At 65.5% G+C, this 56917-nt stretch carries 48 protein-coding genes and 3 tRNA genes (2 of these 51 only partly in view); 20 read left to right on the top strand and 31 right to left on the bottom strand.

Annotated elements, in window-relative coordinates:
* The 9 genes from clpX to ACLB1G_RS01305 all read left to right on the top strand — a co-directional run.
* Positions 1–1008, top strand: partial view of an ATP-dependent Clp protease ATP-binding subunit ClpX gene (clpX, locus tag ACLB1G_RS01345; RefSeq protein ID WP_491625376.1) — the 3' portion only. 261 nt of this gene lie to the left of the window's left edge; only the last 1008 of its 1269 coding nucleotides appear in the window; its start codon lies beyond the left edge, outside the window; it ends in the stop codon at positions 1006–1008.
* Between the two features lie 304 nt (positions 1009–1312).
* Entirely contained in the window at positions 1313–3724 is a 2412-nt protein-coding gene (lon, locus tag ACLB1G_RS01340; protein WP_491625375.1) for an endopeptidase La, read from the top strand.
* Positions 3725–3941: 217 nt separating this feature from the next.
* Positions 3942–4214 carry an HU family DNA-binding protein gene (locus ACLB1G_RS01335; protein WP_491625374.1) on the top strand — a complete coding sequence of 91 codons (273 nt, stop codon included), beginning with the start codon at positions 3942–3944 and terminating at the stop codon, positions 4212–4214.
* Between the two features lie 41 nt (positions 4215–4255).
* Positions 4256–4331 (top strand) — tRNA-Val (locus tag ACLB1G_RS01330).
* 44 nt (positions 4332–4375) lie between these two features.
* Positions 4376–4452 (top strand) — tRNA-Asp (locus ACLB1G_RS01325).
* Positions 4453–4496: 44 nt separating this feature from the next.
* A tRNA-Asp gene (locus ACLB1G_RS01320) sits at positions 4497–4573 on the top strand.
* Between the two features lie 321 nt (positions 4574–4894).
* Entirely contained in the window at positions 4895–6793 is a 1899-nt protein-coding gene (locus ACLB1G_RS01315; protein ID WP_491625373.1) for a SurA N-terminal domain-containing protein, read from the top strand.
* An 86-nt stretch (positions 6794–6879) separates the two neighbouring features.
* Positions 6880–7650, top strand: a complete 771-nt coding sequence (locus ACLB1G_RS01310; RefSeq protein WP_491625372.1) for a hypothetical protein — start codon at positions 6880–6882, stop codon at positions 7648–7650.
* A gap of 2 nt (positions 7651–7652) precedes the next feature.
* Positions 7653–8168 (top strand): hypothetical protein, encoded by a 516-nt coding sequence (locus tag ACLB1G_RS01305; RefSeq protein ID WP_491625371.1) that lies wholly within the window; start codon positions 7653–7655, stop codon positions 8166–8168.
* A 3-nt stretch (positions 8169–8171) separates the two neighbouring features.
* Here the strand turns inward: ACLB1G_RS01305 and mnmH are convergent, their stop codons facing one another.
* Positions 8172–9230 (bottom strand): tRNA 2-selenouridine(34) synthase MnmH, encoded by a 1059-nt coding sequence (gene mnmH, locus ACLB1G_RS01300; RefSeq protein ID WP_491625370.1) that lies wholly within the window; start codon positions 9228–9230, stop codon positions 8172–8174.
* The gene (locus ACLB1G_RS01295; protein WP_491625659.1) at positions 9227–9802 is read right to left on the bottom strand and encodes an arylesterase; all 576 of its coding nucleotides are present in this window, start codon (positions 9800–9802) and stop codon (positions 9227–9229) included. The genes mnmH and ACLB1G_RS01295 overlap by 4 nt, the downstream gene beginning before the upstream one ends.
* Before the next feature lie 97 nt (positions 9803–9899).
* Between ACLB1G_RS01295 and ACLB1G_RS01290 the strand changes: the two genes are divergently transcribed.
* Positions 9900–10646, top strand: a complete 747-nt coding sequence (locus tag ACLB1G_RS01290) for an ABC transporter ATP-binding protein (RefSeq protein WP_491625369.1) — start codon at positions 9900–9902, stop codon at positions 10644–10646.
* Between the two features lie 119 nt (positions 10647–10765).
* On the opposite strand, the gene ACLB1G_RS01285 is transcribed toward ACLB1G_RS01290, so the two are convergent.
* Complete coding sequence (locus tag ACLB1G_RS01285) at positions 10766–12304, bottom strand: NAD(P)H-hydrate dehydratase (RefSeq protein ID WP_491625368.1); 1539 nt, start codon at positions 12302–12304, stop codon at positions 10766–10768.
* A gap of 95 nt (positions 12305–12399) precedes the next feature.
* Between ACLB1G_RS01285 and ACLB1G_RS01280 the strand changes: the two genes are divergently transcribed.
* On the top strand, positions 12400–16017 hold the full coding sequence (locus ACLB1G_RS01280) for a hydantoinase B/oxoprolinase family protein (protein WP_491625367.1): 3618 nt from the start codon (positions 12400–12402) through the stop codon (positions 16015–16017).
* Between the two features lie 78 nt (positions 16018–16095).
* Here ACLB1G_RS01280 and ACLB1G_RS01275 read toward each other — a convergent pair whose 3' ends face one another.
* Positions 16096–17238, bottom strand: coding sequence for a branched-chain amino acid ABC transporter substrate-binding protein (locus ACLB1G_RS01275; RefSeq protein WP_491625366.1), 1143 nt, complete (start codon positions 17236–17238; stop codon positions 16096–16098).
* 7 nt (positions 17239–17245) lie between these two features.
* The gene (locus ACLB1G_RS01270) at positions 17246–18883 is read right to left on the bottom strand and encodes a response regulator (RefSeq protein WP_491625365.1); all 1638 of its coding nucleotides are present in this window, start codon (positions 18881–18883) and stop codon (positions 17246–17248) included.
* Between the two features lie 254 nt (positions 18884–19137).
* On the opposite strand from ACLB1G_RS01270, the gene purL reads away from it, so the two are divergent.
* From purL to ACLB1G_RS01255, 3 genes are read left to right on the top strand one after another with little or no spacing between them, the layout of a single operon-like run.
* Positions 19138–23184 (top strand): phosphoribosylformylglycinamidine synthase, encoded by a 4047-nt coding sequence (purL, locus tag ACLB1G_RS01265; protein ID WP_491625364.1) that lies wholly within the window; start codon positions 19138–19140, stop codon positions 23182–23184.
* A 57-nt stretch (positions 23185–23241) separates the two neighbouring features.
* Positions 23242–23658, top strand: coding sequence for a YeeE/YedE family protein (locus ACLB1G_RS01260; RefSeq protein WP_491625363.1), 417 nt, complete (start codon positions 23242–23244; stop codon positions 23656–23658).
* 8 nt (positions 23659–23666) lie between these two features.
* Positions 23667–24074, top strand: coding sequence for a DUF6691 family protein (locus tag ACLB1G_RS01255; protein WP_491625362.1), 408 nt, complete (start codon positions 23667–23669; stop codon positions 24072–24074).
* A gap of 97 nt (positions 24075–24171) precedes the next feature.
* Here the strand turns inward: ACLB1G_RS01255 and ACLB1G_RS01250 are convergent, their stop codons facing one another.
* The 12 genes from ACLB1G_RS01250 to ACLB1G_RS01195 form a co-directional block, all read right to left on the bottom strand.
* Positions 24172–24948, bottom strand: coding sequence for a peptidylprolyl isomerase (locus ACLB1G_RS01250; RefSeq protein ID WP_491625361.1), 777 nt, complete (start codon positions 24946–24948; stop codon positions 24172–24174).
* A gap of 108 nt (positions 24949–25056) precedes the next feature.
* Entirely contained in the window at positions 25057–25836 is a 780-nt protein-coding gene (locus tag ACLB1G_RS01245) for a peptidylprolyl isomerase (RefSeq protein WP_491625360.1), read from the bottom strand.
* A 127-nt stretch (positions 25837–25963) separates the two neighbouring features.
* Complete coding sequence (locus ACLB1G_RS01240) at positions 25964–26236, bottom strand: BolA family protein (protein ID WP_491625359.1); 273 nt, start codon at positions 26234–26236, stop codon at positions 25964–25966.
* Positions 26233–26862 carry a septation protein A gene (locus tag ACLB1G_RS01235; protein ID WP_491625358.1) on the bottom strand — a complete coding sequence of 210 codons (630 nt, stop codon included), beginning with the start codon at positions 26860–26862 and terminating at the stop codon, positions 26233–26235. Before ACLB1G_RS01235 ends, ACLB1G_RS01240 begins: the two co-directional genes overlap by 4 nt.
* Before the next feature lie 26 nt (positions 26863–26888).
* A complete protein-coding gene (gene msrB, locus ACLB1G_RS01230) occupies positions 26889–27290 on the bottom strand; it encodes a peptide-methionine (R)-S-oxide reductase MsrB (protein WP_491625357.1) in 402 nt (133 codons plus the stop codon).
* 10 nt (positions 27291–27300) lie between these two features.
* Positions 27301–28845, bottom strand: a complete 1545-nt coding sequence (locus ACLB1G_RS01225; RefSeq protein ID WP_491625356.1) for a protein adenylyltransferase SelO — start codon at positions 28843–28845, stop codon at positions 27301–27303.
* 45 nt (positions 28846–28890) lie between these two features.
* Positions 28891–30435 carry an MDR family MFS transporter gene (locus ACLB1G_RS01220; RefSeq protein WP_491625355.1) on the bottom strand — a complete coding sequence of 515 codons (1545 nt, stop codon included), beginning with the start codon at positions 30433–30435 and terminating at the stop codon, positions 28891–28893.
* Positions 30428–30853 carry a MarR family winged helix-turn-helix transcriptional regulator gene (locus ACLB1G_RS01215; RefSeq protein WP_491625354.1) on the bottom strand — a complete coding sequence of 142 codons (426 nt, stop codon included), beginning with the start codon at positions 30851–30853 and terminating at the stop codon, positions 30428–30430. Before ACLB1G_RS01215 ends, ACLB1G_RS01220 begins: the two co-directional genes overlap by 8 nt.
* Positions 30854–30938: 85 nt before the next feature.
* The gene (locus tag ACLB1G_RS01210) at positions 30939–32504 is read right to left on the bottom strand and encodes a chemotaxis protein CheW (RefSeq protein ID WP_491625353.1); all 1566 of its coding nucleotides are present in this window, start codon (positions 32502–32504) and stop codon (positions 30939–30941) included.
* Positions 32491–33060 (bottom strand): chemotaxis protein CheD, encoded by a 570-nt coding sequence (locus ACLB1G_RS01205; protein ID WP_491625352.1) that lies wholly within the window; start codon positions 33058–33060, stop codon positions 32491–32493. Before ACLB1G_RS01205 ends, ACLB1G_RS01210 begins: the two co-directional genes overlap by 14 nt.
* On the bottom strand, positions 33057–33884 hold the full coding sequence (locus ACLB1G_RS01200) for a CheR family methyltransferase (protein ID WP_491625351.1): 828 nt from the start codon (positions 33882–33884) through the stop codon (positions 33057–33059). Before ACLB1G_RS01200 ends, ACLB1G_RS01205 begins: the two co-directional genes overlap by 4 nt.
* A gap of 4 nt (positions 33885–33888) precedes the next feature.
* Positions 33889–35586 carry a methyl-accepting chemotaxis protein gene (locus tag ACLB1G_RS01195; protein WP_491625350.1) on the bottom strand — a complete coding sequence of 566 codons (1698 nt, stop codon included), beginning with the start codon at positions 35584–35586 and terminating at the stop codon, positions 33889–33891.
* Positions 35587–35853: 267 nt separating this feature from the next.
* Between ACLB1G_RS01195 and ACLB1G_RS01190 the strand changes: the two genes are divergently transcribed.
* Entirely contained in the window at positions 35854–37944 is a 2091-nt protein-coding gene (locus ACLB1G_RS01190) for a 3-hydroxyacyl-CoA dehydrogenase NAD-binding domain-containing protein (RefSeq protein WP_491625349.1), read from the top strand.
* A gap of 14 nt (positions 37945–37958) precedes the next feature.
* Here the strand turns inward: ACLB1G_RS01190 and ACLB1G_RS01185 are convergent, their stop codons facing one another.
* From ACLB1G_RS01185 to ACLB1G_RS01145, 9 genes are all read right to left on the bottom strand, one after another.
* Complete coding sequence (locus ACLB1G_RS01185; RefSeq protein ID WP_491625348.1) at positions 37959–39257, bottom strand: serine hydrolase domain-containing protein; 1299 nt, start codon at positions 39255–39257, stop codon at positions 37959–37961.
* Positions 39258–39361: 104 nt separating this feature from the next.
* A complete protein-coding gene (locus tag ACLB1G_RS01180; RefSeq protein ID WP_491625347.1) occupies positions 39362–40750 on the bottom strand; it encodes a glycoside hydrolase family 88/105 protein in 1389 nt (462 codons plus the stop codon).
* Between the two features lie 118 nt (positions 40751–40868).
* Complete coding sequence (locus ACLB1G_RS01175; protein WP_491625346.1) at positions 40869–42857, bottom strand: TonB-dependent receptor; 1989 nt, start codon at positions 42855–42857, stop codon at positions 40869–40871.
* Positions 42858–42937: 80 nt separating this feature from the next.
* On the bottom strand, positions 42938–43282 hold the full coding sequence (locus tag ACLB1G_RS01170) for a hypothetical protein (protein ID WP_491625345.1): 345 nt from the start codon (positions 43280–43282) through the stop codon (positions 42938–42940).
* 107 nt (positions 43283–43389) lie between these two features.
* On the bottom strand, positions 43390–44103 hold the full coding sequence (locus ACLB1G_RS01165; protein ID WP_491625344.1) for a glycosyltransferase family 2 protein: 714 nt from the start codon (positions 44101–44103) through the stop codon (positions 43390–43392).
* Positions 44100–44711: a class I SAM-dependent methyltransferase gene (locus ACLB1G_RS01160; RefSeq protein ID WP_491625343.1), complete on the bottom strand. Its 612-nt coding sequence runs from the start codon at positions 44709–44711 to the stop codon at positions 44100–44102. The genes ACLB1G_RS01165 and ACLB1G_RS01160 overlap by 4 nt, the downstream gene beginning before the upstream one ends.
* Positions 44708–45484, bottom strand: a complete 777-nt coding sequence (locus ACLB1G_RS01155) for a PIG-L deacetylase family protein (protein ID WP_491625342.1) — start codon at positions 45482–45484, stop codon at positions 44708–44710. Before ACLB1G_RS01155 ends, ACLB1G_RS01160 begins: the two co-directional genes overlap by 4 nt.
* On the bottom strand, positions 45481–46476 hold the full coding sequence (locus ACLB1G_RS01150) for an acyl-CoA dehydrogenase (protein WP_491625341.1): 996 nt from the start codon (positions 46474–46476) through the stop codon (positions 45481–45483). The genes ACLB1G_RS01155 and ACLB1G_RS01150 overlap by 4 nt, the downstream gene beginning before the upstream one ends.
* A gap of 108 nt (positions 46477–46584) precedes the next feature.
* Positions 46585–47508 (bottom strand): LysR family transcriptional regulator, encoded by a 924-nt coding sequence (locus ACLB1G_RS01145; RefSeq protein WP_491625340.1) that lies wholly within the window; start codon positions 47506–47508, stop codon positions 46585–46587.
* A gap of 101 nt (positions 47509–47609) precedes the next feature.
* Here ACLB1G_RS01145 and ACLB1G_RS01140 point away from each other — a divergent pair, with 101 nt between their 5' ends.
* Both ACLB1G_RS01140 and ACLB1G_RS01135 read left to right on the top strand, forming a co-directional pair.
* A complete protein-coding gene (locus ACLB1G_RS01140; protein WP_491625339.1) occupies positions 47610–48305 on the top strand; it encodes an SDR family oxidoreductase in 696 nt (231 codons plus the stop codon).
* Positions 48306–48325: 20 nt separating this feature from the next.
* Entirely contained in the window at positions 48326–49327 is a 1002-nt protein-coding gene (locus tag ACLB1G_RS01135; RefSeq protein ID WP_491625338.1) for a polysaccharide deacetylase family protein, read from the top strand.
* Positions 49328–49330: 3 nt separating this feature from the next.
* Here ACLB1G_RS01135 and ACLB1G_RS01130 read toward each other — a convergent pair whose 3' ends face one another.
* Both ACLB1G_RS01130 and ACLB1G_RS01125 read right to left on the bottom strand, forming a co-directional pair.
* Positions 49331–50695: an ATP-binding protein gene (locus ACLB1G_RS01130; protein WP_491625337.1), complete on the bottom strand. Its 1365-nt coding sequence runs from the start codon at positions 50693–50695 to the stop codon at positions 49331–49333.
* Positions 50696–50783: 88 nt separating this feature from the next.
* Positions 50784–51503 carry a response regulator gene (locus ACLB1G_RS01125; RefSeq protein ID WP_491625336.1) on the bottom strand — a complete coding sequence of 240 codons (720 nt, stop codon included), beginning with the start codon at positions 51501–51503 and terminating at the stop codon, positions 50784–50786.
* 167 nt (positions 51504–51670) lie between these two features.
* Here ACLB1G_RS01125 and ACLB1G_RS01120 point away from each other — a divergent pair, with 167 nt between their 5' ends.
* Positions 51671–52657, top strand: a complete 987-nt coding sequence (locus ACLB1G_RS01120) for a CE1 family esterase (protein WP_491625335.1) — start codon at positions 51671–51673, stop codon at positions 52655–52657.
* Positions 52658–52691: 34 nt separating this feature from the next.
* Here the strand turns inward: ACLB1G_RS01120 and ACLB1G_RS01115 are convergent, their stop codons facing one another.
* The 3 genes from ACLB1G_RS01115 to ACLB1G_RS01105 all read right to left on the bottom strand — a co-directional run bounded on the left by ACLB1G_RS01115 (position 52692) and on the right by ACLB1G_RS01105 (position 55716).
* A complete protein-coding gene (locus ACLB1G_RS01115) occupies positions 52692–53507 on the bottom strand; it encodes an alpha/beta fold hydrolase (protein WP_491625334.1) in 816 nt (271 codons plus the stop codon).
* Positions 53508–53553: 46 nt separating this feature from the next.
* On the bottom strand, positions 53554–53955 hold the full coding sequence (locus tag ACLB1G_RS01110) for a c-type cytochrome (protein WP_491625333.1): 402 nt from the start codon (positions 53953–53955) through the stop codon (positions 53554–53556).
* A 66-nt stretch (positions 53956–54021) separates the two neighbouring features.
* Positions 54022–55716: an MFS transporter gene (locus ACLB1G_RS01105; protein WP_491625332.1), complete on the bottom strand. Its 1695-nt coding sequence runs from the start codon at positions 55714–55716 to the stop codon at positions 54022–54024.
* Positions 55717–55969: 253 nt separating this feature from the next.
* On the opposite strand from ACLB1G_RS01105, the gene ACLB1G_RS01100 reads away from it, so the two are divergent.
* Positions 55970–56272 carry a Dabb family protein gene (locus tag ACLB1G_RS01100; protein WP_491625331.1) on the top strand — a complete coding sequence of 101 codons (303 nt, stop codon included), beginning with the start codon at positions 55970–55972 and terminating at the stop codon, positions 56270–56272.
* Positions 56273–56917, top strand: the 5' portion of a protein-coding gene (locus tag ACLB1G_RS01095) for an SDR family oxidoreductase (RefSeq protein WP_491625330.1). It continues 135 nt past the right edge of the window; 645 of the gene's 780 nt are visible here — the first part of the coding sequence; it begins with the start codon at positions 56273–56275; the stop codon falls past the right edge of the window. It begins immediately after the preceding gene.

Here is a 56917-nt window from a genome sequence, read left to right as displayed (position 1 = left end):
ATCCTGTCGGTGGCCGTGTACAACCACTACAAGCGCCTCAAGCACCTGGGCAAGAAGGACGATGTCGAGCTGGCCAAGAGCAACATCCTGCTGGTCGGTCCCACCGGCTCCGGCAAGACCCTGCTGGCCCAGACCCTGGCCCGCATGCTGAACGTGCCTTTCGTCATCGCCGACGCCACCACCCTGACCGAAGCCGGTTACGTGGGCGAGGATGTGGAAAATATCATCCAGAAACTGTTGCAGAGCTGCAACTATGACGTGGACAAGGCCCAGCGCGGTATCGTCTACATTGACGAGATCGACAAGATTTCGCGCAAGTCCGACAACCCGTCCATCACGCGCGACGTGTCGGGCGAGGGCGTGCAGCAGGCGCTGTTGAAGCTGATCGAGGGCACCATGGCCTCGGTGCCGCCGCAGGGCGGGCGCAAGCACCCCAACCAGGACTTCGTGCAGATCGACACCACCAACATCATGTTCATCTGCGGCGGCGCGTTTGACGGCCTGGCCAAGGTGATCGCCAACCGTTCCGAAAAGAGCGGCATCGGCTTCGGCGCCGAGGTCAAGAGCAAGGCCGAGCGTAACACCAGCGAACTGCTGCTGGACGCCGAGCCGGAAGACTTGATCAAGTTCGGCCTGATCCCCGAGCTGGTGGGCCGTTTGCCGGTGGTCGCCACCCTGTCCGAGCTGACCGAGGAAGCGCTGATCCAGATCCTGGTCGAGCCCAAGAACGCCCTGGTCAAGCAATACGCCAAGCTGCTGGACATGGAAGGCGCCGAGTTGGAGATCCGTCCGGCCGCCCTGCACGCCATCGCCAAGAAAGCGCTGGCGCGCAAGACCGGCGCCCGCGGCCTGCGTTCGATCCTGGAACACGCCTTGCTGGACACCATGTACGACCTGCCCAACGAGCAGAACGTCACCAAGGTGGTCATCGATGAAAACACCATCACCCAGGGCGCCAAGCCGCTGCTGATTTATCAGGACCAGGCCAAGGCCTCTGGTGAAAATTGATTAAGAGGTGCACAGTCTGGCGTTAGCGTTTGTAAAAAGCATTTCGCAGACGCGGCTCAGGCGGTACAATCGAAATCAATAAAAGAATGCAGGGCTTCAGTCGGAAAGCCACTCGTGACACTGCTTATACTGGTGCCGCGCGTGGCTTTTTTATTTCACCTGCAATGTTTTAGAGCACGGCTGTCCCTTACTTGCCTAGTATTTAAGCAACTTTAAATATTTGGGGGAATTATTTAACACCGCCGGTCTTGTGATTTGGCTGCTGAGCGCCACATCATAAACACGCTTTCATATAAGGTACGCCATGACAACTTCCAAACTCACTGAGCAAACTCAACTGCCGTTACTGCCGCTGCGTGACGTCGTAGTGTTCCCGCATATGGTGATACCGCTGTTCGTAGGACGCCCCAAGTCGATCAAGGCGCTGGAGGCCGCCATGGAGCAGGGCAAGAGCATCATGCTTGCCGCCCAAAAGGCCGCCGCCAAGGACGAACCGTCGGCGTCGGATATCTACGAAATTGGTTGCGTGGCCAATATCCTGCAAATGCTCAAGCTGCCGGACGGCACCGTGAAGGTGTTGGTCGAGGGCGCCCAGCGTGCGCGCATCCGCAAGATCACCGATACTCCGTCCCACTTCGTGGCCGACCTGACTCCGGTGGAATCGGAGCTGGGCGATGACTCCGAGATCGAAGCCATGCGGCGCGCCATCGTGCAGCAGTTCGATCAGTACGTCAAACTGAACAAGAAAATCCCGCCCGAGATACTCGCTTCGCTGTCCGGCATCGACGACGCCGGCCGCCTGGCCGATACGGTCGCGGCCCATCTGCCCCTGAAGCTGGAGCAGAAACAGGTCATCCTGGAGATTTTCAGCGTCGCCAAGCGCCTGGAGCACCTGCTCGGCCAGCTGGAAGGCGAACTGGACATCCTGCAGGTGGAAAAACGCATCCGTGGCCGCGTCAAGCGCCAAATGGAGAAGTCGCAGCGCGAGTACTACCTGAACGAGCAAGTGAAAGCCATCCAGAAGGAACTGGGCGAGGGCGAGGACGGCGCCGACCTGGACGAGCTGGAGAAGAAGGTTGTCATGGCCAAGATGCCGAAAGAGGCACTGGACAAGGCCACCGCCGAACTGAAAAAACTCAAGCTGATGTCGCCCATGTCGGCCGAGGCCACCGTGGTGCGCAACTACATCGACACCCTGGTCAGCCTGCCGTGGAAGAAAAAATCCAAGGTCAACAACGACCTGTCCAACGCTGAAAAAGTGCTGGAAGGCGACCACTATGGCCTGGAAAAGGTCAAGGAACGCATCCTGGAATACCTTGCCGTGCAACAGCGCGTGGACAAGCTGAAGGCCCCCATCCTGTGCTTCGTCGGTCCGCCGGGCGTCGGTAAAACCTCGCTGGGCCAGTCGATTGCCCGCGCCACCAACCGCAAGTTCGTGCGCATGGCGCTGGGCGGCGTGCGCGACGAGGCCGAGATCCGCGGCCACCGCCGCACCTACATCGGCTCCATGCCGGGCAAGGTGCTGCAGTCGCTGTCCAAGGTCGGCGTGCGCAATCCGCTGTTCCTGCTGGACGAGATCGACAAGATGGGCGCCGATTTCCGCGGCGATCCATCCTCGGCCCTGCTGGAGGTGCTCGATCCCGAACAGAACCATACCTTCTCGGACCACTACATCGAAGTGGACTTCGACCTGTCGGACGTGATGTTCGTGGCGACCTCGAACTCGTACAACATCCCGCCGGCGCTGCTGGACCGGATGGAAGTGATACGCCTGTCGGGCTACACCGAGGACGAGAAGACCAGCATCGCGCAGCGCTACCTGCTGCCCAAGCAGATCAAGAACAACGGCCTCAAGGAGGATGAAATCTCGGTCTCGGAAGCGGCCGTGCGCGACATCATCCGCTACTACACCCGTGAAGCGGGCGTGCGTTCGCTGGAACGCGAAGTGTCCAAGATCTGCCGCAAGGTGGTGAAGATGCTGCTGCTCAAGAAGTCGGACAAGAAAGTGGCCGTCACGCCCAAGAACCTGGATAAATTCCTGGGCGTGCGCCGCTACGACTTCGGCGTGGCCGAGAAGGACAACCAGATCGGCCAGGTGGTCGGCCTGGCCTGGACCGAGGTGGGCGGCGACCTGCTGACCATCGAGGCCGTGTCCATGCCCGGCAAGGGCGGCGTGATCCGCACCGGTACCCTGGGCGACGTGATGAAGGAGTCCATCGAGGCGGCCCGCACCGTGGTGCGCAGCCGCGCCAACCGCCTGGGCATCAAGAACGAAGTGTTCGAGAAGCAGGACATCCACATCCACGTGCCGGAAGGCGCCACGCCCAAGGACGGTCCGTCCGCCGGCGCCGCCATGACGGTGGCCATGGTGTCGGTCTTCACCGGCATCCCGGTGCGCGCCGATGTCGCCATGACTGGCGAGATCACCCTGCGCGGCGAAGTGCTGCCCATTGGTGGCCTGAAGGAAAAACTGCTGGCGGCCCAGCGCGGCGGCATCAAGACCGTGCTGATCCCCGAGCAGAACGTGAAGGACCTGGCCGACATTCCGGACAATGTGAAAAACAAGCTGGAAATCGTGCCGGTGCGCTGGATCGACAAGGTGCTGGAAATCGCCCTGGAGCGTCTGCCGGAACCCATCGCCGAAGTGGCGGCGGTGGAAGCGGTGGCTGCCGCCGCCGCCAAGGCCGATGGCCAGGGTGGCGTGGTAAAACACTGAGTTTTGTTCAATCCGCTGAATTTTTAAGCGGTTAATTAAAAACAGGCGCTGTGATGGCGCCTGTTTTTTATTCTTCACCTGGTTTTATACGGTGCGGTCCTTGACATGGGTGCAGGCTGGCTTGTCTAATACGGCCTGAGATTTTTCTTGGCCGACAGCAAGTCCTTTATTTGTGCAGTTGTCGGCGTAGTGATTAAACCTGGACCAAGGATTGCTTGTGAATAAGACTGAACTGATCGACCATATCGCCACCTCCGCTGATATTTCGAAAGCGGCTGCTGCGCGCGCGCTGGACGCGGTGATCGATGGTGTCACCCAAACCCTGAAGAACAACGACAGCGTCACCCTGGTTGGCTTTGGCACCTTTACCGTGAGCGAGCGCGCCGCCCGCACCGGCCGCAATCCGCGCACCAAGGAAGAGATCACCATCGATGCGGCAAAAGTTCCTAAATTTAAAGCTGGTAAAGCTTTGAAAGATGCTGTAAACTAACGGACTTCGGTGAGCAGCACAGCTCACCAAGCAGTCTGATCGGGCGCTTAGCTCAGTTGGTAGAGCGGAGCCCTTACAAGGCTTAGGTCGGGAGTTCGAGCCTCTCAGCGCCCACCAGTCAGATTGAGTAAGCAGTATCAAGCAGCACCCTGTATTTTGCTGGAGCGGTAGTTCAGTTGGTTAGAATACCGGCCTGTCACGCCGGGGGTCGCGGGTTCGAGCCCCGTCCGCTCCGCCAACAAAATGCAAGGTAGTTGACATAGCAGTGACGCAGTAAAAACTGGAGCGGTAGTTCAGTTGGTTAGAATACCGGCCTGTCACGCCGGGGGTCGCGGGTTCGAGCCCCGTCCGCTCCGCCAGAATGCAAAACCTCGCAGCTTGCAAGAGCTGCGGGGTTTTTTGCTATTTGCCGTCATGGTTATAGGGGCCTTGAAAACCGTAGCGAGCGGTTCGTTATCGTCGGGAGTAGCGCAAGCGTACGGAGGTACGCTGAGAGCAACGCAGCGGCGATAGCGGGCCGCGCAGTAGGTTTACGGGGTTCCTATTTGCCAAGAATTACGCTTGCTATAGGGGTAGCGCGCCTGTAGAATCGTGCGAGCATTTTAGATTCACCGAAATCGGCGAACGAACAGTTCGCCTTTTTTTTATGTGCAAGTTCCATCCATTCGAATCGGCAGACCATGTTTGAATTTATTCGTACCCATCAGCGCCTGATGCAGATTTTGCTGCTGATCCTGATCGTTCCATCGTTTGTATTCGTGGGTGTCAGCAGCTACACCAGCGGCGGCGACACCGGCGTGATCGCCAAGATCGACGGCCAGAAACTCACCCAGCAAGAATTCGACAACGCCTTGCGCACCCAGCTGGACAGCTACCGCCAGCGCCTGGGCGCCCAGTTCGACCAGAAGATGTTCGACACGCCCGAGTTCAAGCAGAACATCCTGGACCAGCTGATCGACCAGCGCAGCGTCGCAGCCGAAGTCAAGCGCGGCCACCTGACCATTACCGACAGCATGGTGCAGAAAGCCATCTACGACATGTTCGGCGGCCCCCAGCAGTTCAACCTTGATACCTACAAGTCGCTGCTGGCCGCCCAAGGCTTGACGCCGGACATGCACCAGGCCCGCTTGCGCCAGGAACTGGCCCTGCAGCAGCTGGCCGGCGCCGTGCAGACCACCGGTTTCGCGCCCAAGGCCGTCTCCAAGGCCTTGTCCGACATCGCCTCGCAGGAGCGCGAAGTGCAGGAATTGCTGCTGCCGCTGGGCGACTACATGAACCAGGTCAAGGTCACCGATGACATGGTCAAGGCCTATTACGACAAGAATGGCAAGCTGTTCGAGACCCCGGAAACGGCGAAGATCGAATACGTGGTGTTCAACAATGGCGCCGTGGCCAGCAAGATCAGCGTCAGCGACGCCGACGTGGCCAATTACTACAACCAGAACCTGGCCCGTTTCACGACGCCGGAAAGCCGCCGCGCCAGCCACATCCTGGTGGCCGTGAAGAAGGACGCCAAGCCGGCCGACAAGGCCGCCGCCAAGGCCAAGGCCGACGCCATCCTGGCCGAGGTGCGCAAGGCGCCGGGCGATTTCGCCAAGATCGCCAAGGCCAAGTCGGAAGATCCGGTGTCCGCCGGGCAGGGCGGCGACCTGGACGTGGTCGAGAAGGGCGCGCTGCCGGCCCCGGTGGAAGCGGCTGTGCTCAAGCTCAAGCAGGGCGAGATCAGCGACGTGGTGGAATCCGAATTCGGCTACCACATCCTGACCGTGACCGCGCTCAAGCCGGCCGTGGTCAAGCCGCTGGCCGAGGTGAAGGATGAGGTCGCCGCCGACCTGAAGAAGCAGCAGGCCGCCAAGAAGTATTCCGAGCAAGCCGAGAGCTTCACCAACACCGTGTATGAGCAGTCGGACAGCCTGAAACCGGCAGCCGACAAGCTGGGCCTGAAGATCGAGACGGCCGAAGGCGTGAGCCGCAATCCGTCGCCGGCGGCCGGCCCCGCGCCGTACAACAATGCCAAATTCCTGGCGGCCCTGTTCAGCGCCGACTCGATCAAGACCAAGCGCAACACGGAAGCCGTGGAAATCGCCCCCAGCACCCTGATCTCGGGCCGCCTGGTCGAGTACAAGCCGGCCGCCAAGCGTCCGCTGGCCGAAGTGGACGCCGCCATCCGCCAGCGCGTGGTAATGGAAGAAGCCGTCAAGCTGGCCAGGAAGGCCGGCGAAGAGAAACTGGCGGCCGTGCAGAAGTCCGGCGACGCCACCGGTTTCGGCGCCGCCAAGCTGGTCTCGCGCGCCAAGCCGGAAGGTATCAACGGCCTGGCCCTGCAACAAGTGTTCAAGGCCGACGCCAGCAAGCTGCCGGCCTACACTGGCGCCGAGCTGCCGGGCGTGGGCTACGGCGTGTACCGCATCAACAAGGTGCAGCAGCCGGCCGAGCAGGATGCCGAGCGCCGCAAGCAGGAAGCCGAGCAGATCGGCGACCTGGTGGCCCAGCAGGAACTGTATGACTATGTACAAGCCCTGCGTGAAAAGGCCAAGGTCAAGATCATCAAGCCTGTGACTGCCGCCAAAGCCGAATAAGGAAAGCCGCCCACCGGGCGGCTTTTTCGTTACCGGCGCTTACAATCTGGCCGTGCACGGGAGCATGCTGCTGCTAAGCTAGTGGCATGAAAATTTACTATCTTTTTGTTGCGGCGGCGTCGGCTGCATCGGCTGCATGGCCTGCCGCCAGCGCCCATGCGCAGTCAGCCGCCACGGCTCGCCCTGTCGAAAACTTTGTCTCGCCGCCGCAGCTGTTCCCTGCCGAGGGCAAGAAGAGGGCGACCTACCAGCCCCTGCTTGCCTATGACCGGCCGTTCGGCACGGTGGCGGGGGAGGTCCGTGCGGAGCTGAGCGCCTGCCCCGCGGCCCAGGATGAACCCGAATGTGGCGTGCCGCTATCGTGGCATGTGGACTTGAACAATGGCGCCCATGCCGAGCTGGAGACGGCGCAGGTCGAGGGCGACCAGCGCGCGCTGCTGTCCTACCAGCCCGCCAGGCGCGCCGCCGGCATGGCCTGGTCGCGCATAAGCTATCCTGGCGGCGCATTCTGGATACGCACCGATGGCAAGGATGTCAGCAGTTTCGAATCGCGCGCCAACTATGTGGAGCAGCTGGACAGCTGGTGCAGCCGTCCCGGCCGCTGCGGGCCGGTTCCCGCCGCCATGCGCAAGGAGATCGCGCGCATCATGGCCGGTGACTATGAGTTGGCCACGCCGGCGCCGCATCCCTACGATATCGCCGGCATCGTCACGGTGGGCGGCAAGCGTTATTACAAGCTCAAACGCACGGAGGCCGTGGAAGGCAAGCCGCAGCCTGCCATTCCCGCCACCGGCTACATCCCGACGCGCCACAGGGATGGCAGCCATGCGGGCGACTTCTCGCCCAACGGGTGCTGATCATGGCGGTCCTTGGATATCTGCTGGCAGCGCAGCTGAGCATGATGGCGCCCGGTGAGCAAAGCCTGTACCACTACAACGCCGCCATCGTGGCGGACGACTACGGCATGCACGAGGTGCTGGTCACGGTGATCGATACGCCGCGCCAGGAACGGCGCAGGGTGTGTGTCTCGGCAGGCAGCTTGCTGTCGGCGCTACGCGTCGAACATGGGTTGGACAAGTTCAGCGTCCAGTCGGCCGCGCTGCTGAACACGCCGCGCGTGTTCAAATTCTCCAAGCCCGAGGCGCTCAGGGATCTGGCGGTCCGCTACACCGAGGACGACATGGTGGAGATGCGGCAACGCCTGTCACGCTACACGCTCGACGAATTGCGCGCTGGCTTCAATGGCCGTACGGATGAAATGAAGGCGCTCACAGCGGACAAGGACGGGTACTTTGCCGCCGCGCTGTGCGTGCTGCTGGAGCGCGGCCTGCAGGTCAGCTTCCGCCACGGCAGCTATCAATTGGTGGTGGAATAAAGGCTAGAGTCCGCGCTGCAGCGCCTGCGCCGCGTCGCCAAAGGCGGCGGCGGAAATGTCGTGCAGCTCCAGCACCCGGGCCTGGTGGAACAGCTTGAAGTTGCGGTCTATCGAGCGGCCGTAGGCGGGATCGTAGTGTTCGGCCAGCAGTTCTTCCACCAGCGTTTCCATCTGGCCGCCGCTGGACAGGTCCTGCCAGCGCTTGATCCTCTCGCGGCCATGCAGCTGGACCAGGTGCGCCAGCTGGTCATTGAGCGCCTCGGGATCGCGCAGGAAGTGGGCGTAGTCCTCCATCAGCAGGCGCACCCGGTCGGCGCGCGACAGTGTCAGCGCGATGCAGGGCGAGGCGCGCATGGCGTCCATCAACGCGGCGGGCACGCGCAGCTGGCCCACCTTCTTGCTCTCCGATTCCACGAACACGGGCCGCGCCGGATCGAAACGGCGCAGCGCATCCCACACGGCGGTTTCGAACGCCTTCTGGCTGGGCTGCTTCTGGGTGGGCAGCTCGCCCAGCACCGAGCCGCGGTGGGCGGCCAGCTGTTCCAGGTCCAGCACCTGCGCGCCCTTGGCGTGCAAGGTCTCCAGCAAGCGGCTCTTGCCGCTGCCGGTGGGGCCGCACACCACGCGCAGGTCCAGGCCGGGCGGCTGCTCCAGCGCCTCGTTGACATGGCCGCGGAACGCCTTGTAGCCGCCTTCGAGCTGCGCCACCGGCCAGCCTATGCGCGCCATGATCAGGGCCATGGCGCCGCTGCGGTTGCCGCCGCGCCAGCAATAGACCAGCGGCCGCCATTCGCGCGGCTTATCCAGCCACAGGGTTTCGATGTAGCGGCCCACATTCTGGGCAATGAGGGCCGCACCGATCTTTTTTGCTTCGAACGAGTTCACCTGCTTGTACAGCGTGCCGACCCGCACCCGCTGGGCGTCGTCCAGCACCGGCAGGTTGATGGCGCCGGGCAGGTGGTCGAGCGCATACTCGGCCGGGCTGCGGACGTCGATGATGGTGTCGAACTGCGCCAGCTGTGGCAGCACGGCGGCGAACGGCAGGACTTCGGGATATTTCATTTGGCGGTGATGGCTTTCTGCAGCGTGGGCCACAGGTTGTTCAGGATGACGGGATGGGCCTCGGCCAGCGGATGCAGGCGGTCGGCCTGGAACAGCTGCGGTTTCTCGGCCACGCCCTCCAGCATGAAGGGCACCAGCGGCGCCTTGATTTCCTTGCTTAGCTTGCCGTACATATTGTAGAACTGTTCCGCGTAGTCGCGGCCATAGTTGGGCGGCATGCGCATGCCCACCAGCACCACTTTGGCGTCGGCGGCGCGGGCGGCATCGGCCATGGCGCGCAGGTTGGCTTCGGCGGCGGCCACCGGCAGGCCGCGCAAGCCATCGTTGGCGCCCAGTTCGATCACCACCAGCTGCGGATGGTGCTTGTTCAACAGCGCGGGCAGGCGGCTGCGGCCGCCGCTGGTGGTCTCGCCGCTGACGCTGGCGTTGACCACGGTGGCGTCTATCTTTTGCTGCCTGAGTTTTTGCTCCATCAGGGCGACCCAGCCGGTGCCGCGCGCCAGGCCGTATTCGGCAGACAGGCTATCCCCGAGCACAAGCACGGTTTTTGGTGCAGAATAGGCGCTCGCCATGCCAGTGATGCCGGCCAGCAGCGCCAGCGCCGCCAGGGTGCGGCGTACCACACTGTTGTGTTCCCGATTGTGTTCCCAAATCCTAAACAAATTCAGCATGCCCGATTTCCCTCAAGCGTCATCCAGTTTCATTCCCGATGGTCCGGCCCTGGCCAGTGTTTCCGCCGCCGCAGGCCAGCCGTATCCGGCGATAGCCGTGTCTGGCCTCAGCAAGCGCGTGGCCGATGCCGCAGGCGAGCTGACCATCCTCCAAAAGGTGGATTTTACCGTGCAACAGGCGGAGACGCTTGCCATCGTGGGCGCCTCGGGTTCCGGCAAGTCCACCCTGCTGGGATTGCTGGCCGGGCTGGACACGCCCAGCGAGGGCAAGGTGGTGCTGGACGGGGTGGATATCTACGCGCTTGATGAAGATGGCCGCGCTGCGCTGCGCAAGGACAAGCTGGGCTTCGTGTTCCAGTCCTTCCAGCTGCTGGCGCACCTGACCGCGCTGGAAAACGTCATGCTGCCGATGGAGTTGCGCGGCGAAGCGGGCGCGCGCGAGAAGGCCGAGGCCATGCTGGGCCGGGTAGGGTTGGGCAGCCGTTTGCGCCACTATCCCAAGTATCTGTCGGGCGGCGAACAGCAGCGGGTGGCGCTGGCGCGCGCCTTCGTGACCCAGCCGCCGCTGCTGTTCGCGGACGAGCCCACCGGCAGCCTGGACGCCGCCACCGGCGAAGCCGTGATACAGCTGATGTTCGAGCTGAATCGCGAACACGGTTCGACCCTGGTGCTGGTCACCCACGACCAGGCCATGGCGCGCCGCTGCGGGCGCACCATCACCATCGCCGCCGGCCGCCTGGTCTGATTGGCCCGACTGCCCAAGTCCCCAACACGGGGTCACAACGCGGGGGCAGGTCGGGCAATGGGCCACGCACGCCGTGGAAGGCCGCAATTTAGCACATGAATCTGCCTGAGCGAGCGGACTCATGTCCGATTGGCAGACCTGACACCGGCTTGTGTGACACCGGCTTGGTTGGTCAGGCGGTTCAGGGCAGCGCGGATGGCCGGTATCAGTTCGCCGGCCGCCAGGCCGATCGGGCCCAGGCCTTCGGCCACCAGCACGTCGGCGGCCATGCCATGCAGCCAGACGGCGGCCAGCGCCGCTTCCCACGCGGGCCAGCCCTGCGCCAGCAGCGCGCCGCCCAGGCCGGAAAGCACGTCTCCCGTGCCCGCCGTGGACAGCGCTGGATTACCGGTGCCGTTGATGACCGCCTGGCCGTCCGGCCTGGCGATCACCGTGCCCGATCCCTTCACCACCACGACCGCCTGCAGGCGCTGCGCCAGGGTGCGGGCCGCCGCCACCCGGTCGGCCTGGATGGCGCTTGCGTCTACGCCCAACAGGCGCGCCGCTTCCAGCGGATGCGGCGTCAGCACCGTCGGCGCCTGGCGCGCGGCCAGCGCCGCTTGCAGCGACGTGTCGGCCGCCAGCAGGTTGAGGGCGTCGGCATCGGCCAGCAGCGGGCTGGCGCTGGCGATGGCGCGCGCCAGCAGTTCACTTGCCGCAGGCGCCGTGCCGAGGCCGGGACCGGCCACCAGCGTGGCCTGGCTGAAGTCGTAGCCGCGGGCCGGGCGGCACATCAGCTCGGGCTGGCCGCTGTCGTAGGCCGGCGCCTCGCCGGCAAACAGCGCGTAGACCCGCCCGGCGCCGCTGTGCAGCGCAGAGCGCGCCGCCAGGATGGGCGCGCCGGCCATGCCGTGCGCGCCGCCCAGCACGGCCACGTTGCCGTAGCTGCCCTTGTGGGTATTGTGGCGCCGCGCCTGCAGGTGGCGTGCGAAGAATCCGGGATCGTTCAGGTGCATGCTGGCCGGACCCACGAGCGTCTTGTCGATTTCCAGCCGCGCCACGTCCACCGTGCCGGCATGGTCGCGGCCGTCGCAGGTGTGCAGGCCGGGCTTGTCGGCGATGAAGGTGAGGGTGCGCGTGGCGCGCACCGCCACGCCGTCCGGGCCGACCACGGCGCCGGTGTCGGCATCCAGGCCGCTGGGCACGTCCAGCGCCAGGATGGCGCAGGGCAGGGCCGATACCGCCTGCACCAGCGCTCGCGCCACCCCGCCGATCGGCCGCGCCAGGCCGATGCCGAACAAGCCGTCGATGGCCAGGTTCCATTCCATGCCGTCGAGTGCCTCGGGGTGCGGATCGCTGAACTCGGCGGCGCTGGCGCGCGCCCGCCGCAGCGCTTCCTCGCGCTCGGCTGACTGCGCGCCGGATGGCGCCCAGTACAGCACCCTGACCGTGGCGCCCGCGTGCGCCAGGTGGGCTGCCGCCTCCAGCGCGTCGCCGCCATTGTTGCCCGGTCCGGCCAGCACCAGCACCCTGGCGCGGCTGGTGGAAAACGGCAGCAAGTCCAGCGCCGCATTGGCTGCAGCCTGTCCGGCGCGCTGCATCAGGGCGCCCGGCGGCAGGCTGGCGGCGGCCGCCGCTTCGGCGGCGCGGATCTCGGCGACGGAATAAAGCGGGTTCATTGCTGCAGTGTAGCATCGAAATTCCCGCCTGCGGAGCTGTCGCCTGGCCTTCCCTCGCACTACAATAGCCGCTTCGACCACGTAGCGAGGCAGGCATGGATTGGCAATTCTGGATAGACCGGGGCGGCACCTTCACCGACATCGTCGCGCGCCCGCCCGATGGCCGCCTGCGCACCCACAAGCTGCTGTCGGAAAATCCCGAGCACTACCGCGACGCCGCCATTGCCGGCATCCGCCACCTGATGGGCGTGGAGCAGGGCGCCGCCATCCCGGTGGAACAGATAGGCGCCGTCAAGATGGGCACCACGGTGGCCACCAACGCCCTGCTGGAGCGCAAGGGCGAGCCCACCGTGCTGGCCATCACGCGCGGCTTCCGCGACGCGCTGCGCATCGCCTACCAGAACCGGCCGCGCCTGTTCGACCGCCACATCGTGCTGCCCGAACTGCTGTACCAGCGCGTGGTCGAGATCGAGGAGCGCATGGGCGCGCATGGCGACACGGTGCTGCCGCTGGACGAGGCGGCCACGCGATCGGCGCTGCAATCGGCCTACGACGACGGCCTGCGCTCGCTGGCCGTGGTGTTCATGCACGGCTACCGCTACCACGCGCACGAAGCGCGCGTGGCCGCCATCGCACGCGAGATCGGCTATACCCAGGTCTCGGTCTCGCATGAAGCCAGCCCCATGATGAAGCTGGTGTCGCGCGGCGACACCACCGTGGTCGACGCCTACCTGTCGCCCATCCTGCGCCGCTACGTCGACCAGGTGGCGCGTGAGCTGCCAGGGGTGAACCTGCAGTTCATGCAATCGAACGGCGGGCTGACCGACGCGCGCGCCTTCCAGGGCAAGGACAGCATCCTGAGCGGCCCGGCCGGCGGCATCGTCGGCATGGTGCGCGCCAGCCGCTTGGCCGGGTTCGACAAGGTGATCGGCTTCGACATGGGCGGCACCTCGACCGATGTGTCGCACTACGCGGGTGAATTCGAGCGCGTGTTCGAGACCCAGGTGGCCGGCGTGCGCATGCGCGCGCCCATGATGAGCATCCACACCGTGGCGGCGGGCGGCGGCTCCATCCTGCACTTCGACGGCAGCCGTTTGCGGGTGGGGCCGGACAGCGCCGGCGCCAATCCCGGCCCGGCCAGCTACCGGCGCGGCGGGCCGCTGGCCGTCACCGACTGCAACGTCATGCTGGGCAAGATACAGCCCCGCTATTTCCCGCAGCTGTTTGGCGCGGACGGCAGGCAGGCGCTGGACGCCCAGGCCGTACGCGACCAGTTCGCGGCGCTGGCGGCCGAGATCTCCGCCGCCACCGGCAAGGAGACCACGCCGGAGCAGGTGGCCGAAGGCTACCTCGAGATCGCGGTCGGCAACATGGCCAACGCCATCAAGCAGATCTCGGTGCAGCGCGGCCACGACGTGACCGAATACGCGCTGACCAGCTTTGGCGGCGCCGGCGGCCAGCACGCCTGCCTGGTGGCCGATGCGTTGGGAATGAAAACCGTCTTCGTCCACTCGTTGGCCGGCGTGATGTCGGCCTACGGCATGGGCCTTGCCGACCAGGCCGCGATGCGCGAAGCGGCCGTCGAGCTCGAACTCGCCGAGGACAATCTGGCGCAACTGGAAGCGCGCCTGCATGACCTGGGCCGCCAGGCCAGCGGCGAACTGCAGGCCCAGGGTGTGGACCAGGCCCGCATCGCGCTGGTGCGGCGCGCGCACCTGCGCTACCAGGGCACGGATTCGGCGCTGGTGGTGCTGTTCGACACGCGCGAGAGCATGGTGCGGCAATTCGAGCAAGGCTACAAGCAGCGCTTCTCCTTCCTCATGCCGTCGCGCGCCCTGGTGGTGGAGGCGGTGTCGGTGGAAGCCATTGCCAGGTCGGACGCACCTTCCGAAACGGTGGAGCCGGCGCCGCGCCGCCTGTCCGCGCTGGCGCCCAGCGCCGTGGTGCCCATGTACAGCGGCGGCAAGTGGCGCCAGACCAGCTTGTACCAGCGCAGCGCCACCCGCATCGGCGACATCATCAAGGGCCCGGCCATCATCGCGGAATCGAACGCCACCACCATCGTGGAATCGGGCTGGCAGGCCGAGGTCACGCTGCACGACCACCTGGTGCTGACCCGGGTGGCGGCGCTGCCCGAGCGGCGCGCCATCGGCACCACGGCCGATCCGGTCATGCTGGAGATCTTCAACAACCTGTTCATGTCGATTGCCGAGCAAATGGGGCTGCGGCTGCAGAACACGGCCTATTCGGTCAACATCAAGGAGCGCCTGGACTTCAGCTGCGCCATCTTCGACGCCGAGGGCCAGCTGATCGCCAATGCGCCGCACATGCCCGTGCACCTGGGCTCCATGGGCGAAAGCATCAAGACCGTGATGCGCGAGAACGCCGGCCGCATGCATGCGGGCGACGTCTACATGCTCAACGATCCCTACCACGGCGGCACCCATTTGCCGGACGTGACCGTGATTTCGCCCGTGTTCGACGAGGCCGGCGACAAGATCCTGTTCTACGTCGGCTCGCGCGGCCACCATGCCGACATCGGCGGCACCACGCCCGGCTCCATGCCGCCCGACTCGCGCCATATCGAGGAGGAGGGTGTCCTCATCAACAACTTCAAGCTGGTGGACGGCGCCGCCGGCGGCCGGCTGCGCGAGGCCGAGACGCGCGCCTTGCTGTCCTCGGCGCGCCACCCGGCCCGCAACCCGGACCAGAACCTGGCCGACCTGCGCGCCCAGGTGGCGGCCAACCAGAAGGGCGTGGAGGAGCTGCGCAAGATGGTGGCGCACTTCGGCCTGGAGGTGGTGCAGGCCTACATGGGCCACGTGCAGGACAATGCCGAGGAAGCGGTGCGGCGCGTGATCGGCACGCTGGGCGATGGCAGCTACACCCTGCCGCTCGATAACGGCGCGCAGATCCAGGTGGCGCTGCGGGTGGACCGCGCCAGCCGCAGCGCGCAGATCGATTTCAGCGGCACCTCGGCCCAGCTGGACAACAACTTCAACGCGCCCTCGGCGGTGTGCATGGCGGCCGTGCTGTACGTGTTCCGCACCCTGGTCGACGACGAGATCCCGCTCAACGCCGGCTGTTTGAAGCCGCTGGAGGTGCTGATACCGCCCGGCTCCATGCTCAATCCGCACTATCCGGCCTCGGTGGTGTCGGGCAATGTGGAAACCTCGACCTGCATCACCAACGCCCTGTATGGCGCGCTGGGCGTGATGGCGGCCGCGCAGGGCACCATGAACAACTTCACGTTCGGGAATGCGCGCTACCAGTATTACGAGACCATCAGCGGCGGCTCGGGCGCCGGGCCGGGCTTCGACGGGACCAGCGTGGTGCAGACCAATATGACCAACTCGCGCCTGACCGATCCGGAGATACTGGAATTCCGCTTCCCGGTGCGGTTGGAAAGCTACGCGATACGGCCCGGCTCGGGCGGGGCGGGGCGCTGGCGCGGCGGCGATGGCGCGGTGCGCAGGGTGCGCTTCCTGGAACCGATGACGGCGGCCATCCTGTCCAACAACCGCATCCACCCGCCGTTCGGCGCGGCCGGCGGAGAGCCGGGCGCCTTGGGCCGCAACTATGTGGAGCGTGCCGATGGCAGCGTCGAAGCGCTGGGCCACATCGCCAAGACCGCCATGGCGCCGGGCGATGTGTTCGTGATCGAGACGCCCGGCGGCGGGGGATATGGCGCGGACGGTTCCGTCCCGGCATAGGCTACCGCGTGCGCGGTAGCGACGGCATGTCGCTGCCGCACGTGCGGCAGCCCATGCCGCGCGTGCAGGCCGGTGGCCTTACTTGATGACGGTGACCTTGTGCCGCTTGCCGCCCCGGAAGGTGAAGATGGTCAGCACCCCATCCTTCACGTCGCCGCGGGCGTCGAAGGAGATATTGCCGGTCACGCCCTTGTGGCGGATTTTTGCCAGCACCGGCAAATACTTGGCCGGTTCCGGCGAGCCGGCCTGCTGCATGGCCTCGACCATGGTCATCAGCGCATCGTAGGCATAGGGCGCATAGGTCATCACCTCGATGCCGTAGCGCTTCTTGTAAGCCGTGCGGAAGTCTTCCATGCCTTTTTCCTGGGCCGGTTCCACGCCGCCCGCCTCGGCGCAAACCACCTGGTCGTCGCGCATGCCGTCGCCGGCCAGTTTGGCCAGCGAATCGGAGCACATGCCGTCGCCGCCCATGAACTTGACCGGCAGGCCGAGCTGCTTCATCTGGCGCAGCATGGGGCCGGACACGGCGTCCATGCCGCCAAAGAAAATCAGGTCGGGCTTGCTGGCCTTGATGGCGGTCAGGATGGCGCTGAAATCGGTGGCCTTGTCGTTGGTGTACTGCTGCGACACGATGGCGCCGCCGGCCTTTTTCACGTTCTTGACGAATTCGTCGGCCAGGCCCTTGCCATACGCCGTGCGGTCGTCGATGACGGCGATGCGCCTGGCCTGCTGGTTCTGCACCGCGTAGCGCGCCAGGGCGGCGCCCAGCTGCACGTCGTTGGCCACGTTGCGGAAGGCTGTGTTATAGCCCTGCAGCGTGTATTTGGGATTGCTGGCCGAGGGCGAGATCTGAGGAATGCCGGCGTCGTAATAGATGCGCGAAGCCGGTATGGTGGTGCCGGACGTTTCGTGGCCGATCACGCCCTGGACCCGGGCGTCCACCAGCTTCTGCGCCACGGCCGTGCCCTGGCGCGGGTCGGCCGCGTCGTCCTCGGCCAGCAGCTCCACCTTGTACTTCTTGCCGGCGATGAGCACACCGCCCCTGGCGTTCAATTCTTCCACCGCCATGCGGGCGCCGTTCTCATTGTCCTTGCCCAGGTGGGCGATGGGGCCGGAAGTGGCGGCCGCGTGGCCGATCTTGATGACTTGGGCATGGACGGGAGCGGCGGCGGCCAGGCAGGCCAGCACGGCCGCCCGCAGCAGGGAATGGGACGAAGGCATGTGAGGTTCAGGCGGTAGTCGAGATACCGTATTTTCGCTGGGTGGACGCATATTGCGCAAGCAGCGCCACCAGCTGGGGATGGGCCGGATCGAGGCGCTGGATGCGCCCGATCAGCATGCCGGTCTGCTGCGCCAGCGGGGCCTCCCAGCCCAGGTCGTCCAGCTGCTTGAGCATGGCGGAAGTGGCCGCCGCCAGCAGCGTGACATTGCGCGGCGCCTTGCGCAGCGCGCCGCTCAGGGTATCGACCGCCGCGCGCAGGTCGCCGCTGGCGCGCTGCTGCCGGGACTCGCTGAGCACCTCGTCCAGCTGGCGCTCGATCTGCTGGCCCACGCCCCGGGCCAGGTCGTGGCGGCCGGCCTGCTCGAACACGGCCACTGCCTCGTCCATGGAAACGCCGCTGCCGGCATCGTTCATCAGGTCTATCATCAGTTCGGAGGCTTGCATGTCCAGCTTGTTCTTCAGGCAGCTGTGCACCAGGCCGATACGCAGGCCGGCCGACAGGCCGCTACTGTTACCCACCGCCGCCACCGCCGTGGCCAGTCCGGCGGCGGCCGCCGCCTGGTCGCCGGCCAGCTCCTGCAGCAGCGCCACGGCGATGGCGCGGCAGGCGTCGGCATTGGCGTTGCCGCGCATGGAGCGCTCCAGGTCGCGGATCACGCCGCCGGCCTGCTGCACGTCGCCGCGCTTGACCAGGGCCCGCACCAGGTTGACGTGGTCCTCGGGATTGCGGAATTCCGAATAGCGCGCCCGCGCCACCACCTGCCTGAAGGCGCGTTCGGCCACGCCCACGTCGCCGGACTCGAACGCCACTTCGCCCAGGTGGCGCAGGCGGCGCACCAGGTGCGGCGAAATCTCGACCGCATCCTCCAGCACCTTCTTGGCGGCCGCGTTCTGGCCCATGGCCAGCAGGGTCTGGGCCAGCAGGTCGTAGGCTGCCATCAGGCGCGGATACTGGAGGATCAGGCCCTCCAGGGTCTGCTGGGCCTCGGGATACTTCTCCTGGCCGAACTGGCAGCGCGCCAGCCCCAGGTAGGCCCAGCCTACCGGCTTGCTCATCAGGATGGCCTGGTAGGCCAGCTCTGCCTCGGCGAGCTCGCCGTGGCCGGCCAGCAGCTCGGCGCGCAGGCGCGCGAAGTCGGCGGCATAGCGGTCCTTGCGCTGCTCGGCATCCTGGCAGGTGCGGATGGCCTTGCGCAGGCTGCCCAGGGCCGCCAGCTCATGCACGGGCAGCAGGGCGGCGCGCTTCCCGGCCGCGCGGGTGATGCGCTGCAGCAGGGTCTCGGCCGTGAAGGGCTTGAGCACGTAGTCGGTCGGGGCCAGTTCGGCCGCGCCGATGACCTTGCTGTACACGCCTTCGGCCGTCAACATGATGAAGATGGTGGACGGGTCGATCAGCTTGTTGTGGCGCAGGTCTTCCAGCAGTTGCTGGCCATCCTGGCCGCTGTCGCCGCTGCCGCTGCCCAGGTCGTATTCGCACAGGACGATGTCGTAGGCCTTGCGGGACAGCTGGCGGACGGCCGTGCCGGCGCTCACCGCATGGTCGATGCGGGTAATGCCGGCCTGGCCCAGCGTGGTTTGGAGGTTGCCGCGCATACCCTGGCTGGGGTCCACGATCAGCACCGACATGTCCTTCAATTCTGCCATCTTCAGTTCCCCGGGATATCAGTGTAAGCATACTGCAAGGCAAGATAAAAATGGTGGGGAACGGGGCTGTTGGCCCCCATTTAAGGGCAAAATGTTGCTTGTAGCGTCCGATTTTGGGCCAGGACCGCCTGTCTGGCGCGTGGCTAAAAGGGTATAATGCGCGCAAAGGAAAATCCGCATCATCCACGCACGTGTCGAGCACTCTTTAATTGCCCTTTAATCCGCAGCCTTGCTGCATCAGCCACCTCTCCACTATGTTGATACTGCCGGGCTCCAACGCCCTGTCCGCATTCCGTAGCCAACGCCTGTTGACCCAATTGCAAGCAGCGCTGCCCTCCATCGCCGCCGTCCAGGCCCGTTATGTCCACTTCATCGACGCCGCCGCGCCGCTGTCGGCCGACGAGACGGCCCGCCTGCGCGCGCTGCTCACCTATGGCGAACCGGCCCATCCCGACAACACCGACGGCGCGGCCGAGGAATTCGTCGTGATCCCGCGCTTCGGCACCATTTCGCCGTGGGCGTCCAAGGCCACGGACATCGTGCACAACTGCGGCATGCACCACATCAAGCGCGTCGAGCGCGGCGTGGCCTACCGCATCAACCTGAAGACCGGCATCCTGGGTAGCAGCCTGGGCGCGCCCAAGAAGCTGTCGGACCAGGAAGTGCAGCAGGTGGTCGCCCTGATCCACGACCGCATGACGGAATCCGTGCTGCGCAGCGCCGAGGACGCCGCCGGCCTGTTCCGCGAACTGGAAGCCCGTCCGCTGGAAACCGTGGACGTGATCGGCATGGGCAAGGTGGCCCTGGAGAAGGCCAATGTGGACCTGGGCCTGGCCATGTCGGACGACGAGGTCGAGTACCTGGACGCCGCCTTCACCAAGGCCGGCCGCAACCCTACCGACGTGGAACTGATGATGTTCGCCCAGGCCAACAGCGAACACTGCCGCCACAAGATCTTCAACGCCGACTGGACCATCGACGGCGCCGCGCAAGCCAAATCCCTGTTCGGCATGATCAAGAACACCCACCAGCTGGCGCCCAAGGGCACGGTGGTGGCGTACAGCGACAACTCGTCCATCATCGAAGGCGCGCCAGTGACGCGCTTCTACCCGCGCGCGGGCCAGGAATATCGCCCCAGCACCGAGCTGGTCCACACCCTGATGAAGGTCGAGACCCACAACCACCCGACCGCCATCTCCCCGTTCCCGGGCGCCTCCACCGGCGCCGGCGGCGAGATCCGCGACGAGGGCGCGACCGGGCGCGGCGCCAAGCCCAAGGCCGGCCTGACCGGCTTCACCGTGTCCAACCTGCTGCTGCCGGGCGCCGTGCGTCCGTGGGAAAATGCCTCGGTGGTCACTGCCCCCGTGGCCCAGTACCGCAGCGACGTCCACGCCTACGGCAAGCCGGAGCGCATCGCCTCGCCGCTGCAGATCATGATAGACGGTCCGCTGGGCGGCGCCGCCTTCAGCAATGAGTTCGGCCGTCCGGTGCTGGGCGGCTACTTCCGTACCTACGAGCAGAACGTAGGCCAGTCCTACGCTGGCGGGCCGGAGACCGTGTATGGCTACCACAAGCCCATCATGATTGCCGGCGGCATCGGCAGCATTGCAGCCCAGCACACCCACAAGAACGATATTCCGGTCGGCAGCCTGCTGGTGCAGCTGGGCGGTCCCGGCATGCGCATTGGCATGGGCGGCTCGGCCGCCTCCTCGATGGCGACCGGCACCAACACGGCCGACCTGGACTTCGACTCGGTCCAGCGCGGCAACCCGGAAATGGAACGCCGCGCCCAGGAAGTGATCAACGGCTGCTGGCAGCTGGGCCAGGACAATCCCATCATTTCCATCCATGACGTGGGCGCGGGCGGCCTGTCCAACGCCTTCCCGGAAATCACCAATGACGCCAAGCGCGGCGCCATCTTCGACCTGCGCAAGGTGCCGCTGGAAGAAAGCGGCATGGCGCCCAAGGAAATCTGGTCCAACGAATCGCAGGAACGCTATGTGCTGGCCATTGCGCCGGAAAGCCTGCCCGTGTTCCAGGCCCTGTGCGAGCGCGAGCGCTGCCCGTTTGCCGTGGTCGGCACCGCCACCGAGGAACGCCAGCTCAAGCTGATTGACCCGGAACTGGGCAACAACCCGGTCGATATGCCGATGGAAGTCCTGCTGGGCAAGCCGCCCAAGATGCAGCGCGACGTGCACCATGTGCAGCATAATTATCCACCTATCGACCTGACCGGCATCGAGCTGGAAGAGGCCGCCAAGCGCGTGCTGCTGCTGCCCACCGTGGGCGACAAGTCCTTCCTGATCACCATCGGCGACCGTACCGTGGGTGGCATGAGCGTGCGCGACCAGATGGTCGGCCCCTGGCAGGTGCCGGTGGCCGATTGCGCCGTCACCGCCATGAGCTACGAAGGCTACCTGGGCGAGGCCATGGCCATGGGCGAGCGCACCCCGCTGGCCGTGATCGACGCCGCCGCTTCCGGCCGCATGGCCGTGGGCGAGACCATCACCAACCTGGCCGCCGCGTCCATCAGCGAGATCGGCAACATCAAGCTGTCGGCCAACTGGATGGCGGCCTGCGGCCAGCCCGGCCAGGACGCGGCCCTGTTCGACACCGTGAAGGCGGTCGGCATGGAGCTGTGCCCGGCACTGGGCATCAGCATCCCGGTCGGCAAGGATTCCCTGTCCATGCGCACCACCTGGCGCGACGGCGAACAGGACAAGGCCGTGATCTCCCCAGTGTCGCTGATCGTGTCCGGCTTCTCGCCGGTCTACGACGTGCGCAAGTCGCTGACCCCGCAACTCCGCACCGATGCCGGCGACACCGCCATCATCCTGATCGACCTGGGCCGGGGCAAGAACCGCCTGGGCGGATCGGCCCTGGCGCAAGTCATGGGCCAGCTGGGCAACAGCGTGCCGGACGTGGACTCGCCGGACGACCTGAAAGCCTTCTTTACCGCCATCCAGCAGCTGAACGCCGACGGCAAGCTGCTGGCCTACCATGACCGTTCTGATGGCGGCCTGTACGCCACCCTGGTGGAAATGGCCTTTGCCGGCCGCGCCGGCCTGTCCATCAACCTGGACATGCTGACCCTGGGAGACGAAAACGCAGCCGACTGGGGCGACGCCAAGAACTGGGCCGGCCAGGTGGCCGAGCGCCGCAACGAGCTGACCCTGGCGGCCTTGTTTGCCGAGGAGCTGGGCGCCGTGATACAAGTGCGCGCCGAGCAGCGTTCGGAAGTCATGGACGTGCTGCGCGCCCACAACCTGGGCGCTTGCAGCCACATCATCGGCAAGCCCAACGACCGTGGCGTGATCGAATTCACGCGTGACGCCAAGATCATCTACCAGCAACCGCGCTCTGCGCTGCACCGCCTGTGGAGCGAAACCAGCTGGCGCATCGCCCGCCTGCGCGACAATCCGGCCTGCGCCGACGCCGAGTACGACCGCCTGCTGGACGAGCAGGACCCCGGCATCACGCCCAAGATCACGTTCGACATGGGCGAAAACGTGGCCGCGCCCTTCCTGGCCACCGGCGTGCGCCCGCGCGTGGCCATCCTGCGCGAGCAGGGCGTCAACTCGCATATCGAGACGGCCTGGGTCATGTACCAGGCCGGCTTCACGGCGGTCGACGTGCACATGAGCGACCTGATTGCCGGCCGCTTCAAGCTGGACGATTTCCAGGGCCTGATCGCCGTCGGCGGCTTCTCCTACGGCGACGTGCTGGGCGCGGGCGAAGGCTGGGCCAAGACCATCCTGTTCAACGCCGCGCTGTCGGAGCAGTTCGCGCGCTTCTTCCAGCGCACCGATACCTTCGGCCTGGGCGTGTGCAACGGCTGCCAGATGATGAGCAACCTCAAATCCATCATCCCCGGCGCTCATGCCTGGCCCAAGTTCACCGCCAACAAGTCGGAGAAATTCGAGGCCCGCTTCTCGATGGTGGAAGTGCTCAGTTCGCCGTCCATCTTCTTCCAGGGCATGGCCGGCACCCAGACGCCGATCGCCATCGCCCACGGCGAGGGCTATGCCGATTTCAGCCAGACCGGCTTCATCGACGAGGCGGTCGTCGCCATGCGCTTTGTCGATAACCGCGGCGCCGCTACGGAAGCCTATCCCTACAACCCGAACGGCTCGCCGCAGGGTATCACCTCGGTCACCACGCCCGATGGCCGCTTCACGGTGATGATGCCGCACGCCGAGCGCGTGTTCCGCTCGGTGCAGCAATCCTGGCACCCGGAAGCCTGGGGCGACGATAGCCCGTGGATGCGCATGTTCCGCAATGCGCGCAAGTTCGTGGGCTGATAGCATATAGCCGCACCAAAAGCCGGGGTGACCCGGCTTTTTTTATTCGGAGGAGAAATGACAATAGCTTGGGAAGTATTTACACCATGGTCCGCCCTGGCCGGCGGGGTACTCATCGGCTTGGCCGCAGCCGTGCTGATTTTATTCAATGGCCGCATCGCCGGCATCAGCGGAATATTGGGCGGGCTGTTAAGGCCCGCAAAAGGCGATATTGCCTGGCGCATCGCTTTTATTGGCGGCTTGATCGTTGCCGCATTCCTGTATGGGCATGCCGATAATATCCATATCGAGGCTGGTAATACGGAGTTGATTATCGGCGGACTGCTGGTGGGATATGGCACCCGTTATGGATCGGGCTGCACCAGCGGCCATGGCGTATGTGGACTATCGCGCTTGTCTCCCCGTTCACTGGCAGCCACGGGATTATTCATGGCAGCCGGTTTTATTACCGTGTATTTGATACGGCATGCATAGGAGCCGCCATGGCGATCATTATTGCTTTCATTGCGGGTGGGATATTCGGATTGGGCTTGTCCATTTCCGGGATGGTCAATCCCGGCAAGGTGCTGGGGTTTCTCGACCTGGCGGGACGCTGGGACCCTTCTCTGGCGCTGGTCATGGGCGGCGCGGTGGCGGTCGGGCTGCTGGCGTTCTCCATCGCCCGGCCCCGTGGCAAGACCCTACTGGGAGGCGCGCTGGCATTGCCAGCCGCACGCGGGATAGACCGTCCACTGGTGATCGGCGCCATCCTGTTCGGCGTGGGCTGGGGCATTGCCGGCCTGTGCCCAGGACCCGCGCTGGCCGGCCTGGGCTTGGGGCTACCCAAGGTGGCCGTGTTCGTGACCGCCATGCTGGCCGGCATGGGGCTGTTTGAGTGGCTCAAACGCTGAAACCAAGCCAGCTTCTGGCGTGAACAAGCCAGAAGCTGGCCGCAAGGCGTAAAAAAAGCGCCTCCGGAGAGGCGCTTTGCGAGCATGCAGGCCAGGATTACTGGACCTTGGCTTTTTTCAGCAGTTCGTCGCGGTAGGCGGCGATTTTCTTTTGCTGCAGCATTTCGGCGATTTGCGGCTTGGCTTCCTCGAACGAAGGGAACTTGGTGGCGCGCGATTCTTCCAGCTTGATCACGTGGTAGCCGAATTCGGTCTTGACCGGGGTCTGGGTGATTTCACCGTTCTTCAGCGCCACCATGGCGTCGGCAAATGGCTTGACCAGGCGGGTGGGGGACGTCCAGCCCAGGTCGCCGCCATTATTGGCGGAACCATCTTTCGACACCTTGGCCAGTTCCTCGAATTTACCGCCCGCTTTCAGCTTGGCGATAATATCCTTGGCTTCCTGTTCGGTGGCCACCAGGATATGACGTGCGTGGTATTCCTTGTCGCCGGCCTGGGCCTTGTATTTATCGTATTCAGCCTTGATATCGGCGTCCTTGACCGGATTCTTTTTGACGTAATCGGCCAGCATGGCGTTGATGATAATACTCTGGCGGGTATTCTCGAGTGCGGCCTTGACTTCCGGCTTGTTGCCGAAGCCTTGCTTGTCCGCTTCCTGTATCAGGACTTCACGGGCAATCAATTCCTTTTTCACCGCCTCGCGCAATTGCGGGGTATCGGTTTGCTGGCCTTGGGCCACGACTTGCTTGACCATTTGATCGAGCTTGGCAGCGGGAATTGCCTTGCCATTGACGGTGGCAACATTTTGCGCGAAAGCCGGGGCTGCCACTACGGCGATCAGTGCTAACAACAGGCGGGCTGGCTTCAACATCATTATGAAATCCTATCAATAAAAAATAAAACGCGCAAAATAAAACGCGCCTCGGGGCGCTTTTGCACTACATAAAAGCGAACCGGCGCCGCTGAGGGCGCCGGCCGGCAATTACTGAACCTTGGCTTTTTTCACCAGTTCTTCCTGATACGCAGCGACTTTCTTCTGCATCAGCGCTTCCGCGATTTGCGGTTTCACTTCTTCCAGGGTCGGCAGCTTGGCGGGACGAATGTCATCCACCTTGATCACGTGGAAACCGTTCGGGGTTTGCACGGGTTTTTCGGTGACCTGGCCTTTTTGCAGGCCGACGAAGGCAGCTGAGAACACGGGCGGGAAGGCGCCGGGCGATGCCCAGTCCAGGTCGCCGCCATTGGCTGCGGAACCGGTGTCCTTCGATTGCTTGGCCAGATCCTCGAACTTGGCGCCGCCTTTCAGCTTGGCGATCACGTCGTTGGCTTCGGCTTCGGTGCCCAGCAGTATATGGCGCACATGGTATTCCTTGTCGCCGGCCTGGGCTACGTAGCGGTCGTACTCGGCCTTGATGTCGGCGTCCGACACCTTGTTCTTGGTCAGGTAGTCGTTCACCAGGGCGTTGACGATGATGGCCTGGCGGGCGTTCTCGATCTGGGTCTTGACGTTGGCATCCTTGCCGAAGCCTTGCTTTTCCGCTTCCTGCATCATGACTTCACGGCCGATCAGGTCCTTCTTGATCAGTTCGCGCAGTTGCGGCGAATCCGGCTGCTGGCCTTGCGCGACCACTTGTTTGACCACTGCCTCGACGCGCGAGCTGGGGATGGGCTTGCCATTCACCACGGCGACGTTTTGAGCGTAAGCAGGTACTGCGGCGGCAGCGAGCAGTGCAATCAGCAATTGAGCTGGCTTGAAAGTCATTATTAATTCCTGTATGGGGAAAAAGTTTGAGCGAAAAGTGCTTGGTGCAGGAGATTTGATCAGCTATCGGTCTGGATGTTCACATTTTTGAAGACTTACTCGGGATCGCCCCTGTACCGCGACTACATCATACTTCCGACGGTGCCAATGCGGTAATGGCCAATGCATGAATTTCTTTATGCATCATATCGTGCACGGAATCATACACGAGACGATGCCTTGTGACGAGTTTATGACCTTCAAATTGTAACGAAACAATTCTTACCGTGTAATGGCCCCCACCGGAGGCGGCGCCGGCATGGCCGGCGTGCAAGTGGGAATCGTCGGTAATGGTTAATTCCACTGGAGAAAGGGCCGCTTCCAGCCGTTCGCGCATGCGCTGGGCACGGGTATCGCTCATGCCTGCTCCTTGATATGGCGCGACAGGTAAATGGTCTGCAGCACGATGAAGACAAACATGATGCCGGTCGAGCCGAAAGCCTTGAAGCTGACCCAGGCATCGGTATTTCCTTTGAACAGCACGAACGCCACCCACCAGTTGAGCACGCCCATGGCGGTGAAAAAGCCTATCCACACCAGGTTGAGGCGGTTCCAGGCCTGGTCGGGCAAGTCCACCATTTCCTCCATGGATTTGCGCATCAGGTTTTTCTTGAAGAGGTATTGGGCCACCAGCAGGCTGGCGGCGAAGAACCAGTACACGATGGACAGCTTCCACTTGATGAAGTCTTCATCGTGCAGGTAAATGGTCAGGCCGCCGAACACGACGAACAGCACCAGCGACACCCACAAGATCCCGTCCACCTTGCGCCCGCGCAGCTTGAGCCACGCGATCTGGCCCATGGTGGCCAGGATGCCGGCCAGCGTGGCCAGCACCATGGGCGCCTGCTCGGCGTTGACCGAACCGCCGGACAGGATGGCGCTCAGGTGGGCGTTGGCAAAGGCCTCGGCCTCGGCGCTGTAGTGGCCGGCTATCTTGTACACGCCAAAGAACAGCAGGACGGGAATGAAGTCGAACAGGAATTTCATGGGGTCTGGTGACGCTTATGTCGGAATTATTTATTGATCGGGTCGAAACGCAGCGACGCCGAATTGATGCAATAACGCAGGCCCGTTGGCGGCGGACCGTCCGGGAACACGTGGCCCAGGTGGGCATCGCATACGGCGCAAATGGTTTCGGTGCGCAGCATACCATGGCTGCGGTCCACCTTCTCGATCACCTTGGAGGGATCGAGCGGCTCGAAATAGCTGGGCCAGCCGCAGCCGGAGTCGAACTTGGCGTCCGAGCGGAACAGCGGGGTGTTGCAGCAAACGCAGGTGTAGATGCCTTCCTCATGGTGGTCCCAGTACTTGCCCGTGAAGGCGCGCTCGGTGGCGGCGTGGCGCGTCACCTGGTACTGGATAGGGTCGAGTTCGGCACGCCATTCGGCGTCGGTTTTGTGGACTTTGTCGTTCATGATCGCTTTCTCAGGAAGAACAGCTGACTTCTAGGTGGCTGGCCCAGTCCGGCGGCAGGGCCGCGTACTGTTCGTACTCGGGCTGCTCGTCGTAGGGGCGTTGCAAGACGGTGAGCAGGCGGGCCACTTCGCTGTAGTCCTTGTTCTGGGCTTTTTCGATGGCCACCTGCGCCAGGTAGTTGCGTAGCACGTATTTGGGGTTGGCCGCGTTCATCGCAAGCTTGCGCTTGCCATCCTCGATGCCCTCGGCCCGCAGGCGTTCGCGGTATCGCACGGCCCAGGCATCGAAGGCCGGGCGGTCGATGAACTGGTCGCGCAAATCCTCGTCGGCGGCCGGGTTGTCCAGTTGCAGGCTGCCCAGCAGGCGGAAGAACAGGGTGAAATCGACATGGTTGGCCTGCATCAGCGAGAACATGGCGTCGAACAGGGTGCTGTCGTCCTCGCGCACTTCGTTCAGGCCGAGCTTGCGGTGCAGCAGCTCGTCCAGCTTGGCGCTGAATTCGGCCTGGTAGATGTCGAGCGCGGCCTGCGCTTGTTCCACTTCGCCGATCAGCGGCAGCAGGGCCTGGCCCAGGGCGTAGCAGTTCCAGTGGCCGATCTGCGGCTGCATGGCGTAGGAATAGCGTCCGCCCTGGTCGGTGTGGTTGCAGATGTGGCGCGCATTGAAGGCGTCCATGAAGCCGAACGGGCCGTAATCGAGGGTCAGGCCGAGGATGGACATGTTATCCGTGTTCATCACCCCATGCATGAAGCCGACCGCCTGCCAGTGGGCGATCATGTGGGCCGTGCGGCGTGTCACCTCGGCCAGGAAAGCCTGGTACGGGTTGGCTTCCGCGCGCAATTGCGGATAAAAGCGGTCTATCACGTAGTCGGCCAGCAGTTTCAGCTCGTCGTTCCTGCGCTGGTAGAACCAGTGCTCGAAGGAGCCGAAGCGCACGAAGCTGGGCGCCATGCGCACCACCACGGCGGCCGTTTCCACGGTTTCGCGTATCACGCCCTGGTCCGATCCGGCCACCGACAGGGCGCGCGAGGTCGGAATGCCGAGCGCATGCATGGCTTCCGAGCACAGGAATTCACGGATGGAGGAGCGCAGCACGGCGCGGCCGTCGCCCATGCGCGAGTAGGGCGTCAGGCCGGCGCCTTTCCATTGCAGTTCCATGGGGCCTTGCGGCGTGTCGACGTCGCCCAGCAGGATGGCGCGGCCGTCGCCCAGTTGGCCGGCCCAGACCCCGAACTGGTGGCCGGAATACACGGCCGCCAGGGGCTGGGCGCTGTCCGGCACGGTATTGCCGATCAGGATGGCCAGGCTGTCCGGCGTAGCCAGGGTGGCCGCGTCCAACCCTATCAGTTCGGCGGCCGGCGCGCTGGCCGCCACCAGGTAAGGCGCGGGCAGCGGCGTGGGCATCAGCCGGGTGTAGAAGGCGGGCGGCAAGGACGCGTAGGAGTGGCCCAGCGTCAGGTTGGCGGCAGTGATGGCGGTTCCAGTCTCAAAGTTGATTGCGGCGATTTTACCGCAAGCCGCAAGATCAGGAAGCGCACCGCTGCGATCCGCCATCGTTACATACAGCAACGATGGCCCGGGGCGGCGTGGCCACTCGGATCACTGGCCCGGCTGCTTACTACCCTGCGGACCGAAGCCGGCCAAGGGCAGCTCCGGCAGGAACAGCAGGGCCACCAGCCCGCATCCCACCATCACGGCGCCGGCGCCAAAGGTCAGGGCGATGGCGTGGCGGTACACCGCCACCGTCAGCGCCTGCAGCTGGGCCGCCGCGCCGGCCGCTGCGTGCAAACCGCGTCCGCCCGTCATGGCCACCGCCTGGATGCCATGTGCATGCAGCTGGCGCGCTAGGATGGCGCCGGAGCCCGTCACTCCCAGCAAGCCGCCCAGCGAGCGGAAGAAGGTCAGCATGGCCGTGCCCACGCCGCGCCGTGCCAGCGGCAGGGCGTTCTGCACCGCCACCGTCATGTTGGGCATCACCAACCCCAGCCCGAAGCCCAGCGCGAAGATGCACGGTTCGATCATCCAGTACCCCCAGCCCTGTTCCATGGCCCAGGCCAGCATGGCGAAGGCCGCCGTGGCCACGCCCAGGCCCCACACCTGGGCCGCCTTGTAGCGCCCGGACCTGGCCAGCCAGCGTCCGTTCAGCATGGACGACAGCACCAGGCCCACCATCATGGCCACCGTCAGCAGGCCGGAGCTGGCCGGGCTGCTGCCCATCACCACCTGAAAAAACAGGGGGAAGAACACGCTGGCGCCCATCAGGCCCATGAAGGTCATGGCCATCACCACCACGCCGACGTTGAAGCTGCGGCTATGGAACAGGTCGGGCGGCAGCACCGGCTCCGGCACGCGCCGCACGTGGACCAGCAGGCCGGCGCCCAGGGCCAGTGCCAGGCCGCCGCAGATGGCGATTTCGGCCGAATCCCACGGCCATTCGGTGCCGCCCAGCGCCAGCACCAGCAGCAGGGCGGTGACGGCGCCGGTCAGCAGCACGGAGCCGAGATAATCGATCTTGTGCGCATGGCTGCGGTTGGGGCGGCGCAGGGACCGGGCGATGGCATAAAAGGCCACCGCGCCCACGGGCAGGTTGACATAGAAAATCCAATGCCAGGACAGCGCATCCGTGATCAGCCCGCCCAGCACCGGCCCCAGCACGCTGGTGACGGCAAATACGATGGGGACGATGCCCTGGCGCTTGCCGCGTTCGTGCGGCGGCACCAGATCGCCAATGATGATTTGCGCCAGCGGCATGAAGCCGCCCGCGCCCAGGCCCTGGATGGCGCGGAAGATGATCAGTTCCGTCATGTTCTGCGCCAGCCCGCATAGCACCGAACCCAGCAGGAAGGTCAGGATGGCAGTGAAGATCAGCGGGCGGCGGCCATACTGGTCGCTCAGCTTGCCGTACAGCGGCATGGTGGCCGTGGAGGCCAGCACATAGGCCGTCACCACCCAGGACAGGTGCGCCATGCCGCCCAGCTCGGACACGATGCGGGGCAGGGCGGTGGCCACGATGCTCTGGTCCAGCGCGCCGAGGGCCAGCACGGCCATCAGGCCCAGGTAGACCGAACGGATTTCGCGCTCCGTGGGCGGCTGCGCGTAGTGGTTGGCGCTCTGCTCTGGCGCCGGATGTTCGGGTTTATTCATCGATGATCTCATTGAGGATGGTAAGGGCCTGGCCCAGGAGGGCCTGCGATGCGGGCGGCAGCCGGTTGACCTTGCCGGCCAGCCATTCCTGGCGCCGGGCCCGGTGCTGCCGCATTTTTTCCAAGCCCAGGTCTGTGATATGCAGGCCGATGCGGCGGCGGTCGCCGGTGTCGGCGGCGCGCGCCACCAGCCCGGCTTCCTCGAGGGCCTTGATGTGGCCGCTGATGGTGGGGCCGCGCAGCTTTTCCATGCGCGCCAGCTCGGCCACGCCGATGCCGGGATGCTCGAGGATGTTCACCAGCAGCAGCTTCTGGATCAGGCTGATGCTTTCGTGTTCGCTTTCCTGGCGCCGCAGTTCTCGTACCAGGCGCTGCAGGGTCAGGCGCAGCTGGTCGGCCAGCTGGTTTGGTTCGGTCACTTCATGGCTCCAAGATAGATAGGCTACCTATCTATCTTGGCACGCCGGCGAGCCGCCGGCAAGGAGTGAACTGTATCGGAATGTATCAGGCGGCGATGGCGGGCAGTTCGCGCGCCAGGCGCTCGAGCAGGCGGTCGACTTCGAACACGGTCAGGGTCTGGCGTTGGCCGTTGTGCTCGAGGTCGATCACGTCCGGCATGTCATTGCGCACATCGTGCTCGCTCACCTGCACGCGCAGCATCCTGGGCGCCGTGAAGCGCTGGCTGGCGTTGATGGTGAGGATGTTCTGCACGCCGTCCACCAGCAGGCCGTAGCGCTCGTCGCCCCGCTCGATGACGAGGATCTTGGCCTGGCTGGTGTCGGCCATGGGCGGCATGGCGTACAGCAGGCGCAGGTCGATCACGCTGATCATCTGCTGGCGCAGGTTGAGCATGCCACGCATGAAGTGTGGCAGTCCCGGCGGGCGCGCCATGTGATCCGTGTAGTCGATGATTTCGCGCACCTGTTTGATCTCGACCGCGAACACGCTCTCCAGGGCGAAAGCCAGGTAGACCTGCCGCTGCGCCTGCCTGGCCGTTGCGGCCGCCGGCCGCTTGGCGGCGTCCGGATAGAGATTGTCGTGGCCACTGCGCATGTCCTTGATTTCCTGCTGGGACAGGATCTCCGCATGGTTGAGCAGGATGACTTCCTCATCCGTGCCGGGCTTGTGGACGCAGCCGGCGAACATGCCGGCGCGCGCCTTGCTCAGCAGCGGGATGGGCATGAGCTCGTCGCTGAAATAGCTGACGATGCTGTCCACTGTGTCCACCAGGAAGCCGATGGTGGTGTCCGCGATGCGCACCACCATGATGCGCTCGCCGGGCAGGAATTCGCGTCCGGCCGGATCGGCGGCCGCCTTGGACGGCGCGCCGCCGGCCAGCATGGTGGCAAAATCGACCACCGCCACCGGATGGCCGCGGAAGTTGATGCGCCCCAGGCACAGCTTGCTGTTCAGGATGGAAGGCTGCAATTCCGGCACGGCGATGATTTCCTGGATCGCGCCCATCTCGAAGGCGAACAAGGACTGGCCCGCGCGGAAGCTGACGCACTGGCGGCGCTGGCCCACGGCGTGCAGGTGGCGTTGGTCCTTGTTCCTGGCGGCGGCCTGCAGGGCCAGCACCTGGGGCACGTTCTCGATGCGCACCAGGGCGTCGGGATCGAGCACCTGCAGCAGCCGCTCGCCTTCGCCCAGCAGGATGGTGCCGGCCACCACGCCGCGTTTCTCGCCGTCGGCATAGCTGAGCGTGCTGCGCTGGTCGGGCCGCACGCGCAGGATTTCGCCGGTGGAGTGGAACAGGATGCCGACCAGCACCTGCTGGTAGTCAAGGATGGCGATCTTGTGGGCCGGATCGGCGGCCGGCGCAGCGGGATCGAAAATACGGGCCAGATTGACCACCGGAATTACCGTGCCGCGCAAGGTGAACATGCCGGCCAGGAAGGCCGGCGCCAGCGGCAGGACCGTGATCCTGTCGGGGAAGTTCACCACTTCGCGGATGCAGATGGCGGGCAGGGCAAATTCGTCATGGCCCAGGTGGAAGGAGCCGAACAGCTCCATGCCTTGGGCAGCGGCGGCGGACGGGACGGGAGTGGCGGTGGTGTCAGTAGTGTGCATGCTGGCTTTCCTGTTGGGGCGCCTGGATCTCGCGCACAAAGCAGAGTTGTTCGGCGCAGTCGACCAGCATGGTGCGGCCACGGTGACCGCCCACGCGGCTGTAGTGCACGTTCAAGCTGTATTGGCGCAGGATTTTCTGGGCGGCGGCGACGTTCTGTTCGCCGATGTGCAGGCGGCTGGAGCACCCGCTCAGCATGTTGGCGCCGCCCGCCAGGTAGACCTCGATATCGCCGTAATCGTCCTGGTGCACGCCCATCAGGCGCAGCAGCTCGGGGACGGCGCGGCTGACGTAGCGGCCGCACTGGCCGCCACTGCACTCGCCGCCGGCGGGCTCGGGCAGGAGGCAGTGCGCCAGGCCGGACACGCCGCCTTTTTTCCAGAGCAGGGCGATGCCGACGCAGGAACCCAGCACGGCCTGCAGCTGCTCGGTGCGGGCGCCCACCTTGAGGTGGCCCATGGCGACCATGGCGCGGAAATCTTCCTGCAGGGCGCGGCTGCCGGGCGCGCGCGGGCTGGCGCGGCGGTCGCTGTCCGGAGGAGCGTCGGTAGTGATCATGATGCGGTACTCTTTTCTATCGTGTAAATCATGGGCCGCAGCGGACGGAAACAGGTGTCCATGGCGGCAATGGTTTCCTGCTCGCCGATCACCAGCCGGGCGTGCGGCGCCATGCTGTGGCTGGCCTGGTCCAGCACGATCTGCTGGTGTTCCGGGTCGAAGTAAATCATGACATTACGCAGGAACACCAGGTCGAACTGGCGCGGCTGGCGCAGCCGGTGCAGCAGGTTGTGCCGGGCCAGCTCCACGTGTTTTTTCAGCGTCTCGGAGGCCTTCAGGCCCTTGGCGCTGGCCTGGAAATACTTCTTCGCCAGCTGCGGATAGGCGCTTTGCAAGCGTTCCACGGAACGCCCGCCATAGTCGCCCTGCGCCGCCTGGTCCAGGATTTGCTGCGAGATGTCGGTGGCCAGGATGTGGTAACGGAAGCCCGGGTGGGCGGCCGCGAACTCCTCGCACAGCATGGCAATGGAATACATTTCCTCGCCGCTGGCGGCGGCCGCCGACCAGATGCGCAGCGTCTGGCCCGCATGCTCGCGTAGCCACTGGGGCAGGAATTCCTGCTCCACGTAATCCCACACCGGCGGCGTGCGGAAGAACAGGGTGTCGTTGGTGGTCACCAGGTCGATGAAGTGCGGCAGCTCGCTGCGGTCGCGCTGCACCTTGTCCAGGTAGGCCTGGTAGCTGTCCAGCGCCAGCGCCTGCATGCGCGGGCGCAGGCGTCGCTCCAGCAGCACGCTCTTGCGTTCATTCATGGCAATGCCCGTATGTAGCCGGACAAGGCCGATGAAGGCCGCCAGCGTGGCCTCGTTCAGTCCCGCTTCCATGGTTTCAGACCGTGAAGCCGGAGACGGTCTGGTTCAGATTGCCGGCACGCCCGTTCAAGCCCTCGATGGAGCGCGCGATGCTGTCGCAGGAGGCGGCAGTCTTCTCGGTTTCCTCGGCGATGTACTGGATCGCCGTGCTGACCTCGCGCGCCGTCAGCGATTGCTCGTTGGCGGCGGTGGAAATGTCGGAAATGGCGCGCGTGGTCTTGGCCACGCCGGCCACGATCTTGTCGAAGGCGTCGCTGGCCTGGCGCGAGATTTCGCTGCCGGCCGAAACCCGCTTGACGGACTCGTTGATCAGCTTGGAGATTTCCTTGGTCGCCTGCGACGAGCGTTCGGCCAGCTTGCGCACCTCGTCGGCCACCACCGAGAAGCCCAGGCCGTGCTCGCCGGCGCGCGCCGCCTCGATGGCCGCGTTAAAGGCCAGCATATTGGTCTGGCTGGCGATCTCGCTGATGACCTTGACGATCTCGCCTATGTCTTCCGAGGAGCGGTTGATCAGGTCCATGGCCTCGATGGACTTGGCCACCGCCTTGGCGCCGATCTCCGCCTCCTCCTGGGTGGCCTTGGCCACGGCGTCGGCATGGTTGCTGTTACTGGCGATTGAGGTGATGGACTGGGTCAGGCCATCGATGGACGCATTCATTTCCTCCACGGTGGCGCCCAGGGCCTGGGTGCCGGAAGCCACGCCGCTGGAGCGCTCGGCGATGGTGTGGGCGGCCGAGCTGAAGCCGCTGGCGGCGTCCACCACTTCGCCTATCACCTTGCGCAGGTCGGCGATCATCTTGCTGATGCCGGCGCCCAACTGGTCCAGCGGGGTGTCGCCGTTGACTTCGATGGTGCTGGTCAGGTCGCCCGAGGCGGCGCGCTCGACGGCGGCCAGCAGATAGGAGATCTTTTTCGCGTCGCTCTCGGCCTTGGCCTTGACGCTGGCCTCCAGTTTCACCTGTTCGGTCACGTCCGTGGCGTATTTGACCACCTTGTAGGGTTTGCCATTGAGATCCAGGATGGGATTATAAGTGGCTTGTATCCATACTTCTTTGCCATCATTGCCAATTCGTTTATACAGGCCGCTGTCAAATTCACCGCGATTCAATTTTTGCCAGAAACGCTTATATTCCGGACTCGATACGAATTCGGGCTCGCAGAATATGCGGTGGTGCTCGCCCTTGATATCTTCCAATTCATATCCCATGACGGCAAGGAAATTATCATTGGCGCAAAGAACCTGTCCTTGCATGTCGAACTCAATCACGGCCTGGGCCTTGTTGATGGCGCTGACCAAGCCTTCGAACAGGGCGTTGCGCTGCTTGTTGGCGGTCACGTCGGTGGCGAACTTGACCACCTTGTACGGCACCCCGTTCGCGTCCATGATGGGGTTGTACGACGCATTGATCCAGATTTCACGGCCATCCTTGGCGATACGCTTGTACTCGCCACGGTCGAGCTCACCACGGCCCAGCTTGGCCCAGAACTGCCGGTACTCGTCGCTGGCGGCGTACTCCGCGTCCACGAACATGGTATGGCTGCGGCCCTGCACCTCACCCAGGGTATAGCCCAGGGCGCGCAGGAAGTTGTCGTTGGCGTGCAGGATCTTTCCTTCCAGGTCGAATTCGATGACAGCGGCGGCGCGGTTCAGCGCAGCGTTAATGGCCTGGAATTCAAGTTCCTGTGAGTTAATAGCCTGGCTGGGAGCATTCATGATTATCCTGTAATGTCGAGAAATAATGTTAAATACTTAAATGCCGTAGATAAATGTGACATTTGGTGAGAATTAACCGGATATTCAGGGGCGGGGAATTCAGGCGGGTTATTTATTATTTTCCTGATCCGTATTAAACACAAGTGTAATGAGCGGTATTTTTTTCTGATGTACTTTCTAGGAGACAATTTTGAGTATCAGTAAAAACACGATCGTTCGTTTCCTTGAGGTATAGTAGGCGGGTTCGCACCAGCACAAGGAAAAGACATGAGCGCTGATTACCAGCTGCACGGCTCCGTCGCCGTCATCACCCTGAACAATCCCCCTGTCAACGGCATGGGATTGGCCACCCGCACGGCTGCGGTGCAGGGCATACAGCGGGCCCTGGCGGACGATGCCGTCAAGGCCATCGTGATCACTGGCGCCGGCAAGGCGTTTTCAGGCGGCGCCGACATCAAGGAATTCAATACGCCGCAAGCCCTGGCCGAGCCCAACCTGCACACCCTGATCGCCACGGCCGAAGGCGCCGGCAAGCCGGTGGTGGCGGCCATCCATAGCGTGTGCATGGGCGGCGGGCTGGAATTGTCGCTGGGCTGCCACTACCGGGTAGCGCTGGCGGGTGCGCAGATCGCCTTGCCGGAAGTGAAACTCGGCTTGCTTCCTGGCGCGGGCGGCACCCAGCGCCTGCCGCGCGTCCTGGGCCTGGAACGGGCGCTGGAGATGATAGTGACCGGCAATCCTGTGCCATCCGAACAACTGGCCGGCACGGCCCTGTTCGATGAAGTCTACGAATCGGGCGCGGACCTGCTGGCCAGCGCCATCGTGTTTGCCAACAAGGTTGCCGATATCCGGCCGCTGCCCAAGGTACGCGAGCGCCAGGTCGGGCATCCGAACGCGGCCGCCGTGCTGGAGGCGGCGCGCCAGCGCGTGCGCGCCACCGCGCCCGGCTTTCCGGCCCCGCTGGAATGCATCGCCACCGTGGAAGCGTCCATCACCATGCCCTTTGAAGAAGGCATGCGCTTCGAGCGCGAGCGCTTCCTGCACCTGATCGAAGGCACGGAATCGAAAGCGCTGCGCCACGCCTTCTTCGCCGAGCGACTGGCCGGCAAGGTGCCGGACCTGCCCGCAGAGACGCCGCTGCGCGAGATCAGGAGCGCCGCCGTGGTTGGCGCCGGCCTCATGGGGACCGGGATTGCCATGAACTTCCTGGGCGCCGGCATCCCCGTCACGCTGCTGGACACCAGCCACGATGCGCTGGAGCGCGGCCAGGCCGCCATCCGCCAGCACTATGAAAGCAGTGTCAGGAAAGGCAAGCTGAGCCAGGAAAAGCTGGAGCGCGCCCTGTCCCTGCTGCGCACCACCCTGGACTACGGCGCCATTGCCCAGGCCGACATCGCGGTGGAAGCCGTGTTCGAGGACATGGACCTCAAGCAGGCCGTGTTCCGCCAGCTGGACGCGGTCATGAAGCCGGGCGCCATCCTGGCCACCAATACCTCAACCCTGGATGTGGACCGGATCGCCGCCGCCACGGCCCGCCCGCAGGACGTGATCGGGCTGCACTTCTTCAGCCCCGCGCATGTGATGAAGCTGCTGGAAATCGTGCGCGGCGCCAGGACCGGCAACGAGGTGCTGGCAACCGCCCTGGCCTTGTCGAAAAAGCTCAGGAAAACCGGGGTGGTGTCGCGCGTATGCGACGGCTTCATCGGCAACCGCATGATAGAGCAGTACAGCCGCCAGGCCGGCTTCCTGCTGGAGGAGGGCGCGTTGCCGCAGCAGGTGGACCGCGCCATCGAGGCCTTCGGCTTCGCCATGGGTCCGTTCCGCATGGCCGACCTGGCCGGCAACGACATCGGCTGGGCCATCCGCAAGCGCCGTTACGTCGAGCAGCCTGACATCAGCTATTCGAAGACTGCCGATTTGCTGTGCGTGATGGGGCGCTATGGGCAAAAGACCGGCGCCGGCTGGTACGACTACCAGCCCGGCGACCGGACGCCGCACCCGAACGCCGAGGTGGACGCCATGATCGTGCGCCACTCGGCCGAACTGGGCGTGGCGCGGCGCCACATCAGCGACGAGGAAATCGTGGAGCGCCTGGTGTACGCGCTGGTGAACGAGGGCGCCCGCATCCTGGAAGAGGGCATCGCCCTGCGCGCTTCCGATATCGACATGGTCTACCTGGCCGGCTACGGCTTCCCGCTGTACCGTGGCGGCCCCATGTTCTACGCCGATACGGTGGGCCTGCCGCGGGTGCTGGCCGCCATCGAGCGCTACGCCCGGGGCTATCACGGGGAAGCGTGGCAGGCGGCGCCCCTGCTGCGCAAGCTGGCCGCTGCAGGCAGGGGTTTCAGCCAGGGGTAACGACGACTAGGTGTTCATTTGGATGTTGTGGAAAGTTCACGGGCCTTGGCGTAATTCCGTTGGGCGTTCATGTGATCGCCCTTTGCCTGATACGCTTCGGCAAGGCTGTCCCAGGTGTTCGCTGATTGCGGAAATAGCGTGGTGTTCCAGGCGAAGACACGGATGGCTGCATCCAGCCCAAGATTGTCGCGAATGGTGTATCCGGCTGCGTTAACGACACTCTCCAGGCCAGGGAATCTTTCGGCAGGCGGGGCGGCGGCTTCTCCCAATGCGTAGGCAATCAATTTTTCCACAAAAGCTACACTCTGGAATTGTTCCGGTGCGGCTGCCGCCATGGCGCTATCGAGCAGAACGCGCGACCAAACGTTTTTCATGCTGCCGTTCGTCAAATAGATGACGATATAGTTGTCGCCATCGAGCGTGTCCTTGTAGAGCAGCCTGACGCGCACTTGAGCACCGCCGTCGTGGCCGACATGGCGGTACTCGCCAGTTTGACCGTACTCCCAGCCTGCGGCGAATACGCCAGGCCGGCCGTTGGACAAGCGGGGAGCTTGCCAAAATTCCTGCAAGGCCAGCTTGCTGGCGAATTTGCCATTGCTCACCGCCTCGATGAAGCGCGCCAAGTTGTCCACGGTCGAAAAGAGTTCGGCATGACCATAGCTATAGGCTGGCCAGGCAATGTCCGGCGCCTTCTGCATCTTGCCGTCCTTCACTGCATAAGCCGTGGCCACGCCGGTCAACGGGAGGGATGACGCACCCAGGTAAGTGTGCTCCAAGTGCAGTGGCTCGATAATGCGCTCCCTGGCGATCTGCGGATAAGGCTTGCCATATTGGGCTTCCAACAACAGGGTGAGCACAAGATAATTGGTTTGCGTGTAGCGCGCGGCCGTGCCCGGCTGAAAATGTAAAGGCTTGTTCGCCAGCGACTCAAACGCGGCCTGTACGGTTGCGGGGATGGCGTACACATTCTCGAAATACTCCGGTACACCGGATGTATGAGTCATGAACTGTCGCACCGTAATGGCATCCCAGCTGGCCGGCAACGCGCGGACGTACGCACTGGCTGGCGCGTCCAGGTCGATTCTCCCTTGCTCCCCCAGCTGCATCACCAGTGTGCTGACGAACAATTTGCTGAGAGAATATACCGGGAAGATTTCATCCGGGGTGGCGCCCTCCGCTCCGCGGAACACCAACTCCCCGTTATGCTTGACCAGCACGGCCTGGCTGACGATGCCATAGCGCCGCTGGTTGAGTTTCATCTGGTCGGCCACCGGGCTGGCCCACGAAGGCAAGGGATGAATGAGCGCGAACATCAGCGCAAGACAGCGCAAGTATCGTGGCTTCAACATTTAACTGTGCTCCCTCCGAGTCAAATCATGTCAGCAGTTTAGCTGAGCCACCGGTTCGGCGCGCCGGATCAATGCTCGCTGATGTCGCCGCTGCCCTTGGGCACATAGTGGTAGGTGCGCAGCTTGTACTGGATATCCACCTTGGGATTCTTCAGCAGCCGCAGCATTTCGGCGCCGGCCAGCAGCACCGGGCCGTAGCCGTGCATGGCTTCCACGCTGGTGGGGCGGTTGTAGTAATACACCTGGTCGCTGGCGAAGGTGGTGCCGACGCAAGTGCCTTCCACCTCTCCCTTGGCGTTGATGCGGGTGGTCAGCCCGATCCAGCCGGCCTGGGCGATGGAGCCGTAGGTGGTGGGGCTGATCCACCCTTCGTTGATGGCGTGCGCCAGCACGTAGGTGAAGATGGCGCTGGCCGAGGTTTCCAGGTAGGAGTCGTTACGGTCCAGCATCTGGTGCCACAGGCCGCTGCCGGACTGCAGTTCGGCGATGCTGCGCAGGGTGGTGCGCAGCTGGGCCAGGATTTTCGGGCGGGCCGGGTGGTCGGCCGGCAGCACGTCCAGCACGTCGCTCATGGACAGCACGGCCCAGCCGTTGGCGCGGGCCCAGTAGAAGTTGGGCGCGTCCGGGTTGTTGATGTTCCAGCCGTGCGTGTACAGGCCGGTGGCCGGGCGGAACAGGTGCGCGCTCATGGTCAAGATATTCGAGGCGGCGTCGTCGAACCAGGCGCGCTGGCCGGTCAGGTGGCCCATCTCGGCCAAGGCCGGGATGCCCATGTACATGTCGTCGGCCCACAGCGAGGACGCCTGCGGGCGGCGCCGCGCGAACGTGCCATCGTCCAGCCGGTATTGCTGCTTGCCGACCCAGTTGCTGCAGGTGTTGATCAAGCCGCCCAGTTCCGGGCTGACGCCGGCAAACTTGGCCCGCACCAGGGCCGCGCACATGGAGCCGCTGTCGTCCAGCGACTTGGGATCGAGGAAGCGGGTGAAGCTGTTGTTGCGGCCCAGCTTGAACTTGTCTTCCTGGGCGCGGAAATAGGGCAGCACGTCATGGAAGAATTGCAGGTGGCGGCGGGTGATGTCGGTGTAGCGGCTGTCGCCGGTGACGGCGGCCGCCTTCAGCAGGCCGGCGTGCACCACGCCCATTTCATAGACCTGGATGTTGAAGTCGCGCGGCGACGGTTCCGCGATGGCGGTGGCGATCGGTTGCTTGAAGTCGGTGATCGGCTTGCCGGTGGCCTTGTCGATTACGCGGGTGGGCGTGACGGAATCGATGTAGCCGCGCACCCGGTCCAGCGAGGCCTTGATGCTCGCTTCGGTCGGCATCTGGTAGGGCACCGGATACGTGCCTTCCGAGGTGTCCTTCAGGTTCTTGTTGTCCGGGTTGCGGTAGGGACCTTCGGCCTGGACGGCGCCGGCGAGCATGGCGCCCGCGATGAGGATAGCCAGTTGGCGTTGCATCAACTTCATAAGTAAACCTTTCCCTGGGTATGCTGAGCTGTGTGTGGTGCCCGCAGGCTAAGCATACTCGGGGAAAGTGTCAATCGTTTACTTGCCAAAAAGTGATAATTTTTCGGCGTCAGAACTTGGCGCGCACCCCGAACACCAGGTTGCGGCCGGGCAGGGGCGCGATATCCTTGAGCACCGAGGTCGAGACGCGGATATCCTCGTTCAGCAGGTTCTTGGCCAGCACGAACCAGGTGAGATCGGCGTCGGCCAGGCGCTGGGTCCAGGACAGGTTGGCGTTGAGCAGGTTGTAGCCGGGCGTGGTGCTGGTCTCGAACGAGGCCAGGCGATCCTGGCCGCGCGCGTGGGTCAGCGACACGCCCCCGCGCCAGGCCCCGGCGCGGTAGCCCACGCTGGCGCCAATGCGGTCGGCCGGCTGCAGCGGCAGGCTGCCGCCCGCGTCCAGCTTGCCCCGGGTGCCGTCGGCGAACAGGCGGCCGGACCAGCCGGCGCCGGTCTCGTTCCAGGTCAGCTCGGCCTCGGCGCCGTGCAGGCTGGCGTTGGCCTGCTCGAAGATGCGCTGGCGCAGTTCGTCGCCCGGATTGCCTTCCTCGTCCAGCATCACGCCCGTGATATGGCCGTAGATGAAGTCCCTGACCTTGTTGCGGTAGACGTTGGCCTTCCAGCGCAGCAGGCCCGAGGTCTTGGACAGCGACAGCTCGATATTGCGCGACACTTCCTTGCGGAAGTCCGGGTTGCCAACGTCGAAGGTGGCGGTGGCGTCGTGCGGGCCGGTGGAATACAGTTCCTCGGTGGCCGGGGCGCGCTCGGCGTGGGACACGGTGGCCCCGATCGCATAGCCGGGCGTGAACGGCCACAGGCCGCCGACCGAGCCGGACTTCAGGTGGAAGCTGCGCTCCAGGCCCGTGACCGGTTCGCGCTTGACCGACTCCAGCCGCAAACCGGCGTTCAGCGCCACCTCGCCGACCCGGGTTTCCTCGACCAGGAAGCCGGCCGTGGACCTGGAATGCGTGACCGGCACGGTATCCGGGCCGCCTTCCGCGCTCAGGGCGGAGAAATGCGTGTTCTCGGTCTGGATGCCGAAGGTGCCGTGCAGGCCGGCCACGGTCTTGTGGGTCAGCTCGGCGCGGGTTTCCAGTGTACGGTTCTTGAACTGCACTTCGGGCAGGCCGTCGTCGCCCAGTTCGGCGTGCTGGTAATCGGTAAAGCCGGCTTTGACCCGGGCCGACTCGAAGCCCTCGAAGGGCGATTTGACCATGCTGTCGAAGTCGTAGCGGGTCTGCTTCTGGTCGATGCGCGAACCCTCGTCGCTGGGTATGCCGTAGATATTGGTCAGGCGCGACACCGACAGGCCGGCGTAGCCCCAGTCGTCCACATAGGAGCCGCCCAGGCCCACATTGCGTTCGCGCGTGTCCGAGTGCGGCAGGCGGCCGCCGCCCGAGGCCGGATCGTTCAGCTCACGATAGTCGGGAATCCTGTAGTCGCCGGCGTTGCGCAGGTTGGCATCGAGGTGCAGGGCGATCCTGCCGGCCGCGCCATCGATGGAACCGGACGCGTTCTTGCCCTGGTCCACGCTGCTGTAGCGGGTTTCGAGCTGGCCGGTGAGCCTGGGCTCCAGCGCGGTGGGGATGCGTTCATTGACCACGTTGACCAGGCCGCCGATGGCGCCGGAACCGTAGAGCAGGGCCGCCGGGCCGCGCAGGATCTCGATCTGCTGCGCCACCGCGCCTTCGGCGGCCACCGCGTGGTCGTTGGACAGGCCGGAGACGTCGGACACCGCCATGCCGTTTTCCAGCATCTTGACGCGCGAGCCTTCCAGGCCGCGGATGATGGGGCGCGAGGCGCCGGCGCCGAAGGCCGAGGCGGACACGCCCAGCTCATTGGCCAGGGTCTCGCCCAGCGAGCTGCCGGCCTTGTCGCGCAGCTCGTCGCCGGCCAGCACCTTGGCCGGCGTGAGGATCTGGTCGCCGGCGGCGGAACGGAAGGGGGTGGCGGTGACTACCACTTGCTGGACCTTGTCGTCGGCGGCCTCGTCGGCGTGGGCGCAGGGGGTAAGGGCGGACAGGATCGCGCTGGCCAGCAGCGTGCGTTGGATATGCATGGTAAAACCTCTAAGCGTATGGATGACAGCCCGCACCGGCCGGATCGCGGCGGTGCAGGAAAAACATGAGGGGAAGGCTGTCAGGCTTGAGGCGGGGCGCGCGCGTGGAAGCCGCGCACGGATTGCTGGCTGGCCGAGTTGACCTCGTCCGCCCGCACCGGGCCGTAGGAAACGTCCAGCGCAGTGAAGCTGTAACCCTGGCCCGCTATGGCATGGGCCAGCTGCGCCGAGGCGGCGCAGTGGGAACAGATATGGTCGGCCAGCTTGGGCTTGGACGGTTCGTGGCCGCCAGCGGCCTGGGTCCAGCCGCCGCCGACGTCCTCGGTATGCACATAGGCGTGCACATGGGCGTGTGTCAACGCCAGCTGCTGGGAGACCAGCAACAGCAGCGACAGCAGCACATGCATGAACGAACGGCGCAACATCTGGGGTAAGGAGGCGTAAGGATCCGGTTAACAAACCGGACATATTGTAACCGCAACTGGCTTGCAATTCTAGCCGGGACCGGATGGCGCGCGGCGCCAGGACGATGTCAGGCGGCGTGGCCCGCCGCCAGTTGGGCCGCCACGATGCGCAGCATGGTGTCGCCAAAGCCTTCGCGCGCGCGGGCGTCGCGCCGCGCGCTGGTGGCCACGCGCGGGGCCGCGCTCCAGGCGATGCGGGCGCCGCCGCGTTCCAGCGCCTCGACCAGGGCCACGTCCTCGTGGCTGCGCAGCGGCGGGAAGCCGCCGGCCATGCGGTAGGCCTCTGCCGACACGCCGAGGTTGGCGCCGTGGATGTGGCGGTGGCCGTCCACGTCGCGGTAGTGGCGGGCGTAGTGGCGCGCCAGCAGCGGCGCATGTTCACGGTGCGCGCTCCAGTCGTGCACCTGTACCGTGCCGCACACGGCGTCGGCCTGCAGCGCCAGCTGGGCGGCCAGCCAGTCCGGGGCGACCCGGCTGTCGGCGTCGGTGCAGGCCAGCCAGCGCGCGCCGCGCTCCAGCAGCGCCTGCGCCCCGGCCGCGCGGGCCGCGCCTACATTGCGCGCTTCCAGTGCCAGATGGCGCACCCGCACGGCCGCGCCGGTGCTGGCCCGGGCGTGGCGCCGGGCGATGGCAGCCGAGCCGTCGGTGCAGGCGTCCAGCACCACCATGATGCACACCTGCTCGCCGTCCAGGGCCGGATGGCCGCCGGCCACGCGCAGCGCGTGCAGGCAGTCGGGCAGCAGGGCTTGTTCGTCATGGGCAGGCACGATCACCCCGATCACGCCGGCTCTCCCAGGCTGGCCACGGAGCGCGCGTCGGGCGACAGCACTTCCAGCACGAAGTCGGCTTCTTCGTGGAGGACGATCTGGTGCATGCGCGGCAGGGAGCGGAAGGCGGCGTGGACCTGTAGGGTCGGCAGCACGCGGTCGCCGAAATCCGGCTTCCAGTGGCACAGCGCCAGCGTGCCGCCCGCGGCGAGGCTGGCGGCGCAGCGCCGGGCCAGCACGTTGAGCGCAGGTTGGTCAAGGTAGTAGGCCAGTTCGCTGATGATGATCAGGTCGAATGTGCCGGCCGGCCAGTCGTGCGGCACCTGGTGGTGCTCCAGCGTGACCTTGGCAGCCTGCGGGCCCAGGCGCTGGCGGGCGCGCTCCAGTGCGGCCAGGGAGCCATCCGACGCCAGCACCTGGCCGCAGCGCGCCGACAGGGCGGCGGTCAGCTCGCCATTGCCGCAGCCGGGTTCGTAGGCGCGCTGGTAGCGGCGGCGCGGCAGGCTGGCCAGCAGCAGGCTGCGCTTGCGCTGTTCGTACCAGCGTTCGCGCACCTGCCACGGGTCGTGCCCGGCCTGGTAGAGGTTATCGAAATGGCGGGCCAGGGCGTCTTCGCGGTTCATAGGAAGTAGATCTCGTCGCGGTGCAGCAGACGCGCCAGCGCGGTGGGCGGCACCACGGGCGGACGTCCGGTGCTGGCGTCCGGCTCCAGCTGGCTGTGGTAGCAGTCCAGCGCCTGGCGCTTGCGGCGCAGCTGCTGGTGGGTGAGCGGCAGGCGGCGCGCGCTGCCCCAGGGCAGGCGCAGGTCGCCCGGGTGGCTCCAGTGCCAGGCCCACACCGGATACTCGATCAGGCGCAGGCTCAGCCGGTCCGCCGCCGCTGCTGCCGCGCGACCGGCCGCTTCATGGTCGGGATGGCCGTCGTGGCGCCAGGTGGACAGTACCACATCGCCGGGACGCAGCAGGTGCAGCAGCATGTCCTGCAGGCGCGAGGCGTTGGGCGCGACATGGCCGTCCGGCAGGCCCGCGCGCCAGGTGGATAGCGTGGGCAGGTCCAGCACTTGCATGGCGCTGGCGGTTTCCTGCGGCCGGATCTCCGCCAGCCGGGCCGGGGTCCACAGCGGAGAACCGGGATGGCTGGCGGCGCCGTCAGTCACGGCGGCCAGCAGGATGGCGTTGCCCTGCGCGGCCAGTGCCTGCAGCAGGCCCCCGCAGGCCAGGGTTTCGTCATCCGGGTGAGGCGCCACCAGCACAGCGCGCATGCCGGGCGGGACCAGGTCGGCAATGGAGACGGCGGGCAGCTCGCGCAGGCCGCGCCAGGATTGCCATTCCCCGTCCGGGGTACCGGCCCCGACGATGCGGCGGTCGCGCGGTACGCCGTGGGCTGCCGCGTTCACAGCCGCCACCCGCAGTCGGGGAGGGCCGCCATCATCTTGCCCAGGCGCGCCAGGTCGCGTTCGGCGTGGCTCTGGCGCAGGAACACCGGCAGATCGGCGCAGATGCGGGCGAAGTGGCGGTCGCGGCACAACGGACCGGCGCCCAGCGCGCGCATGGCCAGCGCCAGCACGCGCGTGGCCGCTTGCTCCACCGCCAGCCGCACGCGCAGCGCCATGGCATTGACGTCGGCGCTGGGTGAGCGGTCGATCTCGGCCGCGGCCATGCGCAGCAGGGCGCCAGCGGCGCTCAGTTCCACGTCCACGCCGCCCAGCTGGGCCAGGCGCAGGGCGTCGCGGCTGTCTTCATGGCTGTCGTGCAGCTGCCGGTGCAGCCTTTCCGCGATGGCGCAGGCGGCGCCGTGCCAGCCCGCCGCCACACCGATGGCGCCATGGGCGAAGCCTGCCCGGTGCAAATAGGCATAGGGTGCGCCGACCTGGCGCGCGCAAGCATCCTGGAAGTGCACGTCCACGCTGGCGCAGGCGGCCATGCCGACCGCGTGCCAGCCCTGGTCCGTCACTTCCACGCCGGGCTGGTCCAGCTGGACGGCGGCCAGGCAAGGTTCGCCGGCCTCGTTCCAGCAGCTCACCAGGGCGTGGCTGGCGTCCGCCGCGCCCGAACACCACAATTTGGTGCCGGTCAGGCTGGCGCCGCGCAGTTCCAGGCGCGACTCGGGCGATTCAGCGCACCACACGCCCCAAAGGCTGCCGTAGGGTGCGGGCGGGCCCTCCAGCTCGTGCAGGATGGCGATGGCGTCGGTATGGCCCTCGTATAGCTTGAAGAGGCTGAGGTCCTGTCCGCCGACAGCGGCCAGGATGCGCCAGCGCTCCAGCGTGGCGCCGCCGCCCGGCAGCGGCGGCCGGTCCAGCTCACGCCCGATCAGGGAGCGCATGGCTTCCGGCGGCGTGGCGCCGGACAGCAAGGGCAGATGGCGTTCGATGGCGGCGGGTGTCATGGCGGCGTCCACGTTGACAGGATGCCGCCAGCATCGCGCTATTGTCGGGTTTGGTCAGTTAGATTGCGCACGCTGGCGTGGCGGCTGGACATTGAAGGTGTGGTGCTGTCAAAAGCCCAAGGTCGCTGCTTCCTCAACGGCGAATTTTTCGACCAGGAAGTCCAGCAGCAGGCGCACGCGCGGCGGCATATGGCGGTTGGGATGGAACAGGGCGTGCACCCCGATTTCGCTGGTGGTCCATTTCGGCAGCAGGATGTGGAGCCGTCCGGCCTGCACGTCGGCGGCGATGTCCCACACCGATTTTTGCGCGATGCCCACGCCGGACAGCGTCCAGGAGCGCGACAGCGCGCCATCGTTGGTCTCCCATGCCTGTGCAGGGGAAATCACGATGCTCTGACGTTCGGCGCCGCGCGCGAAATGGAATTCGTTGACCGGGCCGTGCGCACCGGCCAGCAGCACGAAGCGGTGCGCCGCCAGGTCCGCCGGCGTGGCCGGTACGCCGTGGTGCGCCAGATAGGCGGGCGAGGCGCACAGCACGCGACGGTTGGACGCCAGCTTGCGCGCCGCCAGCAGGCTGTCCGCCGGCACCGCAAAGCGGATGGCGAGGTCGATCTCGTCCTGCAGCAGGTTGGACATGGCGTCCGACAGCGTCAGCGCAAAGCTCACCTCCGGATGCAGGGCGCTGAACTCCTGCAGCCAGGCGCACAGCTGGTTGCGGCCGAAGTCCGAGGTGGCCGAGATGCGCACCTTGCCGCGCACCAGGGTCTGGCGGGCACGCAGCGCCGCTTCGCCGTCGGCGATGGCCTGCAGCGCGATGCGGCACTGCTCCAGGTACAGCCGCCCCTCGTCGGTGACGTGCAGGCGGCGCGTGGTGCGCTCGAACAATCGGGTCTGGAATTCCTGCTCCAGCTTGAGCAGGCGGGCGCTGGCCGCCGCCGGCGACAGTCCCAGCTTGCGCCCGGCCGCCGACAGGCTGCCCAGCTCCGCCGCCAGCGTGAATAAGCGCATGTCGCCCAGCCTGTCGCTAGCCATTATCTATCCTGGTGTGAAAGTCATTCAAAGATCAAGCCAATTATCAAACGAAATGAGAAGGCACACAATAGGTCCATCGATACCCCAATCAGGAGATATACATGAACGAGCAGACAGTGGTGGTGGTGGGCGGCCTGTCCGGCATAGGCCGGGCGGTGGCGGAACTGGCGGCTGCCCAGGGCGCGCGCGTGATCGCGGTGGGGCGGCGCGCCGCACCCGCCGGCTGGAACGCGCAAATTGAAACGGCGCAGCTGGACATACAGGATGAGGACGCGGTGCGCCGCTTCTTCGACGGCGTCGGCGCCTTCGACCACCTGGTGTCCACCGCCGGACCGGTGATTGCGTCGGCCCGGCTGGGCAAGCTGGAACTGGCCGATGCGCTGGCGGCCTTCCAGGTCAAGGTGTTCGGCCAGCTGGGCGTGGCCAAGCACGCCGCCCCGCACCTGCGTGCCGGCGGCTCGATCACGCTCACCTCCGGCCTGCTGGCCCGCAAGGCGGTGCCGGGCGCGGTGGTGAAAGCGTCCATGAACGCCGCCGTGGAAGCCATGGGCCGCACCCTGGCCAAGGAGCTGGCGCCGTTGCGCGTCAACGTCGTCAGCCCCGGCATGGTGGAAACCGGCATGTGGGGTCCGCTGGCCGAGGCCGAGCGCAAGGCCATGGCCGAACGCGCCGGCGCCGGCCTGCCGGCGGGACGGGTAGGGCAGCCGGACGACCTGGCCCAGGCCTACCTGCTGCTGATGCAGAACGGCTTCATCACCGGTACGGTGGTGGACGTGGACGGCGGCGGCCTGCTGTAAGCAACTTGAAAGGACATGACATGAACAAGGACCAAACTTCGCGGCGCGATTTCCTGGGCCGCGCCGGCGGCGGCGCCGCCTTGCTGGCGGCAGGGCTGGCAGTGGGCGCGCAAGCCGGGGCGGCCACGCCGGCCCGGGCGCAGGCCGGGTCACCGCAGCAGGCTGGAGGCGCGTTCTGGCCCAACGGCGCGCGCCTGGTGATCTCGGTCTCGATGCAGTTCGAGGCTGGCGGCCAGCCGCCCAAGGGCGCGGACAGCCCGTTCCCGAAAGTGGATTTTCCGGCCAGCGTGCCGTCCGACGCCACCGCCAACACCTGGTTCGCCTACGGCTACCGTGAAGGCATACCGCGCATGCTGGACCTGTGGGACAGGCACGGCGTCAAGGTCACCTCGCACATGATAGGCGAGGCGGTGCGCAGGCATCCGGAGCTGGCGCGCGAGATTGTGCGGCGCGGCCATGAGGCGGCAGGCCATGGCCCGCGCTGGAGTTCGCAATACCACATGAGCCGCGCCGAGGAAAAAGCCTTCCTGCTCCAGGGCCGCGACATGGTGCGCGAGGCCACTGGCGAACTGACGCTGGGCTACAACGCCAACTGGCTGCGGCGCGGGCCGAACACGCTGTCGCTGCTGCAGGAGCTGGGTTACTTGTACCACATCGATGACGTCAGCCACGACGAGCCCTTCATCGAGCAGGTCAACGGCAAGGACTTCGTGGTGGTGCCTTACACGCTGCGCAACAACGACATCGTGCTGATCGAAGGGCGTAACTACACGCCCCAGCAGTTCCTGGAGCAGATCAAGGGCGAGTTCGACCAGCTGTACGAGGAGGCGGGCACGCGCCGCCGCTTGATGTCGGTCAGCGCGCATGACCGCATCAGCGGCACGCCGCAGATGGTGCGGGCGTGGGACCAGTTCCTGGCCTATGCCCGCTCCAAGCCCGGCGTGGCCTTCATGCGCAAGGATGAGATTGCGCGCTACGCGCTGTCCAGTCCTCTCACGCTGCGCGAGACCGAGACGATATAGGGCTTATCCGTCAGCGCCGGCCGCCACCGGCAGCCGCAGCGCCGCCCGCAGGCCGCCTTCACGACGGTTGCCCAGCTCCAGGGAGCCGCCCTGGCTGGCGGCCAGGGCCGCCACGATGGACAGGCCCAGGCCGCTGCCGCCGGTGGCGCGCGCCCGTGAGCTTTCCAGGCGCTCGAACGGCAAGGTCAGGCGGGGGAGCGACTCTTCGGGAACCCCAGGACCATCGTCATCGATCGTGATCATGACCATGCCGCCCTCCCGGCTGGCCGCCACCCGCGCGGCGCCGGCATAGCGCTCGGCATTGTCGAGCAGGTTATCCATCATGCGCCGGAATGGCAGGGGCGCGCAGGCGGCCGCCAGCGGCGCCTGTGGCGGCTGCCAAGCCACGTCCTGTCCCAGCTCGCGCCGGGTCGCCACCACCGCCGCGATCTCGCTTGCCACATCGATCTCGCGCTGCGCCGGCGAGCCCGATGCGGACATCTCGCGCGCAAAGGTCAGCGTGTCGTCGAGCAGGGCGCTCATTTCATCGAGGTCGGCGATGGCGCGGCTGCGCTGGTCGTCGTCGCCGATGAATTCGGCGCGCAGGCGCAAGCGCGTCAGGTAGGTGCGGAAATCGTGCGCCAACGCCGCCAGCATGCGGGTGCGGTCATCAATCAGTGTGCGTATGGTGTGCTTCATGCCGTTGAAGGCATGGGACAAGTCCCGGATCTCGGCCGGTCCTTGCAGGGGAAGATCGGGTGCGGCCAGCTGCGCGGCCAGCTGGCGCGATGCGGCGCCGAGATCGCGCAGCGGTCTCGCCGTCTGGCGCAGCGCCACCATCAGCACTGCGGCAAGGATGGCCACGCCCAGCGCGGCCACCAGGAGCGAGCGGTCCAGCAGGCGCGCCAGGGCGGGGGCGCGGGTACGCTCCAGTTCCAGGCTGTCTCCGTTGCCCAGCCTGACCACCAGCCGCGCCGGAGCCGGCGCGCCGACATCCTCGGCGCTGACGGCGTTCAGCCGGCTGTCCGGCCGCACCTCGATGTGGAATGACCGGCCACCCAGTCCGTTGGCATACTGCCTGAACAGCCGCTCCAGCCTGGCCGAGGCCCGGTTGGGCGGACTTGGCGCCGCGCCGGTAGCGGGCGCCAGCCTGGCAATCAAGGCATCGCTATTGAATGCCCGCACGATGGCGGGGCGCAGCGCGGGCGGCGCCTGTTCCAGCGCCTCTGCCATGGCCAGCGCCTGTTCCGGCGACGGCAGCAGGAACACGGGACGTGCCGGTCCACCAGGCCAGAACACCACGGCCAGCAGTACGGCCTGGAACACCACCGCGCCCGCCAGCACGGTCAGGCCCAGGCGCATGGCCAGGGTGTCCAGGCGGCGCCACATCACAGCCGCTCCACGGCCTGGGCGAACAGGTAGCTGCCCCGCACCGTCAGGCCCAGGCGCATGGCCTGCGTGTCCACGCGGGCCCACATCAGAGGCGCTCCACGGCTGGCGCGAACAGGTAGCCGCCTCCGCGCACGGTCTTGATCATCTCGCCGGCCGCGTCGTCCAGCTTGCGGCGCAAGCGGCTCAGCTGCACGTCGATGGCGCGGTCAAAGGGCTGGGCGGCGCGGCGGCGTGTCCAGTCCAGCAGCTGTTCGCGGTTCAGCACCCTTTGCGGATGGGCCAGGAACACCATCAGCAGATCGAACTCGGCGCCGGTCAGTTCCACCGGGCGGCCTTGCGGATGGACCAGGTGGCGTGCGCCGGCGTCCAGCCGCCAGCCTGCGAACCCGTATTGTTCGGCGCTGCTCCCGGCTTGCGGTGGACGCTGCGCGTCGCGCGTGCGCCGCAGCACGGCCCGGGTGCGCGCCAGCAGTTCTCGCGGGTCGAACGGCTTGGCCAGGTAATCGTCGGCGCCCAGTTCGATGCCGATCACGCGGTCCACGGTGTCGCCCTTGGCGGTGACCATGATGACCGGGGTCTGCAGGGTGCCGGAACGCAGCCGGCGGCAGATCGACAAACCGTCTTCGCCCGGCATCATCAAGTCCAGGATCACGAGGTCGACCCGGCGCCGCGCCATGGCGCGGTGCAGGTCGGCACCGCCGCCGCAGGGCGCCACCTCGTAGCCTTCCCGTTTCAGCAGCCCGGCAATCAGGGCGCGGATCTCGGGATCATCCTCCACAACGGCGATCAGGGTGGTCTGGGTCATGCGCTTGGTCCGGTTGGCGGCGTTACCGGCTAGTGTAGATGGCAAGGATAGACTCGGGAAGGGCTGGCGGCCAGCGTTACACTTCGTTACGGTCCGCAACGGTTGCGTCGCAAGGGCGTGACCGGGCGCCGTTAAGATGGGCCTATCTTACTGCACGAGGAGTGACCATGAAGACAAGCTTTACCAGCCTGGCCGTGGTGGCGATGCTCTTATCCGCCTGCGCCCTGGCCCGGCAACAGGACCGTCCCACCCTGCGCGAACGGCTGGCGGCGCGCAGCTCGGCCATGCCGGCGGCGGCCGCCATTCCCGGCGTAGTGGAGACTACGCTGGCGTTTGGCGGCGTCCAGCGCAGCTACCTGGTGCTGGACGCCAGCCAGGGACGGGCTGCGGCGCCGCTGGTGGTCCTGCTGCATGGCGGCGGCGGCAATGGCGCGACCATGATCGCGCGCTGGCAGGCCAAGGCCGCCGCCGAGGGCTTGATACTGGTGGCGCCCAATGGTATCGGGCGCAAGGCCAACAGCGGGACCTGGAACGCAGGCGGCTGCTGCGGCGAAGCCATGGCCAGCGGCAGCGAGGACGTGCGCTTTGTCGGCGCCGTGATCGACGATGTGAGCCGCACGACGCGCGTCGACGCCAGCCGCGTCTACGTGGCAGGGCTATCGAATGGCGGCATGCTGGCCCATCGGGTGGCGATAGCCTATCCGCGGCGGCTGGCCGGGGCGGCCGTGGTGGCGGGCGCCCTGTTCGGCGACGAGCCGGCGCCGCGCGTGCCTGTGCCCATGCTGATCATGCACGGCATGAAGGATCAGGTGGTGGGCTACGAGGGCGGCATGAGTCCGACCCGCTTCGTGGCGCGCGCGCAGTCCCAGCCTTTCAAGCCGGTCGCCTATGCGGTCGATTTCTGGCGCCGGGCCGATGGCTGCGGCGGCGCGCCGGTGGTGTCCACGGAGGGCGACGTGACCACCGAGACCAGCAACGCCTGCGCGGCCGGCGCGGAAGTGCGGTTCTACCGGCTGGCCTCGGCGGACCACGGCTGGCCGGGTCCGGCCACCGGCGAAAAGCCGCTGGTCGAGCGCCAACATTACGACGACATCGACGCCACCAGCGTGATCTGGGATTTCTTCAAGACCCACACACGGGCTTCGGCGTTATAGCTGAAGCGGGACTAATACAGCGCTCCCCGGTAAGTCAGCGCTTCGGCGCGCGGCGCAGGTCATTGACTGCCGCGATCACGGCGTCCGGCACATCTTTTTGCAAATAGTGGGTGCTGGACGGCTGCACTTCCACGCGCGCGGCGCCGGTCAGCTTGAGCCAGTCCTGGCGCAGCTTGTCCAGGGTGGCGGCGTAGCCCGCCGTTTCCATGAAATCACGCTTGCCGCTGGCCAGCAGCCGCACCGGCATGGCCAGCGGAACCGACTGGTTCAAGCCATCCACGCACTCTGCCTGGTCGGCGAATTCGCGCCGGGCGGCGGCCGACATGGTCAGCATGTTCATGCCCTTGGCGGCGGCCGCCATGGTCGGGTTGTCGGCCTGCAGCCGGGCCAGGTGGCGCGGATGGGTGGGGTCGAGCAGCACCAGTCCCGCCACCTCGGACGGGTACAGCTTGGCGTAAGCATACTGGTACAGTCCCCCCAGCGAGTGGCCGACCAGGATGTAGGGCGGCTTGACGCCGGCCACCTGCAGGGTCGCATGCAGCTCGCGCGCCACCGTGCAGGGATCGCGCGGGCCGTCGGTCCAGGCGCTGTCGCCATAGCCGGGGCGGTCGTAGGCGAACACCTGTCCGGACCTGGAAAGCGGGTCGAACACCTTTTCCCAGGTGGCCTTGCCATCGCCCAGGCCGGCTTGCAGCACCACGGCAGGACTGCCGCTGCCGGCCAGCGCGTAGGCCGGGGCCGCCGCCGCCGACAAGGTGGCGCGCCCGGTGGTGGGCAGGGTCTCGCACGCGGCCAGTGCGAACGACAGGGTTGCAAAAAGCGCCACGCGGGCGGCCGCAGGGAAAGACATGGTCGGGCTCCAACGTTAAGGGAATGTCAAGGAGCTCTATCCTAGCCTACCTTGGCGCTTCCGCATAGGCGGGAAATGTCCGCATGTAGGCCAGCAGATTGGCGATCTGGCGCTCGTCGCTGATGCCCCAGAAGCGCATTTTGGTACCCGGCACCAGGTCGCTGGGGCCGCGCAGGAAGGCCGCCAGGTTGGCTTCGTTCCAGACCAGGCGCGAATTCTTCAGCGCCGTCGAATACTGAAAGTCCCTGGTGATGGCGGCGGGACGGCCGATGATGCCGTTCAGCTGCGGTCCGAAGCCGCCGCGCGCACTGGCCCCGACCTGGTGGCAGGACGCGCACTTGTAGAACGCGGCCTTGCCCGCCACCGGGTCGCCGGCGGGCGCGGGCGCGGCCGTGGCGGCCCCGTGAAATAATGCCGCCAGCAGCAGGACGGCTTGGGTTGACTGCATCGATGACACTCCCAAAAAACAAAAGCCGCCATCGCTGGCGGCTTTCGTAGGCTTGCGCCACGCAGCTTAGTCGGCGGCGTAGATGTTGTTGTCCTTGGTCTCTTTCACGAACAGCACACCGATCACGAAGGTGACCAGGGCGATGACGATGGGATACCACAGGCCGTAGTAGATATCGCCCTTGAACGCGACCAGCGCGAACGAGGTGGTCGGCAGCAGGCCGCCGAACCAGCCGTTGCCGATATGGTAGGGCAGCGACATGGAAGTATAGCGGATACGGGTCGGGAACATCTCCACCAGCATGGCGGCGATCGGGCCGTACACCATGGTCACGTAGATCACCAGGATGAACAGCAGCAGCACCATCATCGGCTTGTTGATCTGCGTTTCGTCCGCCTTGGCCGGGTAGCCGGCAGTCTTGATCACGGCGCCCAGTTCTTTCTTCAGGTCGGCTTCCTTCTTCTTGCTGTCGGCATCGAAGTTCAGGCCATCGGCGGTCATGACGGCGTTGAAGGAAGTGACTTCCTTGTCGCCCACCTTGATCACGGCCACGGAACCGGCCGGTGCGGCCACCTTGGTGTAGGCCACCGAGGCGTTCGACAGCAGGCCGGTGGCGATGTCGCACGAGGACGGGAACTTGCTGGTGCCGGTCGGGTTGAACTGGAAGTGGCAGGAGGCAGGATCGGCCACCACGGTCACGGGCGAATTCTGCAGCGCGGTTTCCAGGGCCGGATTGCCGTAGTGGGTCAGGGCCTTGAAGATGGGGAAGTAGGTGACGGCGGCGATCAGGCAGCCGGCCATGATGATTTTCTTGCGGCCGATTTTATCGGACAGCGAACCGAACACGATGAAGAACGGGGTGGCCAGCAGCAGCGCGGTAGCGGTCAGCAGGTTGGCGTTCATGATGTCGATCTTCAGCGTGGTCTGCAGGAAGAACAGGGCGTAGAACTGGCCGGTGTACCACACCACGGCCTGGCCCATGGTCAGGCCGACCAGGGCCAGCACCACGATCTTCATGTTTTTCCACTGGCCGAAGGCTTCGCTCAGCGGGGCTTTCGATACCTTGCCCTCGGCTTTCATCTTGGCGAAGGCCGGCGATTCATTCATGGCCATGCGTATCCACACCGAGATCGCCAGCAGCAGCACCGACACCAGGAAAGGCACGCGCCAGCCCCAGGCGTTGAAGGCTTCCTCGCCGATGGCGGTACGGGTGGCCAGGATCACGACCAGCGACAGGAACAGGCCCATGGTGGCGGTGGTCTGTATCCACGCGGTGAAGGCGCCGCGCTTGCCCTCGGGGGCGTGTTCAGCCACATAGGTGGCCGCGCCGCCGTACTCGCCGCCCAGCGCCAGGCCTTGCAGGATGCGCAGCGTGACCAGGATGATGGGAGCGGCAATGCCGATCTGCTGGTGGCCCGGCAGCAGGCCGACCACGAAGGTGGAACCGCCCATGATCAGGATGGTGATCAGGAAGGTGTATTTGCGGCCCACCATGTCGCCCAGGCGGCCGAACACCAGCGCGCCGAACGGACGCACGATGAAGCCGGCGGCAAAGGCCAGCAGCGCGAAGATGAAGGTGGTGGTCGGGTCACCGATGAAGAATTGCTTGGCGATGATGGATGCGAGCGAGCCGTACAGGTAAAAGTCGTACCACTCGAATACGGTCCCCAGCGAGGACGCAAAGATCACCTTGCGTTCCTCGGCCGTCATGGGACCGGCTTTGGCCGGTGCATTGCGGGCGTCGGCAGTCGTTATAGCCATGATGTGTCTCCTTGTTTTATGGAAGTACTTTTATGGATCTGCTACAGCGGATATTGGCGTTTCACTATCAGCTTGGGGCCAGTGTGGCGGGCTAACCTTACGTCATTCTTGCTTCAAACTTACGCCGAGCTTACAAGTGATCATACGCTGCATTATTTTTGCGAACGGTCGTGCTAAAAAAATCGTACGGCGCGTGGTGCAAGTCAGGCAAATCTTGTATGCTGCGCCGATCAGCCATTCGAATGAAAGCACCATGATCAAGCACATCGTTATGTGGAAGTTGAAAGAGCATGCCGAAGGCGCCGACCGCGCCGCCAACGCCATCAAGATGAAGGCGCTGCTGGACGCCTGCGCCACGCTGTCGCCCGGCACCCTGAAGTTCGAGGCGGTGCTGGCCCAGCCCGGTCTGGAAGCCACCTACGACGTGGTGTTGTACTCGGAATTCACGGACCGCGCGGCGCTGGACGCCTACCTCGAGCATCCGGAACACGTGGCCATCAAGCCCTTCATCGGCGCTATCCGCGAAGCGCGCCAGTGCATGGATTACGAGGTCTGAATGCGCACCACACGGGAATTGTTCTCGCTGGCGGGACGCACGGCGCTGGTGACGGGCGGCTCGCGCGGCCTGGGCCTGCAGATGGCGCTGGCCCTGGGCGAGCAGGGCGCGGCCGTGGTGATCTCGTCGCGCAAGCAGGCCGAACTCGATGAAGCGCTGGCCTTCCTGGCCGCGCGCGGCGTGCCGGCCTGCGCGGTGGCCGCCGACCTGGCGCAGGAGGCGGGCGCCGACCGGCTGGTGACGGCCGCCCTGGGCCATCTGGGCCATATCGATATTTTGGTCAACAATGCAGGCGCCAGCTGGGGCGCCCCGGCCGAGGACCATCCGGTCGAGGCCTGGGACAAGGTGATGAACCTGAATATACGCGGCATGTTCCTGGTGTCGCAGCTGGTGGGCAAGCGCTCCATGATCCCGCGCCGCCATGGCCGCATCATCAATGTGGCCTCCATCGCCGGGCTGGCAGGCAATCCGCCCGGCAGCATGAAGACGCTGGCCTACAACACCTCCAAGGGCGCGGTGGTGAACTTCACCCGCACCCTGGCGGGCGAATGGGGCGAGTACGGCATCACGGTCAACGCGCTGGCGCCGGGCTTTTTCCCGTCGAAGATGACCAAAGGGCTGCTGGCGCAAATGGGCGATGAACTG

This window comes from Duganella kummerowiae (assembly GCF_053572355.1).
The sequence above is the reverse complement of the archived record's forward strand: the minus strand, read 5'-3'. Positions and strand labels throughout refer to the sequence as shown.

Excerpts from the sequence above, each read along its gene's own strand:
- lon (WP_491625375.1), top strand. The coding sequence starts at position 1,313 with ATGACAACTTCCAAACTCACTGAGCAAACTCAACTGCCGTTACTGCCG.
- ACLB1G_RS01315 (WP_491625373.1), top strand. The coding sequence starts at position 4,895 with ATGTTTGAATTTATTCGTACCCATCAGCGCCTGATGCAGATTTTGCTG.
- ACLB1G_RS01310 (WP_491625372.1), top strand. The coding sequence starts at position 6,880 with ATGAAAATTTACTATCTTTTTGTTGCGGCGGCGTCGGCTGCATCGGCT.
- ACLB1G_RS01305 (WP_491625371.1), top strand. The coding sequence starts at position 7,653 with ATGGCGGTCCTTGGATATCTGCTGGCAGCGCAGCTGAGCATGATGGCG.
- mnmH (WP_491625370.1), bottom strand. The coding sequence starts at position 9,230 with ATGAAATATCCCGAAGTCCTGCCGTTCGCCGCCGTGCTGCCACAGCTG.
- ACLB1G_RS01295 (WP_491625659.1), bottom strand. The coding sequence starts at position 9,802 with ATGGCGAGCGCCTATTCTGCACCAAAAACCGTGCTTGTGCTCGGGGAT.
- ACLB1G_RS01290 (WP_491625369.1), top strand. The coding sequence starts at position 9,900 with ATGCCCGATTTCCCTCAAGCGTCATCCAGTTTCATTCCCGATGGTCCG.
- ACLB1G_RS01285 (WP_491625368.1), bottom strand. The coding sequence starts at position 12,304 with ATGAACCCGCTTTATTCCGTCGCCGAGATCCGCGCCGCCGAAGCGGCG.
- ACLB1G_RS01280 (WP_491625367.1), top strand. The coding sequence starts at position 12,400 with ATGGATTGGCAATTCTGGATAGACCGGGGCGGCACCTTCACCGACATC.
- ACLB1G_RS01275 (WP_491625366.1), bottom strand. The coding sequence starts at position 17,238 with ATGCCTTCGTCCCATTCCCTGCTGCGGGCGGCCGTGCTGGCCTGCCTG.
- ACLB1G_RS01270 (WP_491625365.1), bottom strand. The coding sequence starts at position 18,883 with ATGGCAGAATTGAAGGACATGTCGGTGCTGATCGTGGACCCCAGCCAG.
- purL (WP_491625364.1), top strand. The coding sequence starts at position 19,138 with ATGTTGATACTGCCGGGCTCCAACGCCCTGTCCGCATTCCGTAGCCAA.
- ACLB1G_RS01260 (WP_491625363.1), top strand. The coding sequence starts at position 23,242 with ATGACAATAGCTTGGGAAGTATTTACACCATGGTCCGCCCTGGCCGGC.
- ACLB1G_RS01255 (WP_491625362.1), top strand. The coding sequence starts at position 23,667 with ATGGCGATCATTATTGCTTTCATTGCGGGTGGGATATTCGGATTGGGC.
- ACLB1G_RS01250 (WP_491625361.1), bottom strand. The coding sequence starts at position 24,948 with ATGATGTTGAAGCCAGCCCGCCTGTTGTTAGCACTGATCGCCGTAGTG.
- ACLB1G_RS01245 (WP_491625360.1), bottom strand. The coding sequence starts at position 25,836 with ATGACTTTCAAGCCAGCTCAATTGCTGATTGCACTGCTCGCTGCCGCC.
- ACLB1G_RS01240 (WP_491625359.1), bottom strand. The coding sequence starts at position 26,236 with ATGAGCGATACCCGTGCCCAGCGCATGCGCGAACGGCTGGAAGCGGCC.
- ACLB1G_RS01235 (WP_491625358.1), bottom strand. The coding sequence starts at position 26,862 with ATGAAATTCCTGTTCGACTTCATTCCCGTCCTGCTGTTCTTTGGCGTG.
- msrB (WP_491625357.1), bottom strand. The coding sequence starts at position 27,290 with ATGAACGACAAAGTCCACAAAACCGACGCCGAATGGCGTGCCGAACTC.
- ACLB1G_RS01225 (WP_491625356.1), bottom strand. The coding sequence starts at position 28,845 with ATGGCGGATCGCAGCGGTGCGCTTCCTGATCTTGCGGCTTGCGGTAAA.
- ACLB1G_RS01220 (WP_491625355.1), bottom strand. The coding sequence starts at position 30,435 with ATGAATAAACCCGAACATCCGGCGCCAGAGCAGAGCGCCAACCACTAC.
- ACLB1G_RS01210 (WP_491625353.1), bottom strand. The coding sequence starts at position 32,504 with ATGCACACTACTGACACCACCGCCACTCCCGTCCCGTCCGCCGCCGCT.
- ACLB1G_RS01205 (WP_491625352.1), bottom strand. The coding sequence starts at position 33,060 with ATGATCACTACCGACGCTCCTCCGGACAGCGACCGCCGCGCCAGCCCG.
- ACLB1G_RS01200 (WP_491625351.1), bottom strand. The coding sequence starts at position 33,884 with ATGGAAGCGGGACTGAACGAGGCCACGCTGGCGGCCTTCATCGGCCTT.
- ACLB1G_RS01195 (WP_491625350.1), bottom strand. The coding sequence starts at position 35,586 with ATGAATGCTCCCAGCCAGGCTATTAACTCACAGGAACTTGAATTCCAG.
- ACLB1G_RS01190 (WP_491625349.1), top strand. The coding sequence starts at position 35,854 with ATGAGCGCTGATTACCAGCTGCACGGCTCCGTCGCCGTCATCACCCTG.
- ACLB1G_RS01185 (WP_491625348.1), bottom strand. The coding sequence starts at position 39,257 with ATGTTCGCGCTCATTCATCCCTTGCCTTCGTGGGCCAGCCCGGTGGCC.
- ACLB1G_RS01180 (WP_491625347.1), bottom strand. The coding sequence starts at position 40,750 with ATGCAACGCCAACTGGCTATCCTCATCGCGGGCGCCATGCTCGCCGGC.
- ACLB1G_RS01175 (WP_491625346.1), bottom strand. The coding sequence starts at position 42,857 with ATGCATATCCAACGCACGCTGCTGGCCAGCGCGATCCTGTCCGCCCTT.
- ACLB1G_RS01170 (WP_491625345.1), bottom strand. The coding sequence starts at position 43,282 with ATGTTGCGCCGTTCGTTCATGCATGTGCTGCTGTCGCTGCTGTTGCTG.
- ACLB1G_RS01160 (WP_491625343.1), bottom strand. The coding sequence starts at position 44,711 with ATGAACCGCGAAGACGCCCTGGCCCGCCATTTCGATAACCTCTACCAG.
- ACLB1G_RS01150 (WP_491625341.1), bottom strand. The coding sequence starts at position 46,476 with ATGACACCCGCCGCCATCGAACGCCATCTGCCCTTGCTGTCCGGCGCC.
- ACLB1G_RS01145 (WP_491625340.1), bottom strand. The coding sequence starts at position 47,508 with ATGGCTAGCGACAGGCTGGGCGACATGCGCTTATTCACGCTGGCGGCG.
- ACLB1G_RS01140 (WP_491625339.1), top strand. The coding sequence starts at position 47,610 with ATGAACGAGCAGACAGTGGTGGTGGTGGGCGGCCTGTCCGGCATAGGC.
- ACLB1G_RS01135 (WP_491625338.1), top strand. The coding sequence starts at position 48,326 with ATGAACAAGGACCAAACTTCGCGGCGCGATTTCCTGGGCCGCGCCGGC.
- ACLB1G_RS01130 (WP_491625337.1), bottom strand. The coding sequence starts at position 50,695 with ATGTGGCGCCGCCTGGACACCCTGGCCATGCGCCTGGGCCTGACCGTG.
- ACLB1G_RS01125 (WP_491625336.1), bottom strand. The coding sequence starts at position 51,503 with ATGACCCAGACCACCCTGATCGCCGTTGTGGAGGATGATCCCGAGATC.
- ACLB1G_RS01120 (WP_491625335.1), top strand. The coding sequence starts at position 51,671 with ATGAAGACAAGCTTTACCAGCCTGGCCGTGGTGGCGATGCTCTTATCC.
- ACLB1G_RS01115 (WP_491625334.1), bottom strand. The coding sequence starts at position 53,507 with ATGTCTTTCCCTGCGGCCGCCCGCGTGGCGCTTTTTGCAACCCTGTCG.
- ACLB1G_RS01110 (WP_491625333.1), bottom strand. The coding sequence starts at position 53,955 with ATGCAGTCAACCCAAGCCGTCCTGCTGCTGGCGGCATTATTTCACGGG.
- ACLB1G_RS01105 (WP_491625332.1), bottom strand. The coding sequence starts at position 55,716 with ATGGCTATAACGACTGCCGACGCCCGCAATGCACCGGCCAAAGCCGGT.
- ACLB1G_RS01100 (WP_491625331.1), top strand. The coding sequence starts at position 55,970 with ATGATCAAGCACATCGTTATGTGGAAGTTGAAAGAGCATGCCGAAGGC.